Source organism: Tropicimonas sp. IMCC34043 (assembly GCF_003390845.1).
In the GTDB taxonomy this organism is placed as follows: Bacteria; Pseudomonadota; Alphaproteobacteria; order Rhodobacterales; family Rhodobacteraceae; genus Tropicimonas.
Map to the genome: position 1 here is coordinate 173015 of NZ_QMEK01000005.1, position 57671 is coordinate 230685.

46 protein-coding genes (2 of these 46 running past the window's edge) are annotated in these 57671 nt (G+C 64.3%); 14 read left to right on the forward strand and 32 right to left on the reverse strand.

All coding sequences use genetic code 11. The features are described from left to right. From DQG17_RS17035 to DQG17_RS17060, 6 genes are all read right to left on the reverse strand, one after another. A protein-coding gene (locus DQG17_RS17035) for a cytochrome b/b6 domain-containing protein (RefSeq protein WP_116134078.1) crosses the window boundary here: on the reverse strand, positions 1-338 show its 5' portion. Its footprint begins 295 nt before the window's first position; 338 of the gene's 633 nt are visible here — the first part of the coding sequence; it begins with the start codon at positions 336-338; its stop codon lies off the left edge, out of view. Beyond that, positions 331-2097 (reverse strand): multiheme c-type cytochrome, encoded by a 1767-nt coding sequence (locus tag DQG17_RS17040; RefSeq protein ID WP_198666167.1) that lies wholly within the window; start codon positions 2095-2097, stop codon positions 331-333. The genes DQG17_RS17035 and DQG17_RS17040 overlap by 8 nt, the downstream gene beginning before the upstream one ends. A 91-nt stretch (positions 2098-2188) precedes the next feature. After that, on the reverse strand, positions 2189-3307 hold the full coding sequence (locus DQG17_RS17045) for a cytochrome c3 family protein (RefSeq protein WP_198666168.1): 1119 nt from the start codon (positions 3305-3307) through the stop codon (positions 2189-2191). A 520-nt stretch (positions 3308-3827) separates the two neighbouring features. Then, positions 3828-6743 carry a hypothetical protein gene (locus tag DQG17_RS17050; RefSeq protein WP_116134081.1) on the reverse strand — a complete coding sequence of 972 codons (2916 nt, stop codon included), beginning with the start codon at positions 6741-6743 and terminating at the stop codon, positions 3828-3830. Beyond that, the gene (locus tag DQG17_RS17055; protein WP_157973645.1) at positions 6740-8719 is read right to left on the reverse strand and encodes a cytochrome P450; all 1980 of its coding nucleotides are present in this window, start codon (positions 8717-8719) and stop codon (positions 6740-6742) included. The genes DQG17_RS17050 and DQG17_RS17055 overlap by 4 nt, the downstream gene beginning before the upstream one ends. A gap of 517 nt (positions 8720-9236) precedes the next feature. Continuing rightward, a complete protein-coding gene (locus DQG17_RS17060; protein WP_116134083.1) occupies positions 9237-9722 on the reverse strand; it encodes a DUF6653 family protein in 486 nt (161 codons plus the stop codon). Between the two features lie 230 nt (positions 9723-9952). Here DQG17_RS17060 and DQG17_RS17065 point away from each other — a divergent pair, with 230 nt between their 5' ends. Further along, on the forward strand, positions 9953-10294 hold the full coding sequence (locus DQG17_RS17065; RefSeq protein ID WP_116134084.1) for a zinc ribbon domain-containing protein YjdM: 342 nt from the start codon (positions 9953-9955) through the stop codon (positions 10292-10294). Positions 10295-10386: 92 nt separating this feature from the next. Here DQG17_RS17065 and DQG17_RS17070 read toward each other — a convergent pair whose 3' ends face one another. Together DQG17_RS17070 and DQG17_RS17075 are read right to left on the reverse strand one after the other, a co-directional pair. Further along, on the reverse strand, positions 10387-10779 hold the full coding sequence (locus tag DQG17_RS17070) for a GFA family protein (protein WP_116134173.1): 393 nt from the start codon (positions 10777-10779) through the stop codon (positions 10387-10389). Between the two features lie 261 nt (positions 10780-11040). After that, on the reverse strand, positions 11041-11973 hold the full coding sequence (locus DQG17_RS17075) for an AraC family transcriptional regulator (protein ID WP_198666169.1): 933 nt from the start codon (positions 11971-11973) through the stop codon (positions 11041-11043). A 242-nt stretch (positions 11974-12215) separates the two neighbouring features. Between DQG17_RS17075 and DQG17_RS17080 the strand changes: the two genes are divergently transcribed. From DQG17_RS17080 to DQG17_RS17095, 4 genes are all read left to right on the forward strand, one after another. After that, positions 12216-13643 (forward strand): APC family permease, encoded by a 1428-nt coding sequence (locus tag DQG17_RS17080; RefSeq protein ID WP_116134086.1) that lies wholly within the window; start codon positions 12216-12218, stop codon positions 13641-13643. Between the two features lie 157 nt (positions 13644-13800). Beyond that, complete coding sequence (locus DQG17_RS17085; protein WP_116134087.1) at positions 13801-14940, forward strand: tyramine oxidase subunit B; 1140 nt, start codon at positions 13801-13803, stop codon at positions 14938-14940. 86 nt (positions 14941-15026) lie between these two features. Beyond that, complete coding sequence (locus tag DQG17_RS17090) at positions 15027-15449, forward strand: Rid family hydrolase (RefSeq protein WP_116134088.1); 423 nt, start codon at positions 15027-15029, stop codon at positions 15447-15449. 63 nt (positions 15450-15512) lie between these two features. After that, the gene (locus tag DQG17_RS17095) at positions 15513-16805 is read left to right on the forward strand and encodes an FAD-binding oxidoreductase (protein WP_116134089.1); all 1293 of its coding nucleotides are present in this window, start codon (positions 15513-15515) and stop codon (positions 16803-16805) included. Between the two features lie 216 nt (positions 16806-17021). Here the strand turns inward: DQG17_RS17095 and DQG17_RS17100 are convergent, their stop codons facing one another. The 6 genes from DQG17_RS17100 to DQG17_RS17125 form a co-directional block, all read right to left on the reverse strand. Beyond that, positions 17022-17474: an RbsD/FucU family protein gene (locus tag DQG17_RS17100; RefSeq protein ID WP_116134090.1), complete on the reverse strand. Its 453-nt coding sequence runs from the start codon at positions 17472-17474 to the stop codon at positions 17022-17024. A 49-nt stretch (positions 17475-17523) separates the two neighbouring features. Continuing rightward, positions 17524-18330 (reverse strand): DeoR/GlpR family DNA-binding transcription regulator, encoded by an 807-nt coding sequence (locus DQG17_RS17105; protein WP_232829483.1) that lies wholly within the window; start codon positions 18328-18330, stop codon positions 17524-17526. Between the two features lie 155 nt (positions 18331-18485). Continuing rightward, entirely contained in the window at positions 18486-19550 is a 1065-nt protein-coding gene (locus DQG17_RS17110; RefSeq protein ID WP_116134092.1) for an ABC transporter permease, read from the reverse strand. Further along, entirely contained in the window at positions 19547-21103 is a 1557-nt protein-coding gene (locus tag DQG17_RS17115) for a sugar ABC transporter ATP-binding protein (RefSeq protein WP_116134093.1), read from the reverse strand. The genes DQG17_RS17110 and DQG17_RS17115 overlap by 4 nt, the downstream gene beginning before the upstream one ends. Continuing rightward, positions 21100-21753 (reverse strand): DUF2291 family protein, encoded by a 654-nt coding sequence (locus tag DQG17_RS17120; RefSeq protein ID WP_116134094.1) that lies wholly within the window; start codon positions 21751-21753, stop codon positions 21100-21102. Before DQG17_RS17120 ends, DQG17_RS17115 begins: the two co-directional genes overlap by 4 nt. A gap of 103 nt (positions 21754-21856) precedes the next feature. Continuing rightward, positions 21857-22798, reverse strand: coding sequence for a D-ribose ABC transporter substrate-binding protein (locus DQG17_RS17125; RefSeq protein WP_116134095.1), 942 nt, complete (start codon positions 22796-22798; stop codon positions 21857-21859). Between the two features lie 414 nt (positions 22799-23212). Here DQG17_RS17125 and DQG17_RS17130 point away from each other — a divergent pair, with 414 nt between their 5' ends. Then, positions 23213-24676: an L-fucose/L-arabinose isomerase family protein gene (locus DQG17_RS17130; RefSeq protein ID WP_116134096.1), complete on the forward strand. Its 1464-nt coding sequence runs from the start codon at positions 23213-23215 to the stop codon at positions 24674-24676. 166 nt (positions 24677-24842) lie between these two features. On the opposite strand, the gene DQG17_RS17135 is transcribed toward DQG17_RS17130, so the two are convergent. The 4 genes from DQG17_RS17135 to DQG17_RS17150 all read right to left on the reverse strand — a co-directional run bounded on the left by DQG17_RS17135 (position 24843) and on the right by DQG17_RS17150 (position 29255). Then, positions 24843-25631, reverse strand: coding sequence for an SDR family oxidoreductase (locus DQG17_RS17135; protein ID WP_116134097.1), 789 nt, complete (start codon positions 25629-25631; stop codon positions 24843-24845). A gap of 47 nt (positions 25632-25678) precedes the next feature. Then, positions 25679-27172, reverse strand: coding sequence for a sugar ABC transporter ATP-binding protein (locus tag DQG17_RS17140; RefSeq protein ID WP_116134098.1), 1494 nt, complete (start codon positions 27170-27172; stop codon positions 25679-25681). Between the two features lie 54 nt (positions 27173-27226). Beyond that, positions 27227-28159, reverse strand: a complete 933-nt coding sequence (locus tag DQG17_RS17145) for a sugar ABC transporter substrate-binding protein (RefSeq protein WP_116134099.1) — start codon at positions 28157-28159, stop codon at positions 27227-27229. A gap of 121 nt (positions 28160-28280) precedes the next feature. Next, positions 28281-29255: an ABC transporter permease gene (locus DQG17_RS17150; RefSeq protein WP_116134100.1), complete on the reverse strand. Its 975-nt coding sequence runs from the start codon at positions 29253-29255 to the stop codon at positions 28281-28283. A 178-nt stretch (positions 29256-29433) separates the two neighbouring features. Here DQG17_RS17150 and DQG17_RS17155 point away from each other — a divergent pair, with 178 nt between their 5' ends. From DQG17_RS17155 to DQG17_RS17180, 6 genes are all read left to right on the forward strand, one after another. Further along, positions 29434-30255: a transketolase gene (locus DQG17_RS17155; RefSeq protein ID WP_116134101.1), complete on the forward strand. Its 822-nt coding sequence runs from the start codon at positions 29434-29436 to the stop codon at positions 30253-30255. Next, positions 30252-31211, forward strand: coding sequence for a transketolase family protein (locus tag DQG17_RS17160; protein ID WP_116134102.1), 960 nt, complete (start codon positions 30252-30254; stop codon positions 31209-31211). The genes DQG17_RS17155 and DQG17_RS17160 overlap by 4 nt, the downstream gene beginning before the upstream one ends. 10 nt (positions 31212-31221) lie before the next feature. After that, complete coding sequence (locus DQG17_RS17165; protein ID WP_116134103.1) at positions 31222-32694, forward strand: FGGY family carbohydrate kinase; 1473 nt, start codon at positions 31222-31224, stop codon at positions 32692-32694. A gap of 49 nt (positions 32695-32743) precedes the next feature. Continuing rightward, entirely contained in the window at positions 32744-33712 is a 969-nt protein-coding gene (locus DQG17_RS17170) for a sugar-binding transcriptional regulator (protein WP_116134104.1), read from the forward strand. An 18-nt stretch (positions 33713-33730) separates the two neighbouring features. Beyond that, positions 33731-34513, forward strand: coding sequence for an SDR family oxidoreductase (locus DQG17_RS17175; protein WP_116134105.1), 783 nt, complete (start codon positions 33731-33733; stop codon positions 34511-34513). Positions 34514-35276: 763 nt separating this feature from the next. Beyond that, positions 35277-36389 (forward strand): linear amide C-N hydrolase, encoded by a 1113-nt coding sequence (locus tag DQG17_RS17180; RefSeq protein ID WP_157973646.1) that lies wholly within the window; start codon positions 35277-35279, stop codon positions 36387-36389. Positions 36390-36609: 220 nt separating this feature from the next. On the opposite strand, the gene DQG17_RS17185 is transcribed toward DQG17_RS17180, so the two are convergent. The 5 genes from DQG17_RS17185 to DQG17_RS17205 form a co-directional block, all read right to left on the reverse strand. Further along, a complete protein-coding gene (locus DQG17_RS17185; RefSeq protein ID WP_116134107.1) occupies positions 36610-37944 on the reverse strand; it encodes an ABC transporter permease in 1335 nt (444 codons plus the stop codon). Beyond that, positions 37944-38621, reverse strand: coding sequence for an ABC transporter ATP-binding protein (locus DQG17_RS17190; RefSeq protein WP_116134108.1), 678 nt, complete (start codon positions 38619-38621; stop codon positions 37944-37946). The genes DQG17_RS17185 and DQG17_RS17190 overlap by 1 nt, the downstream gene beginning before the upstream one ends. Positions 38622-38698: 77 nt before the next feature. After that, complete coding sequence (locus tag DQG17_RS17195) at positions 38699-39118, reverse strand: hypothetical protein (protein WP_116134109.1); 420 nt, start codon at positions 39116-39118, stop codon at positions 38699-38701. Positions 39119-39208: 90 nt separating this feature from the next. Continuing rightward, a complete protein-coding gene (locus DQG17_RS17200) occupies positions 39209-40699 on the reverse strand; it encodes an alkaline phosphatase (RefSeq protein ID WP_116134110.1) in 1491 nt (496 codons plus the stop codon). Positions 40700-41042: 343 nt separating this feature from the next. Further along, on the reverse strand, positions 41043-43850 hold the full coding sequence (locus DQG17_RS17205) for an autotransporter outer membrane beta-barrel domain-containing protein (RefSeq protein WP_198666170.1): 2808 nt from the start codon (positions 43848-43850) through the stop codon (positions 41043-41045). 728 nt (positions 43851-44578) lie between these two features. On the opposite strand from DQG17_RS17205, the gene DQG17_RS17210 reads away from it, so the two are divergent. After that, positions 44579-45625 (forward strand): NAD(P)-dependent alcohol dehydrogenase, encoded by a 1047-nt coding sequence (locus DQG17_RS17210; protein WP_116134112.1) that lies wholly within the window; start codon positions 44579-44581, stop codon positions 45623-45625. 231 nt (positions 45626-45856) lie between these two features. Here DQG17_RS17210 and DQG17_RS17215 read toward each other — a convergent pair whose 3' ends face one another. From DQG17_RS17215 to DQG17_RS17250, 8 genes are all read right to left on the reverse strand, one after another. Continuing rightward, positions 45857-47128, reverse strand: a complete 1272-nt coding sequence (locus tag DQG17_RS17215) for a class II aldolase/adducin family protein (protein WP_157973647.1) — start codon at positions 47126-47128, stop codon at positions 45857-45859. Positions 47129-47135: 7 nt separating this feature from the next. Continuing rightward, positions 47136-48023, reverse strand: coding sequence for a 3-hydroxy-5-phosphonooxypentane-2,4-dione thiolase (gene lsrF / locus DQG17_RS17220; RefSeq protein ID WP_116134114.1), 888 nt, complete (start codon positions 48021-48023; stop codon positions 47136-47138). Further along, a complete protein-coding gene (locus DQG17_RS17225; RefSeq protein ID WP_116134115.1) occupies positions 48016-49572 on the reverse strand; it encodes an FGGY-family carbohydrate kinase in 1557 nt (518 codons plus the stop codon). The genes lsrF and DQG17_RS17225 overlap by 8 nt, the downstream gene beginning before the upstream one ends. After that, positions 49569-51323, reverse strand: coding sequence for a glycerol-3-phosphate dehydrogenase/oxidase (locus tag DQG17_RS17230; RefSeq protein ID WP_116134116.1), 1755 nt, complete (start codon positions 51321-51323; stop codon positions 49569-49571). Before DQG17_RS17230 ends, DQG17_RS17225 begins: the two co-directional genes overlap by 4 nt. A gap of 3 nt (positions 51324-51326) precedes the next feature. Then, entirely contained in the window at positions 51327-52298 is a 972-nt protein-coding gene (locus DQG17_RS17235) for a sugar-binding transcriptional regulator (RefSeq protein WP_116134117.1), read from the reverse strand. 4 nt (positions 52299-52302) lie between these two features. Next, the gene (locus DQG17_RS17240) at positions 52303-53319 is read right to left on the reverse strand and encodes an ABC transporter permease (protein WP_116134118.1); all 1017 of its coding nucleotides are present in this window, start codon (positions 53317-53319) and stop codon (positions 52303-52305) included. After that, entirely contained in the window at positions 53316-54845 is a 1530-nt protein-coding gene (locus DQG17_RS17245; RefSeq protein WP_116134119.1) for a sugar ABC transporter ATP-binding protein, read from the reverse strand. Before DQG17_RS17245 ends, DQG17_RS17240 begins: the two co-directional genes overlap by 4 nt. A gap of 101 nt (positions 54846-54946) precedes the next feature. Then, on the reverse strand, positions 54947-55981 hold the full coding sequence (locus DQG17_RS17250) for a substrate-binding domain-containing protein (RefSeq protein WP_116134174.1): 1035 nt from the start codon (positions 55979-55981) through the stop codon (positions 54947-54949). 599 nt (positions 55982-56580) lie between these two features. Here DQG17_RS17250 and DQG17_RS17255 point away from each other — a divergent pair. Continuing rightward, positions 56581-57507, forward strand: a complete 927-nt coding sequence (locus DQG17_RS17255) for an MYG1 family protein (protein ID WP_116134120.1) — start codon at positions 56581-56583, stop codon at positions 57505-57507. Between the two features lie 29 nt (positions 57508-57536). Here the strand turns inward: DQG17_RS17255 and DQG17_RS17260 are convergent, their stop codons facing one another. Further along, positions 57537-57671 carry the 3' end of a LysR family transcriptional regulator gene (locus DQG17_RS17260; RefSeq protein WP_232829484.1) on the reverse strand. The gene runs 795 nt beyond the window's last position, so 135 of the gene's 930 nt are visible here — the last part of the coding sequence; its start codon lies off the right edge, out of view — the gene reads right to left on this strand; it ends in the stop codon at positions 57537-57539.

Genomic DNA, 57671 nt, shown 5'->3' on the forward strand with positions numbered 1-57671 from the left:
GCGCTCGACCGAAACGGGTGCGGCGCACCGATGAAGATGCCGAAGGCATAGAACGAGACGGTCGCCCACAACCGGTCCGAGGTCGGCAGGTATTGCCGCCACTCCCCGGTCACGACATGCCAGAAGATCGCAAACGCCAGCAGAACGACGAGGGCGAAGGCGGCAAGGATGTGGAGGTTCAGCGCTCGCTCGAAGCCGAACAGGTGCCAGAACCCGTGGATCTCGAAGCCGGTCAGCAGCAGGAAGATGACGAGCGCCGCCTGCGACCAGTGCCAGACCCGCTCGAACAGCGTGAAGATATAGACCCGTCCGGCTTTCGGTAGATCAATGTCAGTCATGGCGGCGCCTCCGGTAGAACAGTCCAAATCCGACCCGGAGCATCGCATGGATCAGCGAGGCGGCAAGCGTGGCAGCAAGGATCGTCAGCCCGGCCCAGTCGAGCATGGAAAATCCGTCGCGCCGGGGGACAAAGCCGCCGGGCAGGTCGGCCAGCAAACCGTCTGATGCGTGGCAGGCCTCGCAGGCGAGGGCCTGCTCGGCGGGCGCAACCATGTGATTGACCGGTATCATCTGCCGAACCTGGGCGAAGGCGACGTCGCCGCTGAACGGGAGGTCGGCGGCCTCCATTCCGGCCCCGACCGCCTTCTCCCAGTCGAAGCGGTTCCACAGCGCATCGCCACTGCGGCCGGAAAATTTCACCGACGCGATGTGCCGGTTCTCGGCATCGACGGGAATGACCGAGTGCATCACCTTGACGGGCGCGATCCGGGACTGGGCGTCCGACGCATCGCCCGCGTAGGAGGCGATCCAGGGCGCGTTGGCGAAAGCGCGTTCGATGGCGTCGAGATCCATGCCGCCGTCGCCCGCGTCGGCCTCAGCCTCTGTTGCTGCCGGCTCTGGCAAGGCATCGCCCGGGCGGTGCGGGTCGAGCTGGCCGTTCGACCAGATCAGGGTCGGCCGGATGTCGTTGGCCGCCGCCAGATTGCCCTTTTCGGTCGAATAGGTGATCTGCCCGGTCTTGTCCTTGTCGACCATCGGCTTGCGGTCGCGTCCCAGTTTGCCGATGCTCGACCAGTCCCACAGGATCCGCGTCGATGTCTCGCCGCGTGCAAGCGCCGGGATGTGGCAGGTCTCGCAGGCGACCCGGTCAATGTGCCGGTCAAGCCGCGCGCCGCTTGCGACTGCCTTGTGCGGCGTGGCGCTGTGGCAGCCCTGACAGGACGCCGCCGCCCCGGCCAGCGCCGGGCGGTCGGGGGCCGCACTGGGCGCGCCCTCGTAGCGGCTTCCCGCAATGGCGTGGTCGCGGGTGGTGTGGCAGGTGCTGCAGGTAAATCCGGCGCCGTCGGGCGCGGCTGCCATGTGCACGTCGAGCGTCGCGGCGGGATCTATCAGGTCGGCATTCAGATCGCCGTGTTTGACCCCGCCACCGCCGTCGGCATTGAAATGGCACGAACCGCAGCTTGCCCGCGTCGACGGGCCGACCGACCGGGCCGCGATGGCCAGATCCTTGACCTCGGGTGTGTCGCCACGAGGCCGCTCGTCATGGCACATGGAACAGGCGGCACCGCCTTCGTGGAAATTGGCGATGGACCATTGTCCGGTCGGCTCATGGCAGCTGAGGCAATCGACCGGCGCCACCGGCTCGCTTGATGCGTCAAACATCGCCGGGTCGTCGAACCGCGTGCCCGAGATATGGCACGAGGTGCAGGCGTCGAGGTTGGACGGGGTGGACAGCAGGAACCCGTTGGCGAGATGGCGCATGCCAAGCAGCCCCGCGTCGCCTTCCGCCGGCGCTTCGGCGGATGCAGGCGGCCAGGTCCAGGTGAAATGGATTGTGCCGTGGAGCTGCTCGGGCCCGGTGTTGTGGCACGACAGGCAGGCCTGATTGACCTCCTCGGCATTCTTGAATGGCCCGGCCAATGCCTCGAACCGGCTGTGATCGGCGGTGGAGGTCGGGAGGGAAACAGATGTCGCCGAGAGGGGTGGCGCGTCCGGCGGCCCCTCCGATGCGCTCGTTTGCGCCGCGGTCGGCGAGGCGGTCGCCCCCGCCAGGCCGATGATCAGCGTCAGGCAGCGGAGCCAGGGCCCTGCCATCATGTTCGCCCCTTTCCAATAGTGCATTCCGTCGACAGAAACGGCCGCCGGGGCGGCCGCTTCGGTTGGTTCAGGCCTCAGGTCGCCCAGCCCGTCATTTCGGTCGCGCGCCGGACATCTCGACGCCGCTGCCGGCTGTCGACAGATCGGCGATGCTGTCCTGCATCAGTTGAAGAACGTAATAGGCATTGTGCGTGTAGGCGCCCGGGTCCTTCGCAACCACTTGGTAGTTATAGGCGGCCTTCAGCATCCGGGGCGTAAAGCCCTGGTAGCGGTTGGGGAACTTGGCCTCGCCTTCCTCGATCGCGCCGCTGCCGTCGCTGTCCTGGAAGAAGTAGGGATAGGCATCCTTGTCATAGGCAACCGCGGTGCCGACGACGTCCTTGCCATAGCCCTGAATGGCCAGAAGAAGCTGGTCATGAACGGTCTGGATCTCGGCATAGATACCTTCGCTGGTGTCGCCGTTGCCGTCAAAGTCCGCCTTCGAGGTGCGGATAAGCTGAAGCGATTTCTTGTCGTCTCCCACGACCTCGTCGTGGCATTCCGCGCAGGTGTTGACCTTCACCTTGAGGGTATGGGGGCTGTGGCAATCGTTGCAGGTCTGCGAATCCCGGTCATGGAAGTAATAGCCGGCATACTCCTGTCCGTCGTATTCGAAGCCACCATGGACCTCGCCGCCGAACCGGGTGGCGGCCGCTGCACGATAGTGGATGTTGACGAACTCGATCTCTGCCGAGGCCGTATCGTCGTTTGCCACACCAGCCTTCTCGATTGCCTCGTTGACCTGAACGGTCGAGGCGCGGCCGCCGTGGCAGGTCATGCAGCGCACGTCGGGGGTGAAGACCTCCTGCTCGACGCCAGAGGGAAAGGTCACGGAGGTCATGTGTTGGGACACTTCGTTGTGGCATGCCATGCAGGCGATCCCCGGTGCGACCGCCGGATCGGGCGAATGCTTCACATCAACGACGCCAGCCGCGCTGCCGTCCGCGCCGAGATAATCCATGAAGCCCGCCGTCGAGTGACATTTCGAGCAGGTCTCCGGGATCATCTTGTCGTCTTCGGTATCCCAGTGGCGGAATGCCTCGCGGGTAATATTGGCGTGGGGCGACTGGCGCCACAGATCGAGGTTCGGGATCTCGGGCATCAGGGTCGCCGGCGCGGGGATCGCAGAAGCGGCGCTGTCCTGGGCCTCGGCCATCGAATGACGCGTCATCCCGCTCCAACCGGCGAGCCCCGCCGCGAGGATCATCACCAGGGCAGCCCGTGCCAGAAATCCGGCTGGCAGCCTTCGGCCTTGCGCGCCTTCTACGCGGTCTGTGACCGCCCGCGTGAGGCCCGTACAGGCCGAGATGGCAAAAGTGACACTACCGCTGGCTGCTTCTGGCGCGCGTTCCATGCAACTGTCCTCCCTGGGTTTATCGTCGACTGTCGCGGACCTTCCCGATTGAAACCTTGATCCAGATCATGAGCCGGGCATAAGTATCCGTCAAACATATTGTATTTATTGAATAGTTTTCTTTTCCTCGATGCGCGGCAAGGCGCGAGGCAAGAGACTCCGACCTTCCGGTCTTCCTTCTGTTGGCCGGATATTTCCCGCGCCATTGCCAGCCGCGACCAGAAATCTGTCTCGACGGGGCATCGGAAGACGGCCCGCAGGCCTTGCGCGGCGGTCTAACCTATCCAGCAGCTGCGGCGCCTTTGGTCGTGCTGTTCCGAGCGCAATCGCCAAATCCCTAGCCGCCGGAACCGCCGTCCGTCAATCCGGCGAGGAAGGCAACGGCGCTCCGGCTTGGCAGGAAGAAATAGGCACCGCCGCGAATGCGCACCACATCATTGAAGCCTTGCGCGAACATTGGACCGTAGGATGTTGGAATGGTTAGCTGCCCACCCTTTCCGCCGCGACCGACAATGGCATCGACCTCGTCGGTCAGCCCGTGAAACTGCCGCGACATCGCCCAGGTTTGCTGGACGAACTCGAACTGCCGTTCGAGATCGCCATTGAGGCACAGAAACAGCAGCCCGCGCTTGCGCGAGGCGCCGCGGCCGCGCGCATAGGGTCGGCCGACGCGGAGGATCCGGTGGCGGTTCACGATCGAAAGCTGTTCGTCGGAGCCCGGCTCGAAGCTCTCGCGCGGGTTGCTTCGGCGGATATGGGCGCTGTAGGGACAGCGCTTGCCGTCCGGGTCCTCCAGCCCGTGCAGGAAGTCATTGTCAGGCGCGATCGGCGTCTCGCCATCCCAGCCGCTCGCGGGCTCGAAGGGATGCCGTGTCAGAGAGCTTCCATCCGGCCACCGGCCCACCGATTTCGCGGTGATCCAGGTCGCGAACTGCTCGCGGGACAGGCCGTGCGGCCGGGCCGGGTGATCGGCCAGTCGGTCGGCCAGATCCAGCGCCTGCTGGTGGAACCGGCCCACGTCCTGCTCCATCTCGCGGATCACGAGGTACGAGCCGTTCCGCCCGAGGTCGCGGTCGGCATTGGCGGTGCTGCGGCGGAAATCCGGCCAGGCGGCATCGGCAATGTCGGTATCCACGGCAGGCAGGCGGTTTGCCGGGTCCGCTGTCGCTGCGACCCTCGGCGAGGGCGGCAGGAAGCCGCGGTTGTCGGGATAACCGAGGATGAATTCGCCCGGTTCGACCACGTCGCGCGAATTCTGGTTCGTCGACCAGCGCGGGATCCCGCGCAGGATCGGCTGCGATATGCCGTCTACAAAGCCGAACGGCTCGCGCACCGGGCCGTCCTTTGGCAGGCGCTCGGTCTCGACCGTCGCAACCACCGTGCCGCCGGACTCCTTCAGCGCCTCGACGATCTCGCTGGCGTGGGTCTCGGCACTGTTCTTTTTCCTCTCGTCGGGAACCCGGGACAGCACATAGAGCGCCACATCGACGGGCTTTTCCGGCTGTCCCCAGTTCCAGGAGGCGGGTTTGTCGTCTCCGGTGTCCATCAGGACCGAGCGCGCGCGGCGCGGCTCTGCCATGCCCTGGCGGAACGCGGCGGGGAAGGTGGCAAGCTCTGCCTCGGTCAGCCCGAAGCGGCCGAGGCCGGTTGCGGTCAGCGCGAGGATGGTGGCCGTTTCGCCGGGCTTGTCGTCGCCATAGGAGACCAGAGGCTCGACCTTGCGCAGCCAGTCGCGCGCCGCGTTGGGCTCCTCGGGCAACCGGATCAGGTGGCAGACACCATCGCGCAGCGACCCCATACCACCGAACAGGATCTTCTGGATCTCGTCGGTCTGCAGCGATGCCGCCCGTCGCTGGCAGGACCCGAACAGGTCGAACCAGGCGGCCGCCTCGTCCTCGGTCGCCGCCGTCAGCAGCCCGTGGCGGATCGCGGCATTCAGCCGGACGGTATGTGCGGTCTTGTTCGGATAGGCGCGATACCAGAACCAGGAGGGCCGCTGCTGGCGCCGCGCCCACCGCTTGAACCGGTCGCCATCGGTCGCGCCGTCGAAAAACAGGTTCGAAGTGCGCGGAAAGCCCTCGGTATTGCTCCAGACCCCGGTCAGCCCGTTCGAGGCCTTGGTGATGAAATCCTCAAGGTAGCTCTCCCAACTGCCGCTGAAGTTTGAGAAAAACAGCAGCTTGTCGGTGCCCGGCAACAGCACCCAGCGTGCAGAGTGGATCGTCCCAAGCTCGCCGAGAAAGCCCGGACGGAACCGTGTCGCGGCAAGCTCGCCGACGAACCAGAAGGCAAGGCGCAGCGTGAACTGGCGCAACCAGCCGGCCTTCATCACCGAGATTCCGGCGAGGTGGTTCACGTCGCCGTCGTTCTCGATGCCCATGACATCGCTCAGAACCTTGTAGTCGGGTGCGCTGTCGTCCGGCGCGACATTCGTCTCCTGACGGCGCAGCCCGGCATAGATGACGCCTGCCACCGCGATCAGGACGAGTGCCCAGAGCACGAGGACCAGCGCCGCCATGCCGATCCCCGCCCAGGGGCCCGAGGTTGCGCCGATCCAGACCCCCGCCAGAAGTGTCGTGAGCGCCGCGACGATCAGGCCCGGCCCGGCGAAGTTCACGATACCCCGCCCGACCAGCCCAAGGAGCGTGGCAGGCCCGAACGGGGTTTTCCTGACGGGATAGAGAAAGGCCACGTCGTCGGTCACCATCATGTCGGCATTGGCCTCGTCCTTCGCGACGGTCTCGCGGATTGCGCGCAGCCGCCGCAGTTGCGAGCCGCCGCTTCGATCCGCCACGACGAGGTCGCGCAGCCTGTTGGCAAAATCCTCTTCGCGGAAGATGCGGTCCACCGTCATTCCCGGAATGCCACGGTGGTTCAGCCCCGGCACCGAGAACAGCCCGGTCCCGGTCTGGATGGAATGCGACCGGAGCAGCCCGGCGATATTGCCCGCCGAAACCCGGATGCCCGCCGCATCGAAGATCGCCATCAGGCTGTCCGACAGGTTGTCTGCCAGCGTCCGGATCGCTGTCCTCGCGTCGCCGTCATGGGAGGATTCGAGCACCAGGAATGCGCCCGAGCCGCCCCCCTCCGGCACCGTGGTGATGCTGAGGAAATGCACGCCCTTGCCGCGCAGGTTGTTGCGTACGCGGCCGCCGCGATAGGCTTCTCGTCCTTCGGTCGCGAGGGTTTCGTCAACCGCGGCGATCCGGGTGCCGTCGAAGGGCAGGGCGACGGTCAGAAAGGTAAAGCTCATTGGTCTGCTCCGAGCCGGACGATCATTTCATCGGGAAAGGGTCCGCGGGTGCGAAAGCGTTCGACCCCGCTCGCACCCGCCCGCAGCAGATGCGCCACCAGCGCCGGGATCTGCCAGTCGTTGACATCGCGGCCCGAGCAGCAATGCAGCCCATAGCCGAAATGCAGGTAGCGGTTCCTCTCCCGCCCGGGCAGCAGCCGGCCCGGCCGCGGGAACTGGCGCGCGTCCTGCATGGCGGCAAGCGTCACCGGGATCACGCTGGTGCCGGGCGCGATCTGCATCTGGCCGAGAGAGGTTGCGTGCCGGGTCTTGCGCAGGACGATCGGGTTGTGGGGAAGCTGGCGCAGCGCCTCGTAGCACCAGCCGAGCATCCGGTCGGGATCGTCGAGATCGCGCCGCACCTCCTGAAGCCTTTGCCGCCGCGACAGCAGAACCTTCGCGGCTTTTGCGACCGAGGTCGCCGTCGTGTCGACGGCGCCGACGATCAACCCGGCCAGCATCCAGCGCACCGCCTCGGGATCGAGCGGCAGGTCCTTTTGCGCCCGGATCAGGCCGCCGAGAACGTCGTCCCCGGGCGTGTCGCCGCGCCGCGCGATTTCGGCGTCGATCCAGTCGCCCAGTTCGCGCCCCGCGGCGATCCCGGTGTCGCGCACGACGCGGTCGTTCTTGGGATTGAGGAAGGTCTCGTGGAACACCGCCCGCAGCACGCGGGTCATGTCGGCCTCGGTCGGGCCTGTGATGCCGAAGATCGCCGTTGCGGTTCGTGCGGCCACCAGTCGGGCATAGCCGTTGACCACGTCGATCCTGCCGTACCGCTCTGCCGCATCCGCAAGCAGGCGCTGCGCCTCGGTGTCGAGTATGGTGCGGGCCGGGCTGATCCGCGCCGCGCGCATCGCGGTATAGACCGCCTCGCGCTGCGCGAAGATGTCGGGCGCCGTACGATCCATGCCGAGGATGAAGGGTCCGCTGACCGCCGTGATCTTTTCCTTGTTGACGGGTTCGATGGCGAAATCGCTGTCGCGCCGCAGCACCTCGGTGGCATTCTGCCACGAGAGCGCGAGGACGGCGCCGCGCAGGCGCAGGGTCGGGCGAAAGCGCACGAGGCTCCGCAGCGCCAGCGCGGGAAGCGTCGAACCGGTCAGCCATCCGGTCAGGGACCAATCGCGGCCGGGCCGTTTCATCGGCGGCTGCGGTTCGGGCCGCGCGAGCTCGTAGGTTTCCCCCGCGATCCTGCCAGCGGGATGCGCACGATAACGCTCGACAATCTCGCGATAGGCCGCCGGCAATTCGTCGAGCGAGGGCAGGGGGGCCGCGAACCTCCCCGGCAGCAGCAGCGGCCCCGAGAGCGAGGCAAAGACGATATCCGCCGTCCCCGGCCGGTCACCGCCAAGGAAGCGCTGCCCTTCGCAGGCGGCACCGACCGCGTCGAAGGCCGCGTCGATACTGGCAAGCGTCGCCTCCAGATCGAAATTCTCCAGCTTGATCCCGGCGACCATCGCCTTGTGCCAGAAGCGAAAGCCCTTCGAGACCAGGAATTTCTGCCAGTCCGGCGCGCGATCCAGGGCGTATTTCGTCACCGTCTCCCGGTTATCGAGCATGAAATGGTAATAGGTCTGAACCGCGGGCCAGAAGAGCTTGTCATAGAACAGATCGACCCATTCGAGGGTCTGCGCCCGCTCGGCCTCTGTTTCGCCAAGCAGCCGCTGCCCCGGCCGCGTCTTGGCGTCGAGCCCGAGAAGAAACCCCTTCAGCCCGACCCATGGCCCATCCGGCGTCAGGACCAGCGGCAGCTCGATCCCGACCCGGTGGCGTCTTGACACAAAGGCATGAAAGATCGGCGCATGGGCCTGTTCCTCGTAGGGAATGTGCCAGGTCTCGAAGAGCCAGCGCGCCATTTCGACCGGAGGGCCGAGCCGCGTCGATACCAGCACATGGCGCGGCAGCTCGGGCGTCGTTCCATTCGCAGGACTTTCCATGAACAGACCCCCCAGGAAATTATTCGTCGACGGACGTCGATAGCATCGCTTCAAAGACACCGACCGACCCATCGACAATTGCCTTGCATTGGCCCTGCCGGAAGATTGGTCTGGCAACAGCGCCGCGGGAATTGACCTCCAAAACGAAGGCTCCGGGGCAGATACGCAAAAAGGCCTGAATTGTTACGCTATTAAATGACCGGTATTTTCACTCTGCCGCGTTTGATGTTTGTTTTCAAGCAAGGCTTCTTGCGCCGTCAGACCGTGAAAGCCCGCCGCCTCGGGGCTGTCCGCGAGGTTTCAGACCCTTGGTCGAGAGCTGACGAAGGCGTCGGGATGGGTGAGATCGAGCGCGACGAAGTCGAGGCCGCGCCCTCGGATGTCGGAAGGGCCCCGGGCAGGGGTCGGCCCGGAACGACGAAGCGCCGAGCGGAGCCGCCTGGCAGCCCCCGGGGTCGGATCCGCGTGATCCCTGACATTCCCGGACATGGTTTTCTGACCGTGCGAAGTGGCGGGATCAGGCGCGCGCGGTCGTGCTTTCCTCATAAAGCCAGACCATCCGATCCAGGAACCAGAGCTTGGCGCCCATTGCGAGGATCCATCCCGCGAGCAGCAGACCGGGCAACAGGGCCCAGAGAGCGACCGCAATCAGCAGGCATCCAGTCGCTGACGCCAGGGACAACAGGCTGGCGATGCGCCGGTGTTCCTCCCGGATCGGTTGGTCACGGTGCGCAAGCAGGATGCGCTCGCCCAGCACGCCCTTTGTCATCCAGGCGGTCTTTGATGCCGGGGGTTTGAACAAACGTGGATTCAGCCAAGTCCAGATCAGCACCAGCGCGATTGCGGCCAGCGACCACCACTCAATCCAGACCCTGCTCCAGACGGCGGCGGAAAGCAGCGGCAGGATCGTGAGCCGCGACCAGCCGCTGAGCGGATTGGAATGGCGTTGCCATGTTGCATCGTCCATCGCCATCAGGCGTTCGCTCAATCTCCAGCCGTTCATGTTTCGATCTCCTGCAAACTGTCAGGCGAATTGGGGGCAAAGCGGTTGGAAACCACCTTGGCCGCCGGGTTGTCCTATGCCAATGGCTTTGCCGGCAAGACCGCAGTGCCAATGGGGTATCGACGGCGTTTGTGTCGGACGCTGTGGTGGCAAGTAATTTTCGTCGCCGCGCATCCTGACACGTCTGCTCTCCCTGTCCCTCTTGCGCGCTTCCCGCTATATGCGCCTTTATGACCGAGACCCTGCCTCCGTGCCCCGAATGTCACTCTGCCTACACCTATCAGGCGGATACCCTGCTCAGCTGCCCCGAATGCGGGCACGAATGGTCGCCCGATGGCCCGCTTGAGGCCGGCGCCGAGGTGCGCGACAGCGTGGGCAATCCGCTCGCGGACGGTGACACCGTTACCGTGATCAAGGACCTGAAACTGAAGGGGTCGTCCAGCGTGATCAAGGTCGGCACCAAGGTGCGCGGTATCCGTCTGGTCGACGGCGATCACGATATCGACTGCAAGATCCCGGGGGTCGGGCAGATCGGCCTCAAGTCGCAATTCGTCAAGAAAGTCGTCGACTGAGCCGCAACCGGAACCGCCGAAACCTTGCCGATCCCGGCATGTGCCATGACGGTGATTGATTTGACAGGGACGGCGGCCGGTTCGGTCGCTGTCTAGTCCTCGGAGCGATCCGAGGTCTCACGGCCCCGCGCGTAGTGAGACTTGAGCGGAAAATCGGGCAACCAGGCTTCGCGACGGACGGTCCAGAGTTCGTAGGTCGGTATCAGCTGGTCTGGAGCATCAAGGGACCCAAGGTGCACCTCGATCTCGTCATCGCTCTGCGAAAAGACCGACGAGCCACAGATCGGACAGAAAAAACGCCCGGCGTAGTCGCGTGTTTCACCTTCTATTTCGACCGCATCCTGCGGGAACACTGCAGACGCATGAAAGAGCGCTCCGTGATGTTTGCGACAGTCCATGCAGTGGCAGATACCGACCCTGTATGGGGCGCCCGACGCCACAACCCTTACCTTGCCACACAGGCAGCCCCCGGCTACGCGGTTCATCATCTGCCTCCTGCATAGTCTGGCCGCCTTGGGGACTATGCCCACGCGCTATCGCGGCGGCAAGCGTGGTTGGCAGCCTTCGACAGGCGGCAGGTCCTGGGACAAACGCGGCCTTGAGCCCGACCTCGCGGCACACATCACTCATGAAAGGGCGGGGCTGTCGCCCTCTATCGTTCGGTGCCGGGTTGTGATTGAGGCACCTTCAGCGCGGAAGCTGCGGCGTTGGCACGGAACGGCGCGCGGGCGTCCCTACTAACCGTCTCATACACCGCGTGACTGTGCGCGCAGGTCTGTCGGGGTCTTTCCGGTCCAGCCGCGGAAGGCCCGCCAGAACGCGGTGCCGTCGGCATAGCCAAGCGAGGCGGCGATTGCCTCGACGCTCAGATCGCTCGACGTGAGAAGCCAGGATGCCCTGTCGCGCCGATAGGTGCGGATCAGATCGCTGAGCGACAGCCCCTCTTCCGCCAGCGCCCGCTGCAGGCTGCGCGGCGACATGTCGAGCAGGGCAGAGATGGTCTGCAAGGTGACGGGGCGGGCACCGAGGTAGAGGACAATCAGCGCCTTGACCTTGTCTGACAGCCTTGACGCATGATGGGTCTTGGCGATCAGGTCCGAGATGTGGCGTTCGATCAGGGCGATCAGATCGGGATCCTCGGTGCGGTGAACCCGGGTCGCATCGTCCATGGCGATCACGATCAGGTTCGATGCCTGATCGAAACGAAGCGGTGCGCCGAACACCTGTTCCAGTTGCCTTCTGCAACTCGGTTCGGCGTGACGGAAATGAACCTCCATCGGACGCCAGCGCGGATCGAAACCAGCCCTGATCAGCGAGCAGATGCAGGACAGCGAGAACTCGGCATCCTGCCGCTTTGGCGCCTTGGCGATGTCGGTAATGAGATAGCGCAGCAGCAGGCAATCGCCGTCGGCCTCGATCACGGATTCCGTGCCGCTCTGCAAGGCGCTCGAGAACCGCGCCAGCGCCTCGAGACCGCTCTGCATCGTGCCGGCCTGGACGGCGCGCAGGCCGATCGGGCCAAGGTTTCCCGGCCGCATCTCGGCCCCCAGACGCGCGCCCAGCAACTCGTCGTCTGCCATCGCCGCGGCCTGTTCGAAAAAGTTCAGGTAAAGGTGCAGGGGAATCGGGGCATATGGGTCCTCGACGATGCCCGGCGACAGCCCGTTCTGGTGAAGCAAAGTCCTAACCTTGCCCGCATCTTTCGCAAACCGGTCCAAAATCGGCTTAAGAACTAATGCCCTTAAACACGGCATTTCGGGCAATGGAGCGCTGGTATTCGACATTCTTGCCTTTAGCCCGGCCAAAGCCACCCATTGGCGCAAACTATCGGATTTTTGTCGCAAGCTGCAATAGGCAGGGTGCACTGCCGCTTCTTTAGCTCACTCCCCATAACCGCACAACGAACACCGGGAACGTGGAAATGGCACAAGACAGCGGCGGAAATCGCCTGCAAAAGAACTCAATCGGACTTGCCCACATCGTGTTTTTCGTGGTCGCTGCCGCGGCGCCGATGACCGCTGTCGTCGGGGCGACGCCGCCGGCATTCGCATTCGGAAACGGGGCCGGTGTTGCCGGGGCCTTCGTTCTGGCCGGCTTGCTCTATCTGGTGTTCTCGGCGGGCTTCACCGCGATGACGCCCTATGTCAGCGGCGCCGGCGGCTTCTACAGCTACATTTCGCGCGGGCTGGGCAGCGCGACCGGGGTCGGCGGGGCGCTGATGGCGCTTGTGGCCTATTTCGCCATCCAGATCGGGATCTATGCATTGTTCGCGGTCTTCGCCTCGGGCGTCGCCTCCGGGTTCGGGATCGACCTGCCCTGGTGGGTCTGGTCGCTTGCCGTGCTGGCCGTGGTCGTGTTTTTCGGGCGCCGCAACATCGCCATATCGGGCCGCATCCTGGGCGCCTGCATGATCGCCGAATTGCTGATCCTGCTGGTGCTCGACATCGCCATCGTGATGTCGGGCGGGGCCGAGGGCCTGACCACCGCGGGCTTTCGTCCGAGCGACGTGTTCCAGCCCGGGCTTGGCGTGACCATGGTCTTCGTTCTGGGCGCCTATGTCGGGTTCGAGGCGACGGCGATCTTTGGCGAAGAGGCCCACACGCCCGAAAAGACGATCCCGCGGGCGACCTATGTGGCCGTCATCCTGATCACCGCCTTCTACGCATTCTCGACCTGGGCGATCACCCAGTATTATGGCGGATCGCATGTCGCCGCCGCGGCCGGGGCCGATCTGGAAGGGCTGTATTTTGCCGCTTCGGCCGGTCTTCTGGGCGCGTGGTCGACCCATCTGATGACGGCCCTGCTGCTGACCAGCCTGTTCGCCTGCCTGCTCTCCTTCCACAACACGCTGAACCGCTATTTCTACACTATGGGCTTCGAGGGCCTGCTCTGGAAAGCGCTCAGCAATGTCCACCATGTCCACGGCTCGCCCCACATTGCCGGTCTGTTTCAGGCCGTTCTGGTCGCCATCGTCATCGGTGCCTTCGCCATCAGCGGCGCCGATCCCTATCTGATCGTCTTCTCGTGGATGTCGACGCTGGCGGTGCTTGGCATCCTGTCGGTGCAGATCCTGGTCTCGGGCGCGGTGATCGTCTTCTTCCGCCGGATCGAACATGATCGACATCACCTCACCATCCTAGTCGCACCGTTGCTTGGCCTGGCCGGTCTGATGGCGGCCTTCGCGCTGGTTTCGTCCAACGTGTCGATGATGTCTGGCAGCGAAAACCCCATCGTGCTCAGCTTCCCGATCCTTGTCTGGCTGGTTGGCCTGATCGGCTATGGCCTCGCGCTCTGGATGAGAAGCAGCGATCCGGTGCGCTATGCCGGGCTTGGCCGCGCCTTCGACTGACCCGATCCGGCTCGGCGCGCCTTTCCCGGGCGCACCGCCAGACCCAACCCAAGTCTCAACCGACAGGCACCCTTGTCAGCTCGCGCCACTGCGGCCGAGCCGGGGCAATGCCCGTCCGACCTGAACCCCGACCGAAGAACAAGAAACGGAAACCGACATGAGCGCGCTCCCCAAGATCGACTTCATCTATCTCAACGAAACCGACATGATCCGGGCCGGTGTCACCGACATGGCCGCCTGCGTGGACACTATGGAAGACATGTTCGTGCTGCTGCACAAGGGCGACTACCGGATGGCCGGCGCCAACAACGATAGCCACGGCGCGATGGTCGTGTTCCCGGAGACCTCGCCGCATCCGAACATGCCGAAACCGACCGCCGATCGCCGCTTCATGGCGATGCCGGCCTATCTCGGCGGCGATTATTGCACCGCAGGGGTCAAGTGGTACGGCTCCAACATCGCCAACCGCGACAAGGATCTGCCGCGCTCGATCCTGATGTTCACGCTCAGCGATGCCGATACCGCCGCGCCGCTGGCCTATATGTCGGCCAACCTGCTTTCGGCCTATCGCACCGGTGCCGTGCCCGGCGTCGGCGCCCGGCATCTGGCCCGCAAGGACGCCAAGGTGATCGGCGTCTACGGGCCCGGCGTGATGGCCAGGACCTCGGTCGCGGCCTTCATGGCGACCTGCCCGATGATCGACACGATCAAGGTCCAGGGCCGCGGCAGGAAAAGCCTCGACAGCTTCATTGCCTGGGTGAAGGAGGCCTATCCGCAGGTGACGAGGATCGAGGTCGTGACCGAGATCGAACAGGTCGTGCGCGGCGCCGATATCGTCACCTACTGCGCCTCTGGCGCGACCGGCGATGTCTCGACCTATCCGGTGGTAAAGCGTGAATGGCTGAAGCCCGGTGCGTTCCTGGCGATGCCCGCCTCCTGCGAGATCGACGAAGGCATGGAACAGCCCGACGTGCGCAAGGTGATGGACAACATCGGACTTTATGAGGCGTGGTTCGACGAGCTGCCCAAGCCCGCCCATGCGCATGTGCCACTGATCGGCGTGCGGTTCATGGACATGATCCACGACGGCAAGATGGCCCACGACGAGCTTGGCGATCTGGGCGCGATCTGCGCCGGGGCCGAGCCGGGACGGGCCAGCGACGACGAGATCATCGTGCTGTCGGTCGGCGGAATGCCGGTCGAGGACGTGGCCTGGGGCACGAAGGTGTACCGCAACGCCGTCGAAAAGGGGATCGGCACGAAGCTGAACCTCTGGGACGAGCCGGCGCTTCGCTGAGCCGTTGCATAGCCTTCCAAAGGCGTGCCGCGTTCCCTTTGGCGTGGCACGCGCCCCAGTCCTCAGAAAAAAGAACGGACCGCACCATGACCAAGGTCGTCAAAGTCAAGACCGGCGCAAAGCTGGAAACGCTGAGCAGCTATTCCCGCATCGTGATGGTCGACAACTGGATCTTCGTGTCCAACACCGCGGGGCGGAACCCCGAGACGCAGGAAATCCCCGAAGACCTGGGCGAGCAGACCCGTCAGGTCTTTGCCAATATCGAACGCGCCCTGGGCGCTGTCGGCTCGGGGCTTCAGGATGTGGTCTCGACCCGTGTCTTCATCCAGTCGCCCACAGACACGCCCGTGGTCATGGGCATCTTTGGCGACAGGTTCCGCGGCATCGACCCGACCACCACGGTGACCTGCCCGCCGCTCGGCTCGACCGTCTACAAGGTCGAGATCGAGGTGACCGCCTTCGAGGGTGCGGGGCAGGCCGACGTCGACCGGCGCATAATCCCGCTCTGAGCCCCTAAAACTGACGCGGCTGCCGGCCGACGCCCCCTTTCACGACCGCACAGGACCCATCCGATGGCCCCCATAACCAGACCTGTTCAAACCGCGACCGAGCTGCCGAAATCCACCACCGTCGTTGTGATCGGCGGCGGGATTGTCGGCATGACCGCCGCGCTCAACCTTGCCGAACGCGGCATTCCCGTCACCGTTCTGGAAAAGGGCCGCGTGGCGGGCGAGCAATCCTCGCGCAACCTCGGCTGGATCCGCAAGACCTCGCGCGCTGCCATCGATGTGCCGATGGCGGTCGCCGCGGATCGGCTGTGGGCCGGGATGCACCAGAGGATCGGCGCCGATGTCGGCTATCGCCAGAAGGGCATCATGTTCGTCGCGGGCACCGAGGCGACGCTGGAAACCTACCGCAAATGGCTGGCCTCGGTGCAGGATTTCCAGCTCGATTCACGGATCGTGTCTGCCGCCGAGATCAAGGATCTGGTCCCGGAAGGCGCGGGCAAATGGGAAGGCGGCATCTACACCGCCTCGGACGGGCGAGCCGAGCCCACCATCGCCACCAGCGAGATCGCTCGCGCCGCAATCGAAAAGGGCGCGGTCGTTCTTGAAAACTGCGCCGTGCGCACCGTGACCCGGTCTGCCGGCAAGCTCAGCGGGGTCGTGACCGAAAAGGGCGAGATCGCCTGCGATCAGGTGATCCTGGCGGGCGGCCTGTGGTCGCGGCGCTTTCTGGGCAACATGGGTCTGTCGCTGCCGACGCTGCCGCTCAACTGCAACGTGGTGCAGACCGCCCCGATGGAGGGGCCGACCGAAATCGCCGTCGGCGGCCCGGATTTCTCGTTCTGCCGGCGCATCGACGGCCGGTACACCATCTGCCAGCGCGGCGCGATGGACTCCACGCTTGTCCTCGATCACGCGCTGCTGGGCCTGCGCTATCTGCCGACACTGCGCGAAGCGCGCGGCGTCATGCGGATCCGGCTTGGCAAGGAGTTTGTCGACGATCTGAAGCTGGCGCGCCGCTGGAAACCCACCTCGGTCTCACCGTTCGAAAAGCTGCGCACCATGGATCCGCGCGCCATCGACGGGATCAACGCCGAAGCGATGGAAAACGCCAGCACCGCCTGGCCTGTTTTTGCACAGGCAGAGGTCGAACGAACCTGGGCCGGCACGATGGATATCACACCCGATTCCAATCCGGTCATCGACAGGGTCGCAGCCTGCCCCGGGCTGACGCTGGCAACCGGCTTTTCCGGGCATGGCTTTGGCACCGGCCCGGCGGCCGGGCAGCTTGCCGCGGACCTGGCGACGGGCGCGGCCCCGCTCGTCGATCCGGCCCCCTATCGGTTCGACCGCTTCTGAGCCAGCGGCCGTCCCTGCGCTTGGCCTCGGTCGGGGTCGGCCCTTCAGGCCCTGACGGACCTTGCAGACCGGCACCCTGCGACGCTGCGCGACCGCTCTCAACTCCGGCCCGCGCGCGCCGGTGCCGGCGCCGCGATCAGAGAGCTTTTAAAGTTAGGATCCTACAGGTGGTGGCGAAAGTGGATCACGCCACGCGCCCTGACCGCACCCCGGCCGCTATGCGCCGGTGGCGGCCGTCGGCAGGCGCACGACCCCTTTCTTGAGGATCAGGTTGCCATAAAGCCGCCGCTCGCCGGTCTGGACGACCGCATAGGCCGCCTTCGAGCGTTCGTAGAAGGCAAAGCGCTCCACCGAGGCGATGGGAACCGGATTGTCGGCGCCGCGGTCGATGATCGCCTGGAATTCGGCGACGGCTTCGGGCACCGCGGTGGGATCGCCCACGACCTGCATCACGACAGCCGGGTCGGGAACGAAATCGTCGAGCGGCAGCACCGTGAGAACCGCCGCGGCGACCCGGGTCGCATCGACCCCGTCGAGGCGGATCACCCGCTGGCCGCAACTGGCGCCAGGAAAGTTCGCATCGACAATGGCGATGTCGTCGCCATGTCCCATCGAGGCGAGCGCGAACAGCAGGTCCGGAGAAAGGACGGGATCGAGTCCGATGAGCATTGTGGGTCCTCCGAAAAGTGGGTCGGGGCACAGGGGCCGGGACCCTGGGTCAAGTTGCGATCAGAAGCTCGATCCCCCGGCGATCGAATTCCTTGGCGTCGCGGTCCGAGATACCGTCGTCGGTGACGAAGGAATGGATCAGCTCCAGGGCACCGAGGCGGGTGAAAGAAGATTTGTTGATCTTGGTCGAATCCGCGACGAGATAGACGTGCGAGGCGGCATTGATCATCGCCTTCTTCAATTCCAGATCGGCGAAGCTGGGATAGGTGAGGCCGGATTCGGGGCCCACGCCTGCGGTGGCAAGGAACAGCTTGCCGGCATAGATGTTCTGGAAATAATCCACCGCCTTGTCGCCGCTGATCGAGAGCGTCGGCGACTTGAACTGACCGCCCGGCAGGTGAATGGCAAAACCGGGGATCGCGCCGAGGATGATGGCGATGTTCAGCGCATTGGTGATGACCGTCAGGTTGGTGCGGTCGACCAGCCGGGTCGCAACCTCGGTCGTTGTGGTGCCGGCGTCGAGGATCAGGGTCTCGCCGTCGCGGACCAGCGAGGCGGCATAGGCGCCGATCTTACGCTTTTTGTCCATGTTCTCCATGTGCTGGAGAACCATCGACCCGGCCTGAAGCGGGATCCGGTTCAGATGGGCGCCACCATGTTCACGGGTGACGTGGCCTTCCTTTTCCAGACGCTCCAGATCCTGCCGGATCGTCGCCTCGGAGACCTGGAAGGCCGCCGAGAGATCGCGCACCCGGGCGCTGCCTTCTTCCTGCAGCCATTCGAGGATCTTGCGCCGCCGCGGTTCCGCCAGAAGGCCGGCCATATCGTCCGGAAGCGCGGCGGGTCTATCTGACACGGGACATTCCCCCTTTCCCTGCTCTTCTTGTCGCGGGCGGCGGACGGGGCATGCCACAGATCGCCGCCCTTCGTCCTGACATCGCAGCTATTCGAATGCAAGTGCGATCAAATCGCTGCCATTCGCAGTCCGGGGCAGCAAAACTTCCCCGTGGCCTAGTCGTTCAGCGCTGCCTGCTGCTGCAGGACCACCCGGGCCTGCAGCTTTTGCTGGGCCTGATCGACGACCACCGCGGCGATGATGACAAGGCCCTTGATGACCGTCTGCCAGAAGGCCGAGACCCCCATCATCACAAGGCCATCCGACAGGATCCCGATCACGAAGGCGCCGATGATCGTGCCTGCGATCTTGCCGCGACCGCCCGACATCGAAGTGCCGCCAAGAACTGCCGCGGCGATGGCGTTCAACTCGAACATGTTGCCGGTCGCGGGGTGGGAGGCGACCAGTTGCGACGAGATGATGAGCCCGACCAGAGCCGCGCAGAAGCCCGAGAACATGTAGACGGCAATCTTCACCCGGTCGACCTTAACCCCCGAAAGCGCGGCGCCCCGTTCGTTGCCGCCGACGGCATAGATGTGCCGCCCAAGCGGTGTCCGGTTGGCCACATAGGCCGCGCTGCAGCCGACGACGACCAGCATCCAGATCATGATCGGAACGCCCAGCAAGGTTCCCGCGCCGATCAGATAGAAGGTGTTGTTGCCGTAGTCCGGGTTGCCGTTGAGGTTGGGGAAAGTCTGTCCGTCCGACGACAGCAGGGCAGTGCCGCGCGCGACATACAGCATGCCGAGCGTGGCGATGAAGGGGGCGACGTTCAACTTGGTTATGAGCAGTCCGTTTATGAGCCCGATGAAGGTGCCCACGAACATGACGATCAGCATGATCTCGATGGTGCTGAACTGCATCGTCCAGCCAAGCCCGATGTCCATGCCGTTCAGGATCAGCCAGCCCGCGACCATGCCGCAGAGCCCGACGATGGAGCCCACCGACAGGTCGATTCCGCCGGTGATGATGACGAAAGTCATGCCGATGGCCAGCAGCGCGTTCAGGGCCACGTGCTTTGACATGATGATCATGTTCGCGCCGCTGAGAAAATTGGGCACCGCAAAGGCGAAGAAGGCGAAGACGAGGATCAGGGCAATGAAGGTCCGCGCCTTCAGCAACAGAAGAAGCAGCGCCCCGCTGCCGCTTTCCTTGGGTTTGGTCACGCTCGCACTGTTCATGGCGCGGTTTCCTCCAGGATATCTTTCCGTGCTTTGGATTTGCCCGGCGACGACGCCGCAACGAGCTGTTCGCTGGTGACGGTTCCGGCGTCGAACTCCCCGGTGATCCGGCCATCGGCCATCACCAGGATGCGGTCGGACAGCGCCATGACCTCTTCAAGGTCCGAGGTTATGAAGACGATGCCCAGACCCTCGGCGGTGAGCTTGCGCATGGTGCGGAACATCTCGGCCTTGGCGCCGATGTCGATGCCGCGCGATGGTTCGTCCATCAGCAACACCTTGGGCCGGGTCATCAGCGCCTTCGAGACGACGACCTTCTGCTGGTTGCCGCCCGAAAGGCTCGACACCGGGTTTTCCAGCGAGGCGATCTTGATCGACAGCTCGCGCACATATTCGGCCGCAGCCCGCGCCTCGGCGGCGAGGTTCATGTGGAAGAACCGGGTGAAGTCCTTCAGCGACGACAGGGTGATATTCTCGCGGATCGACAGGATCTCGATCAGCCCGTCCTGCTTGCGGTTTTCGGGGATCAGCGCGAGGCCGCGGCCGATCCTGCCGGCCACCGTCCGTTCCTTGACAGGCTTTCCCTCGACAAAGAACCGGCCGCCGCAATGGGGGTGCTGGCCCATGACGCATTCGAAAAATTCCGACCGCCCGGCGCCCATCAGCCCATAGACCCCGAGGATCTCGCCCCGGCGCACGCCCATCGACACGTGATCGACGGTATAGCCGCCGCCGGGGCGGGGCAGGGTGACGTCCTCGGCCCGGAAGACCTCGGGGCCGAATTCCAGCACGTCGGTCTTGGGAAAATCCTTCGAGGCGCCGCCGATCATGTTGCGCACGATCCAGGCGACGTCGATGCCCTCCATGCTGCGCGCGCCGGTGACGGCGCCGTCGCGCAGCACGGTGATATAGTCGCCGATCCGCACCAGTTCCTCGAGCCGGTGCGAGATATAGACGATGCCCACCCCGTCGGCCTTCAGATCGCGGATCACCCGGAACAGGATATCGACCTCTGCCGCCGACAGTGCCGAGGTTGGCTCGTCAAGAATCAGTATACGCGTGTTCTGAGCGAGGCTCTTGGCGATCTCGATGATCTGTTGCTGGCCGATCCTGAGGTCGCCCACCGGCGTGCCCGGGTCGATGTCGTCATGCTCCAGCCGCTTGAGCAGCTTGCGGGTCTCGTCGCGCTGATAGGCGCGGTCGATGTCGATGCCGCCGCGGGTGCGTTCGCGGCCGATGAAGATGTTTTCGGCAACCGACAGGTTGGGGAACAGGTTCAGTTCCTGAAAGACGATGCCGATGCCGGCGGCCTCGGCCTGGTTCTTGTTGGTGAACCGCACCGGGTGGCCGAACAGCTCCATCTCGCCCAGCGTCAGCGTTTCGACCCCGGCCACGATCTTCATCATCGTCGACTTGCCGGCGCCGTTCTCGCCGACCAGCACGTTGACCGCCCCCATGTGGAGGTCGAAATCGACGTTCTTGAGCGCCAGCGTCCCGGGGTAGACCTTGACCCCCTTGCGGATCGTCAGTCCGATCTCGTGCGGCTCCATCATTGGTTCCCCCCGACCGACAGGTCGACCGGGACCAGAAGGATCGGGTCGCCTTGCTTCGGAACCGCGAATGCGCCGGTGAAGGTGACGGTATCGCCGATCAGGTCGCCCTCGGGCAGGGCGATGGCCGCCGACGCGGTGTCGTTCAGCGCCCGGGCGAGTTTGGCGAATTCGATCTGATCGCGGAAGTCCGAGAAGGAGAAGAAGGTTGTGGCGTCGCGCAGCGCCGTGCCCTTGATCACCGGGCCAAGCTGGATCGCAAGATCCGCCGCGCCGTCGCCGGTCACATCGACGTCGATGGTCGCCGCGCGCGAGGCGCGGTTCGATGCGATGACCTTGCCGCTGCCTTCGACGATGAAGTTCCAGGGGCTGCCTTCGCTGGCCTTGGGGATGCCATAGCTTGTGCCAGCCGCATCGAGGCCCGCGCCGATGGCCGCGACCACGGTGGCCGCGTCCCTTGCGCCCTCGTGCATGTAGGGTTTCAGTCTTGGCTCATAGACCTCGGCGACAAGAACGGCCATGCGCTCTTCGTCGGTCATGTTGGCGGCGGTCTGTGCGGCGCTGTTCGGGTCGGGATTCTTGACGATCTTGCAGCCGGCGAGCATGGGCAGACAGGCCAGAATGCCGGCTGCCATCAACAGGGTTCGGGTCATGGCGAACCTTCGCGTCTGGTAAAAGGGGGCCGCCCGGTGGGGCGCTTCGCGACAGGTGCCCCGGCGCACGGGGAGAGGTGCGCCGGGGCTTCCTTGCAAAGGGCTATTCGCTCAGTGCAAAGGTCTCGAGCCGACCGGCGTTGTCGGCATTGATCAGCACGCAGTCCATCAGCTGCTTTTCGTCGACCCCGGTCGAGCCGGTCTTGATGAACTGGTCGGCCTGCTCGACGGCAAGCTGGGCCTGACGATAGGCCGGCTGCAGCACGGTGGCCTTGATGCCGCCTTCACGGATCGAGTCGCGCACGTCGTTCGAACCGTCGAAGCCCACCACGATCACGTCCTCGCGGCCGGCGGCCTTCAGCGCCGCCCAGGCACCCATGGCCATGGTGTCGTTGCCCGAGATCACGCCCTTGATTTCGGGATTGGCCTGCAGAATGGTCTCCATCACCGTATAGGCCTCGGTCTGGGACCAGTTGGCCGATTGCTGCGCGACCAGTTCCATGTCGGGATATTGATCGATCACATCGTGATAGCCGGAGGAGCGGATGCCGGCATTGGTGTCGGATTCGCGACCCAGCAGTTCGGCATACTTGCCGGTCTCGCCCATCAGCTTGACGAATTCCTCGGCGCCAAGCTGTGCGCCCTGATAATTGTTCGACACGATCTGGCTGATTGCGACGCCGTTGGCGGTAATCTCGCGGTCGATCAGGAAGGAGGGAATGCCCGCATCCTTGGCGCGCTGCACGGCCGAGACGGTCGCATCGGCGCCGGCATTGTCGAGGATGATGGCCTTCGCGCCGCTGGCGATCGCTGAATCGAACAGTTCGGACTGCTTGTTGGCGTCGTCGTCGTGCACCATGATCAGCGTGTCATAGCCCAGTTCCTTGGCGCGGGTGTCGGCGCCCACGGATTCCGCCTTGAAGAACGGGTTGTCGTGGCTCGGGGTGATGATCGCGATCAGATCCGCGGCCGAGGCGATCCCCGGCATGACCCCGGTCAGTCCGATAGCGAAAGCGGACAAAAGCAATCTGCGTTTGAAGTTCATGGGTTCCTCCGATTGTCGATACTGTTCCCGCAACTGGGTACAGCTCCTCCCACCCGAGAGTAGACGCTTGGCTTCGTTTATTGTCAAATTCTTTTGTTTTCTGTCCCGGCGCCGGTTTGGAGCGAAGTCAGACCGTATTGCGGTGCAGCGCTGTCGGGACACATTGTGCCTGAAATCTGCCGAACCGCCCGGAAAAGCGCTGATATGCGGGGCATAAAGTGTCTCTGGCGGCGTTCCGCCGCCGAAAGAGGCGTATTTGCGCCGCGGCATAACCTGGTTGGCCTGCACGAGATGGCGATGCCCTCGGTCTGGTCGATTGCAATGCGAATTAAACGACATTATACGAAAGAAAACGGGAGGACCGGTCGGCAATCAATGCCGGGCCGGGCGGGCGTTCAGCCGGGAGGAGTTGGGATGACACGCAACGCGACGCGCAAGGTGACCCTCGGGGTCGTGATCGGCAGTCGGGCTTTCTTCAATGGCGCACCCTGCAAGGCTGCGCGCGAGGAAACGCTGGCGCATCTCGAGCGGCTCGGCATCGACGCCTGCATCCTGCCGTTCGAGGCGACGGTGAATGGCGCAGTGCAAAGCATCGAGGACGCCAAGCTTTATGCCGCGCATTTCGCGCAGAACCGCGACCTGATCGACGGTCTGGTGATCTGCCTGCCGAATTTCGGCGACGAAATCGCCGTGGCTGAACTGATCGCGCGCGCAAAGCTCAACGTGCCGATCCTGCTGCAGGCCAGCAACGACGAGGTCGACAAGGTCGATGTCAAAAGCCGTCGCGACGCCTTTTGTGGCAAGCTTTCGGTTGCCAACAATTTCTATCAATACGGCGTGCCCTTCACCGAGACGACGTCGCATACCTGCGACACCTTCAGCGACGAGTTCGGCACCGATCTGGAGCGCTTTGCCCGGGTCTGCCGCACCGTGCGCGGGCTGACCAATGCCCGGATCGGCGCCATCGGTGCCCGTACCGGCGCGTTCCAGACCATGCGGTTTTCCGAGAAGCTGCTGCAGGCCGCGGGCATCACCGTGGTCACGGTGGACCTGTCCGAGATGATCGGCGCCGCATCGGCAATCGGCGACGACGACCCGGACCTTGCGGCCAAGCTTGCGGCGATCAAGGCCTATGGCACCATCCCCGGCCACATCACCGCGGCGCAGATCGGCAAGCAGGCCAAGTGGAGCCTCGCGGTCAATCGCTGGATCGAGGAGAACGAATGCGACGCCTCGGCCATACAGTGCTGGCGGTCGCTGCAGGACAATTTCGGCTGCGCCACCTGCCTGACCATGTCGATGATGGGCGAGGAACTGATGCCCTCGGCCTGTGAGGTCGATGTGATGGGGGCAATCTCGATGTATGCGCTGGCGCTGGCGTCGGGCGCGCCCTCGGCGATCCTCGACTGGAACAACAATTATGCCGATGCGGTCGACAAATGCGTCTGCACCCATTGCGGCAATTATCCCAAGCAGTTCATGGGTACGACGCCGGAAGTGGGCGAACTTGACGTGCTGGGCGAAACCATCGGCCGGTCGAAGTGCTTTGGCGCGGTCAAGGGCAAGGTCCAGCCGGGGCCGATGACCTATTTCCGCGTATCGAGCGACGACCGCGCCGGCACCCTCAAGACCTATGTCGGGCAGGGCAGCTTTACCGACGATCCGTTCCCGATGGATGGCGGCATCGCGGTGACCGAGGTTGCCCGGCTGCGCGAATTGATGAGCTTTGTCACCCGGAACGGGTTCGAACACCATGTCGCGATGGTGCGCGGCCACCATGCCGACGTGGTGGCCGAGGCAATCACCCGCTATCTACGCTGGCCCATCTATCACCATGGCGCCCCTGCGGCGCCGTCGCTTGTCTGGCCCGGCCGCTGACGCCGAGGTGAAAGGGCAGGGCGCGTCGTTTGAAGCGGGCGCGCCACGTCCGGCGTCACGTCAGCGCCATTGACCGCCGAGGGAAGCGGTCAATGGCGCCGTGACAATCGAAGGTTCTGCGGCGGGAGCGGGTCGCCGGGACGGCCTGAACCGCAGCCCCCGATTGTCACCAGCAGCAGAAGCCGCCGTCGACCAGCAGATCGACGCCTGTGCAATAGGAAGAGGCGTCGCTCGCAAGGAAGATTGCGGGACCGACCATCTCGTTGACGTCGGCCATGCGCTGCATCGGGGTCTGGCTTTCGAAGTCCTTGGTCTGGTGGACCATCTCGGGCCGGGTGTTCATGGGCGTTGCAGTATAGCCCGGGCTGATCGCATTGACCCGGACGCCGCGGTCGACCCATTCCATGGCGAGGCTTTTCGACATGTGGATCACGCCGGCCTTGGAGGCGTTGTAATGCACCTGCATCAAACCCCGGTTCACGATCACGCCAGACATCGAGGCGATGTTGATGATCGATCCCTTGCCGTGTTTCAGCATCGCGCCGGCCTCGGCCTGGCACGACAGGAAGACGCCCTTCATGTTGATGTCCATCAAGGTCTGATACTGGTCTTCCTCCATCTCCTCGGCGGGGTTCGCGTTGGCGATGCCGGCCGAATTGACAGCGATTCCGAGCGCTCCGAGATCGGTCTCGGTGCGGGCGACGGCGTCGAACAGCGCGGCCTTGTCGGTGACGTCGGCGGTCAGGGTCAGCACCTTGCGCCCCGCCGCCCGGATGTGCTCGGCGGTCTCGGCCAGCCCGCCGTCCTGGCGCCGGTCGAGACAGGCCACGTCGGCCCCGCATTGCGCCAGACCGATGGCGATCCGCTGGCCAATCCCGCTTCCGGCACCGGTGACCAGCGCGACCCGACCGGAAAGGTCGAACAGCGCCGGGGCGTTGAGCGTGATATCTGCCATCTCTTGTCTCCTTCGTGGGGTGCCGGGCTTCGCCCGGCAGAAGCGTTTCAGCTGGTCGCGAGTTCCATGATCGAGACGTCATTTGCCTGCGACCGGTCGAGGATGCCAGCTTCCCGGCCCTCGGCCATGACCATGATCCTGTTCGAGACGCCCAGCACCTCTTCGAGGTCCGAGCTGACGACGATCACGGCGACACCCTTTTCGGCCAGCTCGACAATGATCTCGTAGATCGCGGACCGCGCGCCGACGTCGATGCCGCGGGTCGGCTCGTCCAGCACCACGACCTTCGGATCGTGGGCAAGCCATTTTGCCAGCACCACCTTCTGCTGGTTGCCGCCCGACATTTCGTCGGCATTCTGCTGGCCCTGGCCTTTGACGCCGAAACGGCCGATGGCGCGGTCGGCAAAGGCGTTGATGTTGCGCTGCCTGACCCAGCCCTTTGGGGCGACCGACTGGAAATTCGCGTAGCCGATGTTCTCGGCGATGCTGTGGCTCAGCACCAGTCCCTGCAGCTTCCGGTCTTCGGGCACGAGCACCATCCCGTGACGGATCGACTCGGCCGGCGAGCGCGGTGTGATCTCGCGTCCCTCCAGATGCACCGATCCCGAGCGGATCGGATCGGCCCCGGTGATCGCCCGGACCAGATCGGTCCGTCCGGCACCGACCAGCCCGGCAATGCCGAAGACCTCGCCCCTGCGGACCGTAAAACTGACATCCTCGAAGGCGCCGGTGGCCGAACAGAGGTTCTTCACCTCCAGCACGGTCTCGGGCCTCGGTTGCGGGAAAGTCGGGAACATCCGGCCCATCTCGCGGCCGACCATGCTCTCGACAATGGTGCGGACAGGGACGTCGCCGCTGTCGAATTCCTGGACCTTGTCGCCGTCGCGCATGACGACAATGCGATCCGCAACGCGGCGAATTTCTTCCAGCCGGTGCGAAATATAGATGATGCCGACGCCATCGGCGCGCAGTCGGTCGATCTGCTCGAACAGCCGTTCGGTCTCGGCGCCGCCAAGGGCCGCGGTCGGCTCGTCGAGGATCAGCAGGCGCGCGTTCAGCGTCAGCGCCTTGGCGATCTCGACCAGTTGCTGATTGGCGGTCGACAGCCCTTCGACAAGCCGCGAGGCTGGCAGATCGAGCCCGAGCCGCTGCAATTGTTCCTGTGCCATCTCTTCCATCAGCCGGCGATCGATGCTGCCGGGCTTTTTCGGCCAGCGACCGACAAAGACGTTCTCGGCAATCGACAGATATGGCAGCAGGCGAAGTTCCTGATGGATCAGCCCCAGACCGCAGTCGATGGCCTGACGGGGGTTGGCGGGCGCGAAGGGCGCGCCCTGCCATGTCATGGTTCCCGAACTGGGCGCGATGGTGCCACAGATGATGTTGGAAACCGTCGATTTCCCGGCACCGTTTTCTCCAAGCAGCGCAACGACCTCCCCCGCATGAATATCGAGGTCGATGCCATGCAGGATCTCGAGCGATCCATAGCTCTTCTTGATATTGCGGAGGGACAGGATGGGAGGTTCGGTCTTGGTTGCCATTGCGCTACCCTTTTTCACCGGTCTTCGATCGGGTTTCGAGAACGTCGCCTGGGTTTACGGGTGGTTCGCGATGAAGGGTTCGACGTTTTCCTTCGTGGTCAGCGTCGCGGGCAGCAGCTGCTCGGCCGGGACCTCTTCGCCGTTCACCAGCTTGATGGCGCTGTCGACGGCCAGTTGGCCGAAATACTGCGTCCGCTGGGTGCTGGTGGCGTCAAAGACACCGTCGCGCAGAGCTTCGAGCGCGGCAGTATCGCCGTCGAAGCCGAAGACCCAGATCCGCTGCGGCAGGTTGGCGACCTTCACCGCCTGAGCCGCGCCAAGTGCCAGCGCATCGGCCTGACCCCAGACCAGGGTCACGTCAGGATGGGCCTGAAGCATGTTCTGGGTCATCTGGAAGCCTTCGTCCTGCGACCAGATCTGGCTGAACTGCTCGGCGACGACCTTGATGCCGGGGAATTCTTCCATCGCCTGGGTGCAGCCCTTGGAGCGATCGACCTCGGGCGTGGTGCCCTTCTGGCCGTGAACGATGACCATGTCGCCCGAACCGCCGGCCTGTTCGAACATGTATTTGCAGATCTCATAGGCCGAGACGACGCTGTCAGAGGCGATGAAGGTATCGCCGGGCTCACCTTCGGCGTTGCGGTCGACGTTGACGACCGGGATCCCCTGAGCGTGGGCAAGCCGGACCGGCACGGTCGCAGCGGCGGCGCCGGCGGGAATATAGATCAGCGCGTCGATGCCCTGGGTCAGAAGGTCCTGCACCTGGCTGACCTGGGTCGCGCTGTCGCCCTTGGCGTCGACGGTGATCACCTCGATCCCCTTCTCGCTGGCATAGGCCTCGACCGATTGTTTGATCTGGTTGAAGAAGTTGGCCTGAAGGTTCGCGACGGCAAGGCCGATCTTCTCGGGTTGCGCCGAGGCGGCAAGCGGGGTCAGCGCGGTCGTCGCGACGGCTATGGCGGCCAGCAGGGATTTCTTGAAAGTCATGTCGGGTCTCCTCCGTTGGGGTATCCGGTTGCCGCCTCCTGTGCAGCTTCCGAAGATTTCCGGCGACCGGCCGGGCGGGTGGTCGGCGGCAGTCCTGCCGCCGATCCGTTTGGGCTTGGGATCAGCGCTTCTTCAGCGCCTCGGCGGCGACCGCCATCGCGATCACGACGCCGATCACGACCTGCTGGGTGAAGGGCGAAACGCCGAGCAGGTTCAGGCCGTTGCGCAGCACGCCGATAATCAGCACGCCGATGACGGTTCCCGCGATGCCGCCGGTGCCGCCCGAAAGGCTGGTGCCGCCGATGACGACCGCGGCGATCGTGTCGAGTTCATAGGTGAACCCCGAACTTGGCTGCACCGAGTCGAGCCTTGCGGCCAGAACGATCCCGGCCAGGCCCGAAAGCAGCGCCGACATCGTGTAGACCCCGATGGTCATCAGCTTGACGTTGATCCCGGCCAAACGCGCGACCTCGGGGTTGCCGCCAATGGCATACAGGCTGCGACCTCCGGTGGTGTTGCGCAGAAAAATCCAGCCGGCAATGAAGACCGCGAACATCAGTCCGACCGTCACGGTCAGGAAGCCGCCGTGGCGGACGATGGCCATCAGATTGAACCAGCTCGGAAAACCTACGATCTGCTGCCCGTCGGTGATCATGTTTGCAAGGCCGCGGGCGACCGACATCATGGCAAGGGTCGAAATGAAGGCCGGAACGCCGAAGTTGGTGATCAGCAGGCCGGTTATCACGCCGGCGAAAGCCGCGACGACCAGCGCCAGGACCATTGCGAGCGGCAGCGCGATGCCGACCACATTCGACATGTATCCCATCACCATCATCGCCAGCGCCAGAACCGATCCCACGGCAAGGTCGATCCCGCCGATCAGGATCACGAAGGTCATGCCAACGGCCATGATGCCGAGGACGGTGATCTGATCGAGCACGTTGAGAAGGTTTCGGCTGGTGAAGAAGGAATCGGTCGCAAAGCTGAGGAAGGCGCTCAGCAGCAGCAGACCGACAAGCGGCCCGGTTGCTCCGCGCAGGGAAAACAGGCTTGCGACAGAAGCCTTCATCGGACCGTTCTTGGCGATCGCAGTCATCGGTTCCTCCCGGAGCGTATATTTATGCAGTCTTGATGGAACATCCGTAGCCGAGGGAGGCGATGGCTGTCAAATCATTTCTTAACGATCCATCGTGTTCGGGCTCGAACAATGGTCTTGACAGCTACGGAGAAAAGCATGTTTAACTATGATGGAATAAAAATTCATGGAGAGAACGATGACCCCTCAAGATCTCCGAGCCATGGCGAACCGGATTCGCCGCCGCGACCTACAGGCCGTCTACGAGGCGGGTGCCGGGCATATCGGAGGCGAGATGTCGGTGATCGACATCCTCACCGCACTCTATTTCGATGTCCTGAACGTCGATCCCGGCAATCCGCTCGACCCGGACCGCGACCGTTTCGTGCTGAGCAAGGGACACACGGCCTGCGCGCTCTATGTCACGCTGGCCGAGAAGGGGTTCATCCCGAAGGAAGAGATCTCGACCTTCCTGAAGCCGCATTCGCGGCTGAATGGGCACCCAAATCGCACCAAGGTTCCCGGCGTTGAAACCAACACCGGTCCGCTCGGCCACGGGCTTCCGGTTGCGGTCGGAATGGCCGCGGCGGCCAAGCTGAGCAATGCCGCATGGCAGACCTATGTGGTCACCGGCGATGGCGAAATGCAGGAAGGCAGCAACTGGGAAGCGATCATGGCCGCCAAGCAGTTCAAGCTCGACAACCTGACGCTGATCATCGACCACAACCGGCTGCAACAGGGCGCCAAGCTGGCCGAAACCAACGATATCGCCCCGATCGCCCCCAAGCTCGAGGCTTTCGGTTGGGCGGTGCAGGAGATCGACGGCCACGACATGGATCAAATCCTGAAGGCCCTGTCGCCCGAGACCGTCGTGCCGGGCAAGCCCAGGGGGATCATCGCGCATACCCACAAGGGCAACGGCATTTCCTTCATGTCCGACAATGTCGCGTGGCATCACAAGGTGCCGAATGCAGAGCAGTACAAACAGGCCATGGCCGAACTCGAGGAGGCTGCCCAATGAACGCCGTGACCGAAGCCGTCAAGCTCCACGACTGCCGGGATGCCTTCACAGCGACGCTTGAAGCGATGGCGGCCGACGACCCGAGGATCGTCGCGGTCTGCAACGACTCGGTCGGGTCGAGCAAGCTGAACCAGTTCCGCGACAGGTTTCCCGACCGCCTCGTGAACGTCGGCATCGCCGAACAGAACATGATCGGCGTCAGCGCGGGCCTCGCCAATGGCGGCAAGATCCCGTTCGTCTGTGGCGCTGCCTGCTTCCTGACCGGCCGGGGGCTGGAACAGATCAAGGCCGACATCGCCTATTCCGACGCCAACGTGAAGCTGGTCGGGATCAGCGCCGGCATGGCCTATGGCGAGCTTGGCCCGACCCACCATTCGACCGAAGACTTCGCCTGGATCCGGGCGATCCCGAACATCGCTGTCGTTGCCCCCTGCGACAACATCGAAACCGCGGCCGCCATCGCCTTTGCGGCGGAGTACACGGGGCCGATCTTCCTGCGGCTCAGCCGTGTCGGCGTGCCGCAACTGCTGCCCGACGACCACAGGTTCGAACTCGGCAAGGCCGACACGCTGCGCAACGGCAGCGATGTCACGATCATTGCGAACGGTGTCTTGACCCACCGCGCCCTGGACGCGGCAGAGCTTCTGGCCGCCAGAGGGATTGAGGCGCGGGTTCTCAACATGGCTACCGTCCGTCCGATCGACGAGGCCGCGATTGTCAGCGCCGCCGAGGAAACCGGCGCGATCCTCACCTGTGAAGAACACACTACCTTTGGCGGTCTTGGAAGCGCGGTTGCAGAGGTGGTCGTCGATATGGCGCCCGTTCCGATGAAACGGCTCGGCGTTCCGGGCATCTTCCCCCCGACCGGTTCGGAGAACTTTCTGCTCGACGAATTCGGCATGTCACCCGACGGCATCGCGGAAGCGGCCGCCCGGTTGATGCAACGGAAGGCCTAGGAGGGGCGACATGCAACGCGCAGTTCTGGCCATCGACGAAGGCACGACCAACAGCAAGGCCATTCTGGTGGTCGAGAGCGGAGAGATCGTGGCGCGCGGGTCGTGCCCGGTCGAAACCCGGCATCCGCAGGCGGGCTGGGTCGAACAGGATGCAAGGCAGATCTGGCGCAGCACGGTCACGGCCATCGCAGAATGCCGTGCGGCCGGGCCCGACGTCGAGATTGCCGCCATCGGGATTTCAAGCCAGCGGGAATCGATTCTGGTTTGGGATCGCCGGACAGGCGCCCCGCTCGGTCCGGTTGTGACCTGGCAATGCCGCCGCACGTCCGCGGCTTGCGAGGCGCTGAAGGCCGCCGGACACGAACGAGAGGTGATCGCGCGCACCGGCCTGCCGCTGGACCCGCTGTTTCCCGCGACCAAGGTCGGCTGGCTGCTGCAGACCCATTGTGCCGGCCGGAACCCGGACGAGATCTGCATCGGCACCGTCGATTCCTGGCTGATCTGGAACCTCTCTGGCGGCACGGTCCATGCCTGCGATGCATCGAATGCGGCGCGCACCCAACTCTACAACATCTCGGAAAGCCGTTGGGACGAGTGGCTGTGCGACCTGTTCAAGGTCCCGATGGCAATGCTGCCCGCGGTGAAGGATTCCTCCCATATCTTCACCCGGACCGCAGGGGTGGACGGGTTGCCCGACGGCATTCCTGTTGCCTCTGCCATCGGTGATTCCCACGGGGCGCTGTTCGGTCACGGCGCGTTCCACCTCGGCGACGGCAAGGTGACCTTTGGCACGGGCTCGTCCGTCATGACGACGATGCCCGAATTCGTCGTCCCGCCCAAGGGCATCACCACGACCATCGCCTGGTCGCTGAACGGCACCCCGACCTATGCCTTCGAGGGCAATATCCTGGTCAGTGCCTCGATCCTGCCCTGGACGGCCGATCTGCTTGGCCAGCCCGACGTGACGGCCCTGCTCGATCTCGCGCAGACCGTCGACAGCACGCTTGGCGTGATGCTGGTACCCGCTCATGTCGGACTTGGGGCGCCGCACTGGAACGCCGAGGCGCGCGGCCTGATCTGCGGGCTGTCGTTCAACTCGGGCAAGGCCCATGTCGCCCGGGCCGCGGCGGAAAGCATGGCATTCCAGGTCGCCGATGTCTTCGCGATCATCGAGCCGAATGCGGGGCAGGGGATCGGCCGACTGTTCGTTGACGGCGGACCCAGCCGCAATCCGTTTCTGATGGGCATGGTTGCCGATTATATCGATCATCCCGTGATCGTCGGTGAAAGCACCGAGGCGTCGGCGCAGGGCGCGGCTTATCTTGCCGGGCTCGCGACGGGTGTCTGGCCGGATCTGGAAACGATCGAGGGGCTCGATCTTCACGGGTCCGAAATCGCGCCCTCGATTGCGCGCGATCTGCGTGCCGACGGGCTTGCAGCCTGGAGGGCGGCGATCTCGCGGGCGACCCTTGGCATGGAATAAATATTCAGGTTAGATCTCGCGTGTCGTTTCCCAAAATTGGAGCCTCGAAGTGGCACGAGTGAACGAACTCAGGCTGATCGCGCGGGTTGCGCAGATGTACCATGGCGAAGGGCGGCGGCAGGCCGAAATTGCAAAGCACCTGCACATGTCCCAGGCGACGGTGTCGCGCATGCTGAAGAAGGCGCAAGAGGAAGGGATCGTCCGAACCTCGATCGTTCCGCCGTCGGGCACCTTCATCGAGCTCGAATCGGCGCTGCGCGAACGCTTTGGGGTGCCCGAGGCGATCGTCGTCGAATGCTCGCAGGACAGCCCGGGCCCGATCATGTCGCGCATCGGCGAGGCGGCCGCGCATTTTCTGGAGGCGACGCTGCAAGCCGACGAGATCATCGGTGTCGCTAGCTGGAGCGAGACCATCCTGAAGATGGTCGACAACATCTATCCCATGCGCACCGGCCGCGCCAAATACGTCGTCCAGACCCTGGGCGGCATGGGCGATCCGACCGTCCAGACCCATGCGACGCACCTGATCACGCGGCTGGCACGCCTGACCGGGGCCGAGCCGCGCCTGCTGACCGCCCCCGGCGTCGCGCAATCGCGCGAGGCAAAACTGGTGTTGGTGAGCGATCCCTATGTGCGCGAGACCATGGACCTGTTCGGCCGCATCACACTCGCCATCGTCGGCATCGGATCGATCGAGCCGTCATCGATGCTGGCGCGAAGCGGCAATGTGTTCTCGACCAAGGAACTCGCCGAGCTGACCGATGCGGGTGCTGTCGGGGACATGAGCCTGCGGTTCTTCGACCGAAACGGCGCCATCATCAAGACGCCGCTCGATGATCGCGTGATCGGGATGCCGCTGGAAGATCTGGCCAAGGTGGATCGCGTCATCGGCCTTGCCGGTGGCAAGGCCAAGACCGAAGCCATCGATGCGGCGCTGAAAACAGGCTGTATCGACATCCTGATCACAGACAACTTTACGGCCCGCCGCCTCGTCGAAGGGACGACAGCCACAACCTGAGGGAACTGGAGAAAGACCATGAGACGTTTCGAGGGCAAGACGGTCGTCATCACCGGCGGCAACAAGGGCATCGGCTTTGCGATTGCAGAACGTTTTGCCTCTGAAGGCGCGAACCTTGTCATCGCTTCGTACGAGGAACAGGTGGCAGAGGCCGCAGCCGAGCTTGCAAAGACCGGCGCCAGCACACTGCCCGTCGTCTGCGATGTAACCGATCCCGAACAGATCGTAGCGCTTTATGATGCCGCCGAAGCGGAGTTCGGCGAGATCGACATCTCGATCCAGAACGCCGGCGTCATCTATATCTCGAAGCTGGAGGACGTGAGCCTCGCGGAATGGAACAAGACGCTGGCGGTCAACACCACCGGCTGTTTCCTGTGCTGTCAGGAGGCGATCAAGCGGATCCGCAAGCACGGGCGCGGCGGCAAGCTGGTCAACACCGCATCGGGCCAGGCGCGGCAGGGCTTCATCTATACCCCGCACTACGCCGCGTCGAAATTCGGCGTCATGGGGCTGACCCAGAGCCTTGCCAAGGAAGTCGCTACCGAGAACATCAACGTCAACGCGATCTGCCCCGGTATCATCGTCACCGAAATGTGGGACTATAACGACCGGGTCTGGGGCAAGATGCTGGGCGACTACAAGCCCGGCGAGCTGATGGCGGAATGGGTCGCGGCCCTTCCCATGAAACGTGCAGGCAGCGGCAAGGACGTCGCCGGTCTGGTCAGCTTCCTTGCCAGCGAGGATGCGTCCTACATCACCGGGCAGACGATCAACGTTGACGGCGGCCTGATCATGTCCTGACGGTTGCGGCTCACCGCGTCCGGTCTACCCGGTCACGGTGAGCCGCTTCCTTGCGGCCGCGGCGTTCTCTCCAGCCCGGGGCCGGGACAATCTCGGACCTCGTTCTCGGGATTGACGGCCAGCAGTCCCGTCAGCCGATCCGCACGGAACACCGCAACGACGGGCTTGCCCGCGCCGCCCGATCCGGCGACAGGGCTGCGATCAGGCGACAGCGCCGAAGCTCGGCTGGCCGAGGCGGTCCGCGACACTACGGTCGGCAGGCCTCGGCGACTGCGATGACAACGCCCCGTCCGAAAGCGCCGACTGCCGGTTGGTGACAGCTGTCATCGACGTCCCCGGTCCATGGAAGTCCGCCGTCCGGGTCGATTGGGACAGGCTGACGTGGATCTTTTGGGATACTGGCGTCCGACTGCGCGGCGCTGTCGGAAAGGTCGCTTCGCAAGCAGCAGAGGCGGCGTCTTTTGAAACATGGAGCGCTGCCGAATAGGCGGCCCAATCCGTGAGCCAGAAACTCTCTGACAAATCCGGGCCGGATCATGGACGGGTCCTGCGGGACGGTCAGATTCAGCCGCTGTAAATCTGACGCGCTGATATCGTGACAAATGGTCAGGTCACCGCAATACGCGTCCGTCGCGCTTGATCCGGGACCACAGGAGTGACAACCTGAGGTAGAGTTCATTCCACATGAGGAATGTGGGATCGGATGACAACGGGCCCGTTCGGGACAGCGACGGGCCCAATAGACAAGAAGAAAGATGGGTCAATGCGTATTCCAAAGCGCCCTACGACGACACTGCCTCTGGCCGGAATGGCCTCGTTCGCCCTTGCCTTGACGGCGATGCCATCCCTGGCCTGCACCGGCATCATTTTGACCAGCGGCGATGCCGGGGTCGTGCCGGCCCGAACGCTTGAATTCGGGTTCGACATGGACTCCGACGTGATTGCTGTTCCCGCGGGAACCAAGATCACGACGCTGGCTTTGAACCCCGATCTGAGCGGCTTCACCTATACTACGAAATATGGTTTTGTCGGGCTTAATGCGCTGAACAAACCGGTTACGCTCGATGGGATGAACGAAAAGGGGCTCTATTTCGGCTCATTCTATTTGCCTGGCGAAGCGGTGTTCGGGACGGCCACACCGGAGAATGCCGATCACGTCATTTCGAGCGAAGAAGTCGGCAACTGGATCCTCGGCAATTTTTCTTCAGTCGAGGAACTGCGCGCGGCTTTGCCCGGGCTGGAGGTTGTCGGAACCAATATCCCGCAAATAGGCGGGGTCGCCCCGCTGCATTATTCGGTTGTGGATGCCTCCGGGGCAGCAATCGTGATCGAATATACAGCCGCCGGATTGAGAATATTCGACAACACGGTCCACGTCATAACCAATTCACCGACCTATGACTGGCACATGACCAATCTGCGGAACTACATTGGCCTGAATCCCGACAATTCCGCTCCGATCAGCGTCGATGGGCAAACGCTTGCAGGATTTGGTCAGGGTACGGGCATGTTCGGTCTTCCCGGCGATTTCTCGCCGCCCTCGCGCTTCGTGCGGGCGACGGCGTTCGTCGCAACAACGGATCATGGCAAGACATCGGACGAGGCGGTTTTCCGGGCCTTCCATATCCTGAACACCTTCGACATCCCGAAAGGGTCTGTGCGCGAGGCGGGTAAGGACGGTACACAGGATTTCACGGTCTGGACCTCGGCGGCCGATACCAAGAAGGGGGTCTATTTCTTCAAGAGCTATCAGTCGCAGCAGATCGAAAGCGTCACAGTGGCCGAGGCTCTTGAAGGTCTTGACGCCGTCGCTACAACTCCGATGGACCGCACGCTGTCCGTCGTGAACATAACCGGTGACTTGAAGAACAAGTAACTGAAATCCTGAGGCTGCACGGCCGAAAGGGCGGCGGTCTGCGCCGCGATGTCTGCCGGCATCCGTGAATGCACGGGTGCCGGCGTTCTCGTTCGTCGCCAACGGCAGCCCACGCGTGGGGTCGGGCCGTGCCTGGCGCTGTTTGCGCGGCCGATCCCGCCTGGCTGCTGTCTGGGCGGGGCGGATCATCTTTCAACCCGAACCGCATCGCTCTTTCGTCCTATGCGCGCAGCCCTTCGGCAATCGGTGTGCGCATGACCAGAATTGCCGGCAGCAGCGACAACAGCGCTGTGCCCGACAGGAAGCCGCAGGCGAGGTGAATTTCGCTCCACCCGAGGGTGGCTGTCACCAGCACATCGGTGCGCGCGCTGACGATACGCGACAGGATCGCGGTTGTGGCGTACCCCGCCAGAATGCCGCCCAGCGTGCCGAGCGTCAGCATCGACGCGCCATAGCACCAGACCACGGCCATGACGAAGCGGCGCGGGGCGCCGAGCGCGCGCAGCATTGCGGTCTGGCGCTGGAACAGACGGGTCAGGATGAACAGCCCCATCAGGACCGAGGCCGCGACCAGACCCTGCGTGACAAGGCTCATCAATGACATCGCCTGCCGGATGTCGCCCATGACCCGATAAAGGTTGGCAAGCACGGTGCCGGGAAAGAACGCCATGGTTTCGCTGTCCCGGGTGAAGTCCGATTTCAGCGCATAATTCGCCCAGAGCGCCGACGACCGCACGATGACCGCCGGGGTGCCCGGAAAGTAGTCGGGATCGAATGGCGGCCCGATCCGGTCGCCGCGTTCCGGCGCGTGTCCATTGGCAAGGCCATGAACCTCCCAAACGCCCTCAACCGGTATCAGGATCGCGTGGTCCCAGGGGGTGCCGGACGGGGGCAGGCGCCCCACGACGGTCAGGTCGAAGCCGTCATGGTGGTGGCCGTGTTCGTCCTCTTCCTCTTCATCGTGGTCGTCTTCCTGACCGTGTACGGGCGTGAAGACATCGCCGATCCGAACCGGTGCGGCAGCACCGGCAATCGCCTCGGTCGAGGTCTGCCACATCCGTCCCTCGATCTCGCCGTCGCCGAGATGCCGGACAAAGGCGTCGATGGTGCCGATCAGCGGCGCGGTCAGGTAGCTGTCGCCAAACGCTATCGGGGCCGCAATATCGACGTTCTCGTGGTCTGCGATGTCCTGATAGACCCGCCCGGACAGCAGCGGCACGTCCGAGGGCCGAAGGAAGATCGTGGCCAGGGTCATGGTCAGTTCGCTGCCCGGGGCCGACACGACCAGATCGAACTTGTCGGCAGCATGGGCCATGCCCTGACGCAGGCCACGTTCCTGCACGATCACCCCGATCCCCATGCCGACGGAAACCGAGATCAGCAGAACGAAGATCAGGTTGGCCCAGCGAAAGCGCCAGAGGATTGCCCTGACCAGCGCCCACGGCGCGAAGCCGCGCAGCAGGATCGCGGCAATCACGGCCAGAGGCAGAAGCAAGCCGGCGGTGATCAGGCTGTCCTGCGCCCCGGCCGAAAGTGTGTCCCAGAGATTGCGCATCAGGTGGCCGCCTCGTCCAGAATCCGCCCGTCCTGAACGGCAAGAACGCGGTCCATCCGGGCATGAAGGTTCGCATCGTGGCTGACCGCGATCAGGGTCTTGCCCTTGTTCCGCGCCAGCGCCGCGAGATCGTCGATCAGTCGGTCGGCTGCGGCGCGGTCGAGGCTGGCCGTCGGCTCATCCGCCAGGATCACCCCGGCGTCCCCGGCCATGGCGCGGGCGACCGAAACCCGCTGACGCTCGCCGCCCGAGAAGCTCGACACCGAACGGTCAAGCTCCTGCAATCCCAGATCGGTCAGCCGGGACTTGGCGCCGTGGCGCAGTGCCGCGCGCTCGCCGCGCGGCCGGAACATCTGTGTCAGCGCGGCGTTGCCGAGCGCGTCGAGTTCCTCGAACAGCAGGAAATCCTGAAACACGATACCGATATGAGCGGCACGGAAGCGGGCGCGACGCTCGGCGCCTATGGCCAGCAGGTCGGTGTCACCCCATGCAACCCGGCCGGAACAGGTTTCGAGCAGCCCGGCCAGCGCGAACAGCAGCGTCGATTTCCCGGCGCCGGTCGGACCCTTGATCCCGATCAGGGACCCGGGGGCGATTGTGAGGCGGGGAACGGACAGCAGGACGCGGCCACCCGGACGGCGCACCTCCAGGTCCATGACCTCCAGCGGCAATGTCATCGGTACAGAGTCCTTGCAGTCGTCAAATCGGCTCAGTGTCCGGGATGCCACCTGTGTGGCCATGCCCGCGGTCTGAGTCAGGAAAAAGTGGCGTCGGTCAGGCGCAGGAGGCTGACAAAGCCGGTCTCGGGATCCTTGTAGGCGCCCAGTTCCAGCACGCCGCGCGTGTCGATCCGGACGTTGAAGGGTTCCACGTCCACCACCCGCTTGGTGTAGACGGCCACGATGTCTTGCGGCCAGTCGGTTTCAGATTCGCAAAACGGGCAGGTCGCCATCGGCATCTTGGTCAGGACGAAGAAATTCAGGTCCGCTTTCAGAGGCGGCGCCATGAAACCGTCGACGGTAATGCGCTGGCCTTCCAGCGAGCGGGCAAGATCCGAGAACGCGCCGCCTTTGACGTAGAGGTCGCGCAGTTTGATCACCCCGTCGGAACCCCGGGCAGTCGAGGCCAACGCCGATGACGCAGCCGTGGCAAGGAAGAAGCGGCGGGACAGCAAGGTGGCCTCCTGAAATCTCGGATCGGGCGTAGGAACGGACTGAAGGACCCCGGCCGGGGCCCTTCAGGTTTGTTGTGCTGGCGGCGGGGCCTAGTTGGCGTTTGTCGCGTAGTTCATCACGTGGAAGATCACGTTCTGCTCGATGGTTCCGTCAAACAGGTGCGCCCAGGGACCCTTTGCATAAAGCGCCACGTCGACACCCGAATGCGACTCGGAGTCCTTCGGGATGAGGACCTGCTGGTTGTAGTCGAGGTCCTGGGCCTGCTCCTGTGTGATCTCCGGGCGTCCGTCCGGCGCGGTGAAGCGGCCGTCGTCCTGCTTGACCATGACCGAGCTTGCGCCGTTCAGATAACCGACGACGGTAAAGGGCTTGCCGTCGTCCGCCAGCACCAGCTCGTCGCTGTGCTCGATCCCCTGCTTGGCAACGTCAAAGCACAGGCCGTCGATCGGCGTGCCACGGCCGCAATAGCCATTCATGGCAACGGCATGTTCGTGGTCGGCGGTGACAATGATCAGCGTGTCCGCGTCATCGGTCATTTCGTCGGCAAGGGCCACGGCGTCCGCAAATGCCTTGCCGTCGATCATGGCGCGCTTGGCGTTGGTGGCATGGTTGGCGTGGTCGACGCGGCCGGCCTCGATCTCGAGGTAGAAGCCGTTTTCGTTGGTGCTGAGCGCTTCGATCGCCTTGGCGGTCATGTCGGCCAGCGAAGGCTCGGTTTCCGGGCGGTCGGCCTCGTAGGAGGCGTGGCTGTCGGACCAGAAACCCAGGATCGGCGCGTTGTCGGCGGCGGCGTCGAGGCCGGCCTTGTCGTGGACGAACTGAATGCCCAGGCCCTTGGCGCGATCGATCAGGTTCACGTCATCGGGGCGGTGGCCGGTGCCGCCATTCGGCGTGCCCATGCCCTTGGGGACAAAGTAGCGCGCGCCGCCACCCAGAGCGACGTCAAGCGTTCCGGCTTCCATGGCGTCGATCATCTGGGTCGCGATATCGGCCTGTGCGGTGCAGCCCTCGGGGACGGAATCTTCCCAGTTGCGGTTCGCGGTCTTGGCATAGACGGCGGCCGGCGTGGCATGGGTCAGACGCGCGGTCGTGACGGCACCCACGGATTTTCCGGCCTCCGTCATCAACTCCGAGAACAGGGTCAGCTCGTTGCCCGAGACCTTGGCGCAATCGCCATGGATCGCGTTTTCGCCAAGGTTGATCAGGTTGAAGCGCTGCTTGACGCCCGTGTTCATCGCACCGGCCGTCGGGGCGGAGTCCGGGGTTTGGGCATTGATGTTGTAGGTCTTCACCAGCGCGAGGTAGGGGAATGCCTCCTGCGGCTGCACATAGTCGTCGCCCATGCCGCCTTCCATCTGACCCGCATAGAGACGGTTCATGTAGTTCGAGGCGACGCCGTTGCCGTCGGCGACGAACAGGATCACATTCCGCGCCTTGTTGGTGTTCTGCGTCTTGGCCAGTTCGGCCTGAATGCGCTCTTGACCGGCCTTGTACCAATCGCTGTCGGCCTGGGCGATTTCCTGTGCGCCGGCACTTCCGGCGGCAAGAGCGATCGCGGAAACCGCAATGAAATGTCTCATGGATAGTTCCTGTTCGTTTTTTGGCGTTCCCCCGTGCGGTAGTCTTGGTGCGTGACAGAATTGGAAAAATCTTGCGACAGTTCTGCGAAGAGACTGACTGGAGCGCGTTGACGTTGCGACAACACGAGGATTTGCATTTTGTTATCCACAGGTAACCGGCCCGGCAGGTCCGTGTGACCGGACCGGCGTCGTCACCGAGCGGGCGAGGTTGCCCGGTCTGGTCGACCGGACCGGGCGTCTTAAACCTCAACCTCTGCCTTGATCGCCGTCGAGGCGACTGGGGCGCGAGCTCCCGGCCATCGTTCCGGCGCGGATGCTCACCTGTCCGGAACCGCCGCGCGTTTCAGAATCTCCAGGTCACGTCGGCTTGCAGGACCGAGGAACTGACGTCCTCGGCGAATTGTCCGACATAGGAAATTCCGACGCTCCCCTGACGGCTGATCAGAACGTCGATGCCAAGCTCGACGAGCGCAGTGTTTTCGGCCAACGGCACGCCGGAGACCGTGAAGTCGGAGCCGGAGGCGGCGTTGAACGCGAAGTCCTGCTGTGGCGTGAGGTCCCCGAAGGCGTTCTGCCAGGCAAGCGAGCCACGCGCGATCAGCGCCTTGCCGCCAGAAAGCTCGACGTTGGTTGCGGCTCTGACACCGATGGTGCCGTAACCGACGTCCGAGGAACTCGATGACCCTTTCAGGCCGGCATCGGCACCGCTTTCGGTGAAGCTGTCGGTGTCGACATTCACCCAGGCCAGTCCCGCGAAGGGCTCCAGCGCGATGTCCCGGAGGGCGACGCCATATCCGATTTCCGCGAAGGCCTGCGCGGTTCGGGCATCGTAATCGGCCTTCGCCTTGTCACTGGTGCCGGCAAGCGAGATCGTGCGCTCCGAGTCTATCTGGCTGAAAATGTAGTTGGCCCCGAAGCGCAGGCTGAACGGACCCGCCGCCGTCCCCGCATAGATCCCCAGCAACTGGCTGTCGGCGTCAAAGGAACTGGAAAGCTCGTCGACGTCGGAGTTTGATTGGTAAAAGCCAAAGGCGGCGCCGAGAGTCCAGTTGTCGATCTGGGTATCCGCGCCAAGGATGATGCCGCCGACGGTTTCGCTTACGTCATAGGTTCCGTTGCTGCCATCCAGATCGTTCCAGCCGCCGAAGCCCTGCGCCCAGAATGACGAACCGGATCCGGTTGCCATGGGCGTGCCCGGATAGGCGGTGCCTGCGGTCTGCGTGGACCGGGACACCTCGGCGCCCATCGAGGAGATTCTGGACAAGGCGGTCAGGGCGGTGTTCTGCCCGGGGTCGGTTGCCTGCCGCAGACGCCCGAGGATTGCCAGACGGCCATAGAGGCTGTCGCCGATCAATACGGACTGCTCGCTTGCAAAGCCTTCACCCGAGAGGGCGTCCAGCGCACCGGGCAACTGGTTCGCATCAAGCCGGTAGAGCGGATCGAGCGCCGACGGCAGGTCCGCCAGGATGTTTCCCACCTTGGTGTTGATGAGGCTGTCGATGGCAGCGCCCACGGCCTTGCCGTTGTCGGTGTTGCCTGCCAGCCGGGCCAGCCCCGCGGAGACGTTCAGCGTGACCTCGGTCGGGGAATAGCCGAGCGTCGGCACGAACAGGTCCGGCAGGCCCGGGGTTTCAAGCGTTGCAAAGGTGCCGGTGATGTCCTGGTTTGCGGTGACGAGTGTGTAGGTCTTCTTGTAGACGTCAGACTGGAAGCGCGCCGCCAGCGTGCCGTCGAGCCGGGCCAGGTCGGTCTGCAGCATGTCATTGCTCTGCGCGTCGATCCGCAGGCTCAGTGTCCCGGTATCGGTCTGGGCGTAGGTGCCGCTGATCTGCTGGACGGTGCCCGCACCGGGGGCTGACACACCAAGCCAGCCGCTGTTCTCGAACCGGGTTTCGGGCCCGGCCGAAATGTTGACGCGTCCGTCGATCGTGCCCTCGTTGACAACCATCGTGCCGCGCGCATCGGGGCCCGAGACGATGGCATCCGCGCCGGGATCGGCGATCAGGGTGCCAGCGTTCAGCAATGTGCCGTAGGTGCCGTTCATCCGCACGCCGGCACTGCCAAGGCCGGTTGCCGTGATCGTGCCGTCGTTGGTGATGACGCCGTATGTCTCGCCCTTGATGCCGACACTCGACCTCCCCTCCACGAGGATCGTCGAATGGTTCACCACGTCATCCCCGCCGGGTTGCGTGACGATGCCGGTCGCATTGTCGGACGAGACCACCAGCGGCGTCAGATTGCGGATCGGATTATAGATGCCCGGTATTGTGGCGACATAGCCGTACTGGACACCGTCGAGGATGTAGATGCCGATCACCTTGTCGCCATAGGCGGAATTGGCCGAGACAACTTCGCCGGGGACGTCGATTTCGTACCATGTGACGGTTCCATCGGCAGCGACATGCATCACCGCCGGGTGAACCGCGAGATCGGCGGTGATCCAGTTGGTCACAAGATTGTAGGCGCCCGCCGTGCCTGCGCCGGTAATGCCTTCGAAATGCGTCGCAATTGCCAGCGGGTGATCGTAGGTCGTATAGGTGCCGGTCGCCAGATCATAGATATAGCCGTGTTCGAGGTCGGCCCTCTCCCCGCGCTTGAAATATCCACCCGAGATCTTGTCGCCATAGATGCCATAGGCCGTCGTACTGATGGCATCGGGAATGTTGTTGTTGATGTACTGGCCGCTGTCGATCTCGTAGATGAACGCATTGCCGGTCGCGTACTCGGTGTCATAATTGCCGACCACCCGGTTGCCGAACGTGCTGTGGGCGATGGTAAACAGGGTCTTGGCACCTCTGTCGGGATAGATCAGGTCCTTGATCTGCTCGCCGGGCGCGGCCGCGCCGTCATAGATATAGCTCAGGTCGTTCGGTGCCGAGTCCTCGGTCTGGTAGCTGCCGACAGTGCGCAGGATACCGGCCGGGGTCCCAAAGCTCGGACCGTAGGGCGATGAACTGATGGCGCCGGGAAAGTTCACACCGTCCTCGGTGGCCACCGGCATCGGAGCCCACACTTGCGTGCCAAGGTTGTAGTAGAGCCCACCGGTCGCGGTCGTGCCGGGGATCACATAGTTGCCGACGACGTTGTCGCCACGAATTCCCGTGAGAAATGTGGTCGTTTCCCCGAATGTCAGAGTCTCGTAGCTGGACACAACGGGATCTTTCGCATGGGCGGAAGATGCGATAATTCCCGTACCTAAACCGATTACGACGACATACCCAATCCGTGAATACGGCATTCCTGACGGTCTTGACCCAATCGTCATGGTGGACTCCCTTCGCGCCAATGAAAATCCCCTACCTTCATCCCGCGATGGGATTGGAATAGGCGAGTGGTCAACGATTGTTGGATGACCGGGTTTTTACAACAGATTTTTTTCCTGAAATACTGACTGGTGCTAAGGCGCATCTGTCAGGATGGCTTTTCGTCGGATAATTTACGCTCGGAAACTGCCGACCGTGTTCGGCAATTGGAGCCAATGAAGCCCGCAGGAAACGAGGGAGAAATCAAAACCCGCAGGCCTCATTGGAAGTCGGCCGAAGCCGTAGGTCATCCGTTCAGGGATGTTCACGCCCCTCCGTACCATTCGACCGGAGCGGCCGTACTGACGCAGGTTGGTGTCGGTGAAAAAAATGCGCTGCGCCTCGGCCTTCGCCTCACCGGCCTCGGGCGGCGCGCCGACCCGCGTTCCCGCGGCTTGCGCGGTTCAAACCTGACCGTCACGCGCCAAACAATCGATTGGTCAACAATTGGTGCAAGGTCTTCGATCTGATGATGACTGGCTCGCGGAGACCCGAGAGGCTAGTACCTTCCAACATCTGTCGGAGCGCCGCCGTATTGCCCGCGCCTCGACCCCATTTGCACACAGCGAGACATGACATGCAGACCACCGGCTATGCCGCACAGGACGCCGACACCCCTCTGGCGCCTTTCAGCTTTGAACGTCGCGCTGCGCGCGAGAACGACGTGGTGATGGAGATCCTGTATTGCGGGGTCTGCCATTCCGACCTGCACTGGGCACACAACGATTGGGGCTGGACCACCTTCCCGGCGGTTCCGGGCCACGAGATCGTCGGCCGGGTGATCGAGGTCGGACCCGACGTGACGAATTACAGGGTTGGCGATCATGTTGCCGTCGGTTGCATGGTCGACAGCTGCCAGCATTGTGACCAGTGCGAAAAGGGCGAAGAGCAGCTTTGCCGCGAAGGCAACACCGGCACCTATGGCGGGCTCGATCGCATCTCCGGGGAACTGACCTACGGCGGCTATTCCAAACATCTGGTCGTGCGCGAGGAATTTGTGCTGCGGCTGCCGGAGGGCCTCGATATCTCCAAGGCGGCGCCGTTGCTCTGCGCGGGGATCACCACCTGGTCGCCGCTGCGGACATGGAATGTCGGGGCAGGCAGCCGCGTCGGCGTCGTGGGTCTTGGAGGGCTTGGCCACATGGCGGTAAAGCTCGCCGCGGGCCTTGGCGCGCATGTCACGGTGCTGAGCCGGACCGCCGACAAGGAAGCCGATGCAAAGAACCTCGGTGCCGATGCCCTGTTGGTGTCGTCAGACGAGGAAGCGATGGCGCAGGCGGCAAACGGATTTGACCTGATCATCGACACGGTGCCGGTCAAGCACGACCTCGCGCCCTATCTGCCGCTTCTGGATGTGGACGGCACGCTCGTGATCGTCGGTCAGGTCGGACCGGTGCCCGAACTGTCGACGGTTCCCTTGCTGACGGGGCGCCGCCGCATCGCCGGATCGCCGATCGGCGGTATCCGCGAAACCCAGGAGATGCTCGATTTCTGTGCCGAGAAAAACATCCTTCCCGAGGTCGAGATGATCCGCATGGACGAGATCAACAACGCCTTCGAGCGGATGGTGAAGTCCGACGTCCGCTATCGCTTTGTCATCGACATGGCCTCGTTGCAGGTCTGACGGACCAGGGGCGGCAAGGTGCCGCCCCGCCGACGTCCCGGGCAGAGCACCCGGGGGATCGGACAAGACGGCACCTTGGCCCCGGTTCGCGTCGCGGCCTTGCGGTCTGGCGGTCAACGCGGCCACGCCGGCCTGTGCGGCCGGCGCGATGGTTCCCTTTGAGCGTCGGCCGGCGTTCTGCCGCTGGTGCGGCGGCGGCGCCCACGCGCTTGCCACCGGTTTTGCCCGCGTTCAGCGGGCGGCGGCCGGGCGCAGCTTGGCCTGTTCCAGTTCCCAGTATTCGATCAGGAACTGTTCGGCCCGGGGGATCGGCTGGTACTGGCCAAGCCGTTCGGCCGACCGCACGACGCGCAGGTTCTGTTCGGCCAGATCGGCGTTGATCCCCGCCTCGCGCGCCGATTTCCCGATGCCGATCACCCCGAGCCCGCGAATGATTGCCACCCTTGGCGCCGTGTCCAGCATGATCACCGGCGCGCGTGCTGCCGGTGCGTGAAGATCGAAATAGCTGCAGTAGGCCCGCCCAAAGGCATCGATTGCATCGGCAATTTCGGTCTTCGTGGCATCGGGCGACAACACCAGCGGGAAGGGCTTGATCCGGATCACATGGTCGGGCGTGATCGTGCCGCGCGCCACAGCCGACAGCAGCGCCGGGTCCGACGCAAGTTCGGCCGTCGGCATCCCCGCACGCAGGTCAAGCTGCACGCCATCGCCGAATGCCGGCAAGCCGGTCAGCGCTGCGGCAAGCCGTTCGGCGATGGCGGCAAGCCCGTCGTTCGCTGCAGGCACAGGCATCGGCGGCAGGGCTGCACCGGCAGAGGCCAAATGGGCCTCGCAAACGGAAACGACCTCTATGAACCGTCCATAGCTCTGGTCCGCCGTGTCGCCCCAGGTGAACAGCCCGTGGTGGGCCAGCCACATCGCCTGCGCCGCAGGAGACGCTGCGGCCGCCGCGGCACCGGCGATGGCCAGATCGAAACCGGGAAAGACATAGGGCAGAAAAATCACGCTCTCCCCGAAGAGTGCGGCGACCAGCCGGCGCTGCTCTGCCTCGGGTTGGTTCGACAACGCCAACATGGCCGAGGCATGGCCGTGATCCACAAACCGCGCTGGCAGAAAGGCGTGCAGCAGCGTCTCGACCGACGGATCTGGCGATTGCGGGTCGAGCAGATGGCCGCGCAGGAAGCGCATCATCTCGCCGTCGCCAAAGCGCACACCCTGCGCGTGGATGTCGAGGATGGGCGCAAGACGCAGCCCCGGCAGGTCCGCCGCCTGCACCCTGGCAAGATCGCGGCCGCTGCCCTTCACATGCAGCACCGGCTCCGGCCCGCGGCCGAGATCGCGCATCACCTTGACCGAGGTGTTGCCGCCCCCGTGCATGGCCAGTTCCGGCTCGCCGCCGATCAGCCGCGAGGAATAGGCCCGCCGTGCCAGAAGGGCGTCGGCCTCGGTTGTGGCGTCGGCCGCCAGTTCGGCGGCCTCCGCTTCGTTCCAACGATTCAGCATTACGCGCTCACGCTGCTTTGGCTTGGCTGAGATCATTGTACATTTCGAACGCCTGTTCTGGCGGGGTGAGCTCGTGCACGACCGCACTGACCGCCTGGATCATCGCGACCGGATTGTCGGCGCGGAAGATGTTGCGCCCCATATCGACCCCCGCGGCGCCCTGGTCCACGGCGCGATAGGCCACTTCCAGCGCTTCGCGTTCGGGGATTTTCTTGCCACCGGCGATGACAATGGGCACCGGGCAGCCTGCACAGACCCGCTCGAACCCGTCTTCGACGAAATAGCTCTTGACGTATTGCGCGCCGATCTCGGCGGCAATCCGGGTGGCAAGGCCAAAATAGCGCGCGTCCCGCGCCATGTCCTTGCCGACGCCGGTGACCGCAAGGGTCGGCATTCCGACGCGGTTGCCGGCGTCGATCAGACGGATCAGGTTGTTGATCGACTTATGCTCGTATTCCGAGCCGATATAGATCTGCGCCGCCATTGCGCAGACGTTCATGCGCAGCGCGTCTTCCATGTCAACCGCGACCGTCTCGTTCGAGAGCTCGGACATGATCGAATTGCCGCCCGACGCGCGCATCACGATCGGCTTCCGGATTGCCGCCGGCACGGTGCTGCGCAGCATGCCGCGGGTACACATCAGCACGTCGGCATAGTCAAAGAGCGGTGCGATGTTCACATCGACCCGCTCCAGCCCGGTTGTCGGCCCCTGGAAATAGCCGTGGTCGAAGGCCAGCATGACCGTGCGTCCGGTGTCGGGGCGGAAAATTCGGGCCAGCCGGTTCTGCATCCCCCAGTCATAGGCGCCAGCGCCCTTGAGAAAGAAGGCCTTGTTGCGGGCGGGGATATCGAGGGCATAGTCCTTGCCGTCGTGAATGTCGTCGAGATCAGCCATGGATCATCCTTTCATGTTCCTGAGTGTCATCCGCCTTGAGGGGCAGCGGTTCGGCCCTGGCCGGGGCGGTCCAGACCCGGGTGAGGGCATCGCGATAGGCGCACCAGCGGCCATAGCGGTCATCGAGGCGCGCCTGGGCCACGGGGTCGGGGCAGACCTCCGAGGTGGCGGCAGCCATGGTATCGGCCGCCTCGGAATAGCTGGAAAACAGACCCGCCCCGATGCCTGCGGCCATCGCCGCACCACGTGCGCCGGTTTCCTCGCAATCCGCGATGCGCAGGTGCATCCCCAGAACATCGGCGAAGATCTGCGCCCATAGCGGCGATTTCGCGGCGCCACCCGACAGGGTCGCGGTGGCAAAGCGGTGATCCGGATCGATCACCGCCATATGCGCGCGGTGGTGGAACGCCACGCCCTCGTAGAGCGCGCGTACCATGTCGCCCCGGCTGTGCCAGCTGCCGAGGCCGTTGAACCCGCCGCGGGCGCCGGGAACCGGGCCGGCGTAGAGATAGGGGTGAAAGACCGGCAGGTCCGCGGTCGCCGGGTCCGAGCCAGCGGCAAGCTCGTTGCAGAGCTTGAACGGGTCCGTGCCGGTTGCCGCCGCTTCACCCGCCAGGAATTGCTGGACGAACCATTCGAGGTTTGCCGCCGATGTGGGCGAGGCTTCGCAGCTGACCCAGACGTCGTTTCCAAGAACCGTGGCCAGAAGGGCCCGCGGGACCTTTGGCAGCTCTGCGGCAAAGGTCTGGTTGATTGACCAGCTTCCGGCCACGATCGACGCCTCGCCGACCCGCGCCGTGCCAGCCCCGAGCGACGAGGCAAGGACGTCGAAAAGCCCCGCCACCACCGGCGTGCCTTGGGCCAGTCCGGTGGTCGCGGCCGCTGTGGCCGTCACCCGGCCGACGACGTCGTGGCTGGCCGCGGGTTCCGGCAAAAGCCGCCGCTGCTCGGCAATGCCATAAAGATCCAGCAGCGCAGTGTCATAGCGCAGCCCCGGAAGGGCAAGCAGCCCGCAGCCCGCGAGATCGGAGAAATCCGACCCGATCCGCCCGGTCAGCCCCTGAACCACGACATCCTTGCACAGCAGCACGTGGCCCGCCCGTTCGATCACTTCGGGACGTTCCTGCGCCAGCCAGGCCAGCAGAACCGGCGTCATCGCGGGCCAGGGCCGGGAATGGGCGATGGCGGCTATCCGGCTGCCTGCCTGCGCGCCGATACGGCCGGCAAGCGCCTCGGCGCGGCTGTCCATGGACTGGATCCCGATCAGCCCCCGGCCATCCCGGTCGAGAAGATACAGCCCGTTGCCGTGGCCCGAGGCACCGACGGCGCGGATCGCGCCGGGCGCTACGCCGGATTGTGCCAGGCAATCCCGAATGGCGCCAGCCGCCGCCGCCCAAAGCTCTTCCGGGCTGCGTTCGACGCAATGGGGGGCTGGCTGATGCGTCGTCGAATTGCGCGCCGCCACGGTGACCGGCTGGCCCGACAGGTCGAACAGCGCCGCCTTGACCATGGTGTTGCCGGCGTCGACGCCAAGCAGATATTCCGTCATTGTGCCGCGACCTCCCTGTTGCAATCCGGGTTCCCGAGCCGCGACCGCGCGATCCCGTGGTCGGCCAGAAGCCGGTCTTCGAATGCCGATACCCGGGCTGCTCGCTCGTCCTCGGACCACCCCTTGGCCCGCGCAAGCCTGTCGGCCAGCGCCGCAATGGCGGCACCGTCAAGCTGGCCCGCCAACGCGATCACGGTGCGGCGCAGCGCCAGATCCTCCAACGTCTCGACCTGCTCGTGTGCGATCAGATAGTCGATTTCGCGGTCGCTGTAGCCGGCAAGCCCCGGCAATGGCTGTTCGCCTGCAAAGGCCTCCGCCAGCGCCTGCGCCAGGGTGCCATAGCGGGACAGAAGCGTGGCGACGCGGGGCAGGGGCAGGCCGCTGCGCGCGGCGAGGTCTGCGACCCAGGCATCGGGATCCTCGGGATAGGAAAGGCCGCCGCCGATCGCCAGCGTCTCGGTTCCACAGCGCCGCTTCAACCCGAGGCGGTCCAGCGTATCGTTGGCCGCAAGCTCGCCAAAGGCGCGGAACGTGGTCCATTTGCCGCCGATCATGCACAGGATCGGCGCATGGGCCCCAGGTGTCGCCGGGATCAGCCACTGCGTGAAATGCCCGCGCGGGATCTGCCCGGTCGTTCCGGCGGCGCTGACGGGCAGGGGGCGCACGCCCGAGAAGATGAAACGGATCTGGTCGTCGCGCACCTCGATATCGGGAAAGACGTATTTCAGACCGTCGAGGATATAGGCCCGCTCGTCTGCCTCGCAGCGCACCGCATCGGGATCGGGAACCTTCAGATCGGTCGAGCCGACAAGCACCATTCCGTGCAGGACGAACATGATGCAGATCCGGCCGTCGATATTCTCGTAATAGACCATGTCGTCGCCGAGGATCTCGCGCAATCCCGGGTGGTCGATCATCAGGTGCGAGCCCTTGGTCCCCTCGACCATCGCGGGGCAGGGCGGGGCAGCAAGGCAGTTGTTGGTCAGATCGACCCAGGCGCCTGCAGCGTTGATGATGATCTCGGGAACGCAGGTAACCGTTCCGCCACCGATCCGGTCTTGCAGGACGACGCCGGCGGGCCCGATATGCGTGACCGCCAGATAATTGAGCGCCGTCGCCTTGCCGCCGGCGCGCGCCACGTCCTCGAAGATCTCGGTCACGACCCGTTCGGGGTGACTGACCTGTCCGTCGAAATAGGTGGCCGCGCAGCGCACCCGGTCCGGGAAGCCCGGAAAGCGCGCGATCACCTTGCGGCGGGACAGGAACGCGTGCTTCGGCATGCCGCCGCGTCCGCGGGTATAGATGTCGTAGAAGCTGAGCCCGAGCTTCAGCGGCAGCGCGCCGCGGCGCGAGGGCGCGCGGGTCAGGCCCAGGAACTTCAGCGGCGCATTCAGCGTGCCCGACATCCAGCTGTCGATCGGCACCACGGTGCGCAGCGGCCGTACCAGATGCGGGGCGTTCAGCAACAGGCGGTTGCGTTCGTCGAGCGCCTCGCGAACCAGATCGAACTCGCCGTTTTCGAGATAGCGCAGCCCGCCGTGCACCATGCGCGACAGGGCCGAGGATGCGCCGGCGCAGAAATCGGCCTTGTCGGCCAGCACCACCTCCACCCCGTTCAGCGCCAGTTCGCGATAGACCGATGCGCCGTTGATGCCGCCGCCGATCACCAGCACCTGCGGCCGGGCGTTGTCGATGCGCGCGAGCCGTTCCTCGCGGGGTGCGGGAGGGACAATCCCGAGATTGATGGTCATGGTTCAAACCTTCCTGATCAGCTCGGCCAGCACGTCGCGTGCGGTGATCTCGTCGGTGACCAGCGTGTTGATGTAGCCGCCGCGAACCACGGCACAGATCGCTTCCGCCTTGTCGCGCCCCGCCGCCACGCCGATCGACACCGGGATCCGGCCCAGATCCTCGGGCGAGATCGCCACCAGCAGGCGGTTCCTGGCATAGTCGGTAAGCCGCCCTCTGGCGTCGAGCACGTGGGCCAGAAGTTCGGCGACAGCGCCCGAGGCCATGAGATCTGCCTCTTCCTCCGGCATGTCGCGATGCAGGTCGAAATAGCTTGTCGCCCGGGCGCGCAGCCCGCCGATCCCCACCACGGCAATATCGGCATTGCGGGCCTGATCGATTACCCGCGACACCGACCGCATCCCGGTGATCATCGCGTGCTGTTCCTCGGTCTCGGCAAACATCGGCGACAGCATCTGCACCGCATGTGCCCCGAAAGCCTCGGCCATGGTGGCCGCGGCATGGTTCACGTCGGTATAGTGCTTGCCCTGCACAAGGCCGGTGGCGGGGATCACCGTCACGTCGCGGATCGTCTGAGCATTGCGCAGCCCGGCAACACAGGCGGTGACCCCCTTGCCACCGGAAATGCAGATCGACTGCCCCGGCTTGACCTTGGAAATCAGCAGGTCCGCCGCCGCAATCCCGACCCGCGACAGCACCGCCTCGGCATTGTCCGAGGTCGTCGCCTCGATCACCACCTCGCGCAGCCCGGAGACCTCTGCAAGCTCGCGTTCCAGCGCCAGATGGTCCTGGAAGGGCGAACGGATCGAGATCTCGACCATGCCCAGTTCGTGGCCCTGCCGGATCATCCGGTTTACCGTCGAATGGCTCTGGCCGGTCCGCTCGGCGATCTGCGCCTGGGTCAGCCCGTCCACGTAGTGCAGAGAGATCGCGTTATAGATGCGGCGGATCTGGGCGAGGTCCTGTTTCATGTCCATGGCCTCAGCCCTCCCGCCCGGCGCGCTTGCTCATCAGGTGGTCGAACGACACGGCGGCAAGCAGGATGAAGCCCTTGATCATGTCCTGCAGATAGACGGAGACATCGAGCAGGATCAGCGAACTGGTCACCAGCGACAGCAGCGCCACGCCAAGCACGGCACCAAAGATCGATCCTTGCCCGCCCTTCAGCGAGGCGCCCCCGATCACCGCCGCCGCAATCACGTTGAGTTCCATGCCGACGCCGAACTGCGGCGTGGCAGAGCCGAAGCGGGCCATGAAGATGACGCCCGAGAGCCCCGCAAGGGTCGAGCACAGGACGGTCACCCAGAAGATCACCCGTTTCGTCCGGATCCCGGAATATTCCGCCGCCCGTTCGTTCGAGCCGGTGTAGAAAATGGCGCGGAAGCGCGTGGCACGGCGCAGCAGGAAGTCGAAGACCACCGCCAGCACCAGGAAGATGATCACCACCAGCGGCACGCCGCCGATGCTGCCCTGGCCGACGAACTTGAACTCCGGCGGCAGCGTGAACAGCGACAGCGGTGTGCCCTGGGTCACCAGCAGGCAGGCGCCGCGCACGATGACCATGGCGGCCAGCGAGGCGATGAAGTGACTGAGGCCGACCTTGACCACGAAGACCCCCATTGCGGCCCCGATCGCGGCGGCCGAGGCGACGCCCCCCGCCGAAGCGAGCCATGGGTTGATCCCGAGAAGAAACAGCTTGCCCGCGACGACCATGGCAAAACAGACGACCGCCCCGACCGACAGGTCGAGCCCGCCAACGATCAGCAGCATCGTCATGCCGATGACGACGATCCCCTCGACCGAGAAGCTCAGGAAGATCGTGCGGAAGTTGCTCCAGGTCAGGAAATAGGGCGAGGCAAGGCTCATCACGACACAGACGAGCAGGATGATGCAGAGCAGCCCCATCTCGCGCATGCCCAAGAGACGCTTCATCGCCCCGTCCGATCCGCGAACGATGTCGCGCTTTTCCGTCGCTTGCCCGAGGCTGGTTTCGGTCATTGCTCCGTTCCTTCAAGCTTTTGCGCGGCGACTGGCGGCTTCAGCCCCGAGGCCAGCGCGATGATTGCCTCTTCGGTCATCCGGTCCGGCCCGATCTCGCCCGACAGCCGACCCTCGTGCAGCACCAGGATCCGGTCGGCGAGCCCGATCAGCTCTGGCAGCTCGGAGGAAATGACGATCACCCCCACGCCGCTGCGCGCCAGATCCCGCAGGATGATATGGATTTCAGATTTTGCGCCTACATCGACACCGCGGGTCGGCTCGTCGAGGAACACCACCCTGGGGTTCACCGAGAACATTCGCGCCAGGGCGACCTTCTGCTGGTTCCCCCCCGACAGGACCGAGGGCGGATTGGCCATGCTGGCGGCCTTCAGCCGAAGTTTCTTGCCAAGTCGTTGCGCCTGCGCCTCCTCGGCGCTCCGGTCGATCAGCCCGAGTCTGGTCGAGACCTGTCCAAGTCGCAGTGCCGAGACGTTCGAGCGGATCGAGAGATCGAGGAACAATCCCTCGGCCTTCCGGTCCTCCGAGACATAGACCACGCCGTGGTCCAACGCGGTGGCGAAGTCCGGGATCGAGACGTCCTGCCCGTCGAGCCGGATGCGCCCGGCACGCCGCGGGCCCAGCCCGCAGACAGCCTTTGCCAGTTCGCTGCGGCCGGCGCCGATCAGCCCGCCGATCCCGAGTATCTCGCCCTCGCGCAGGGTGAAGGAGATGTCGTCGAGCAGATGGGTGTCGCACAGGCCCTCGACCTCGATCAGCGGGCGCCCCGCGGCGCGGTTGAGCTTTGGCGGGTAAAGTTTTGAAATCGTGCGCCCGACCATGCGGTTGACCACCTGTTCCGGCGTGGTTCCGTCGACCTGAAGGCAATCGATGTAACGGCCATCGCGAAACACGGTCACCCGGTCGCAATGGTCGAAGATCTCCGCCATGCGGTGGGTGATATGGATGATGCCGAGGCCCTTCGCCTTCAGCCGGTGGACGATGGCGAAGAGTTTCCTCGTCTCCGCCTCGGTCAACGCAGAGGTCGGCTCGTCCAGGATCAGGATCCGTGCATCGAGTGCCAGAGCCTTGGCGATTTCGACCAGTTGCTGGTTGGAGATAGACAGCGAGCCGACCTTGGCGCCCGGATCGACGTCGGTCAGCTCGGCCAGTGCTGCGCGCGCCTTGCGCTCCATTCCGGCAAAGTTCATCAGCGGTGCGCGGCTTGCGGCGGTGGCGGCCATGAAGATGTTCTCGGCCACGCTGACATCCGGGCAGAGCGCAATCTCCTGATGTACGAAACCGATGCCGAGCGCCTGCGCCTCCAGCGGCGAGCGGATGCGCACGGGCTTCCCGTCGATGCGGATCTGGCCTGCATCGGGCTGGATGATGCCGTCAACGATCCGCATCGTGGTCGATTTGCCGGCGCCGTTTTCACCGGCCAGCGCATGGATCTCGCCGGCACGCAGGTCGAACGAGACGTCTTGCAGGGCAGCGACCGGGCCGAAACGCTTGGCAATGCCCTCGAGTTCGAGAAGCGATGGCATGCGAGCCTCCGAAATTTACGGGTAGGGTGGCGGACCCGATGGCCGGGTCCGCCGGGAGGAGTTGGCCGGTTAGGGAGAGTGTTCCCGGCCAACAGGGAGGCTCAGCCTTGGATACCCTTGGTGCCGCGGCGCTTGAGGTAGCCGTCCCAGTAGAAGTCCTGGGCATTCTGCTGGGTGACCACGGAATAACCGTTGTCCAGCATCGGGATTCCCATCGGGTTGAAACCGGCGCGGGCGTGATCGTTCATCGGGTCGATCAGATTCGGGTGTGCGGCCAGCCACAGCAACAGAAAGCCGTAGTAGCCCTGCGTCCCCTGGTTTGGATTGATCGCGCCGAACATTTCGCCCGCCTTGATCATGTCGAGCACCGTGGCGTTCACGTCGACCGTCATCACCTTGATGCCCGAGCCGAGTTCCTTTGCCGCCTGGGCCGCGCCGATCGCCGAAGAGGCTTCGGGCATGAACACCGCACCCAGATCCGGATGCGCCTGGGCAAGCGACAGCACCGCCTGATAGGCCTTGTTCGGGTCCTGGTTGGTAACCGCGCGGCCGACCAGCGTCATGTCGGGATATTGGGCCTGCATCCGCGCCACAAACGACGAAACGCGCCTGTCATGATTGTCCTGACCCGGGTTTTCAAGCACCGCGTAGGAACCCTTGCCACCCATTGCCTCGGCAATCTGGTCGGCGGCCACGGTCCCCTCGCGGGTGTTGTCCGAGGTCACATAGGAGGCGCGGTTGGAATTCGGGCTGTCAGCGGCGAAGGTCACAATCGCCGTACCTTGCTCGATCGCCCGGTTGATCGGTTCGACAAAGGGATCGGGGTTCATCGGGTGCAGCAGGATGCCGGCCGGACGCTTGGCCAGGGCCTGTTCGAAACTCGTGATCTGCTTGTTCACGTCATATTCGGGCGTGCCGGTGTAGTCGGTCTCGCAGCCGAACTGGTGCGCGGCCTGCTTGAACATCTCGTAGACCGGGAACCAGTATTCCACGCCCGAAACCATCACGTTCATGACGTAGGTTTCACCCGGTTCGCATTTGAACGGTGTCTCCGGCCAGGGCGCATCCAGATCCTGCGCCTGCACCGCGGACACACCTAGGGACACGGCTGCCGCCGCAATCAGAAATGTCTTCATGAGCTTTTCCTCCTTGCCGGACGGCGCGACCTCCTCTTGCCGCGGGCGCCGGTTCATTTGACGTTGGGCAAACATGCGGGCGGCACCCCGAGTCTGTCAATAAATCCTAGGCGGTGAAATTTATTTCATCCTGTGGCTCGGTCCGGTCGCCGGCATGTGCGCCCGACGCCTCGACAGCTTTGGCCACAGCGAGAGGCGCCCGGCAGGACGGCAGAAGCGGCACTGGGACGTGGTTGGCGCGACCCTCGACGGCAGGATCCGGGACCGGCGCGGAGATCCACGTTCAAGGCGGCGGGGGTGCCGCCGTGACAGCCAACGCTGTGGGATTGGACCGCGGCCCAGAAATTCATTCATAGCTTAAACAACGTTTTATAGATCACTGATAGAAATACAGGCTACGTGCGCCAATCCTGGCGTCGACGGTCGCTGCAAAATAAGTCGTGTAATGATAATTATGTAAAATATTACTTAACCGCGCGTGCGGATGAGGTGCGGCTGTTCCTGCGCCGGCGTCGCAAGGCTTTCAAGCGGCATCGGCTTGATCCCGGGGCCTGAGCAGACTAACTGGGTCGTTCCCTTCCATACTGGCGATGCCTCCCATGCCCCTGCGCTACCTTGTTACCCACTCCGGCGGCTTTCATGCCGATGAGGTGCTGGCCTCCGTCATCCTCACCCGTCTGCATCCCGATGCCGAAATCGTGCGAAGCCGCGAGCGCGCGTGGATCACGCCCGGGCCGGATCGGATCGTCTATGATGTCGGCGGCGCGTTCGACCCCGAGGCGGGGATTTTCGACCATCACCAACGCGGCGCGCCGCAGCGCGAGGACGGGCAGCCGTTCAGCGCCTTCGGTCTTGTCTGGCGGCAGTTCGGGCGCGATTACCTGCGGGCTCTCGACGTGCCCGAGACGGATCTGGACGCCATCCATGCCAGTTTCGACGCGGCTTTCGTGGTACCGGTCGACATGGTCGATACCGGCACGCTGTCGTCGGGTGCGGCGGGTCCGCTGGCCGCAATGACCCTGCCCGGGTTGATCGAGACGCTGAAACCGGTCTTTGACGAGACCGGGCTCGAGGCAGAGACGCGCGCCTTTCACGATGCCCTCGGTATCGCGCGCAGCTTTGTCGAGGCGCGGGTGGCGCGCAGTGCGGCAAAGCTCCGGGCCGAAGCCATCGTCATGGCGACAATCGAACGTACGGGCGACGGCCGGGTTCTGGAATTGCCGACCGGCATGCCGTTCCGCCCGGCGGTGGTGAAGGCGCAGGCCGATCATTTGCTGTTCGTGGTAACGCCCCGCGGCGAAGAATGGTCTTTGGGCGGAATCCGGCTGGCCGACGACGGCTTCGCGCAGCGCGCCGACCTGCCCGAGGCCTGGGCCGGCCTGACCGGCGCGGAACTGGAGCAAGCCTCGGGCGTCGACGGCGCGCTGTTCTGCCATACCGGGCGCTTCATTGCCACCGCCCGGACCCGCGACGCGATACTCGCCATGGCGGACAAGGCTGTCGATGAGGCGCTAGGCAACAACTGATCCGGGGATCGGACGGGACAGGCCTGTGGTCAGCCCGAGCCTGCGTTCTCCATGAAAGCCTGAAGCTGCGGCACCATGAAATCCAGGAAGGCCCGGACCCGATGTGGCATGCGGGCCCCGCCGAGGAACAGCGCGTGGACATCCTCGGTGTCGCCTTCCACAGC

Bases quoted from the DNA above. Each gene is read 5' to 3' on its own strand.
- DQG17_RS17040 (WP_198666167.1), bottom strand. From the start codon at position 2,097: ATGATGGCAGGGCCCTGGCTCCGCTGCCTGACGCTGATCATCGGCCTG.
- DQG17_RS17045 (WP_198666168.1), bottom strand. From the start codon at position 3,307: ATGACGCGTCATTCGATGGCCGAGGCCCAGGACAGCGCCGCTTCTGCG.
- DQG17_RS17050 (WP_116134081.1), bottom strand. From the start codon at position 6,743: ATGAGCTTTACCTTTCTGACCGTCGCCCTGCCCTTCGACGGCACCCGG.
- DQG17_RS17055 (WP_157973645.1), bottom strand. From the start codon at position 8,719: ATGGAAAGTCCTGCGAATGGAACGACGCCCGAGCTGCCGCGCCATGTG.
- DQG17_RS17060 (WP_116134083.1), bottom strand. From the start codon at position 9,722: ATGAACGGCTGGAGATTGAGCGAACGCCTGATGGCGATGGACGATGCA.
- DQG17_RS17065 (WP_116134084.1), top strand. From the start codon at position 9,953: ATGACCGAGACCCTGCCTCCGTGCCCCGAATGTCACTCTGCCTACACC.
- DQG17_RS17070 (WP_116134173.1), bottom strand. From the start codon at position 10,779: ATGAACCGCGTAGCCGGGGGCTGCCTGTGTGGCAAGGTAAGGGTTGTG.
- DQG17_RS17080 (WP_116134086.1), top strand. From the start codon at position 12,216: ATGGCACAAGACAGCGGCGGAAATCGCCTGCAAAAGAACTCAATCGGA.
- DQG17_RS17085 (WP_116134087.1), top strand. From the start codon at position 13,801: ATGAGCGCGCTCCCCAAGATCGACTTCATCTATCTCAACGAAACCGAC.
- DQG17_RS17090 (WP_116134088.1), top strand. From the start codon at position 15,027: ATGACCAAGGTCGTCAAAGTCAAGACCGGCGCAAAGCTGGAAACGCTG.
- DQG17_RS17095 (WP_116134089.1), top strand. From the start codon at position 15,513: ATGGCCCCCATAACCAGACCTGTTCAAACCGCGACCGAGCTGCCGAAA.
- DQG17_RS17100 (WP_116134090.1), bottom strand. From the start codon at position 17,474: ATGCTCATCGGACTCGATCCCGTCCTTTCTCCGGACCTGCTGTTCGCG.
- DQG17_RS17110 (WP_116134092.1), bottom strand. From the start codon at position 19,550: ATGAACAGTGCGAGCGTGACCAAACCCAAGGAAAGCGGCAGCGGGGCG.
- DQG17_RS17115 (WP_116134093.1), bottom strand. From the start codon at position 21,103: ATGATGGAGCCGCACGAGATCGGACTGACGATCCGCAAGGGGGTCAAG.
- DQG17_RS17120 (WP_116134094.1), bottom strand. From the start codon at position 21,753: ATGACCCGAACCCTGTTGATGGCAGCCGGCATTCTGGCCTGTCTGCCC.
- DQG17_RS17125 (WP_116134095.1), bottom strand. From the start codon at position 22,798: ATGAACTTCAAACGCAGATTGCTTTTGTCCGCTTTCGCTATCGGACTG.
- DQG17_RS17130 (WP_116134096.1), top strand. From the start codon at position 23,213: ATGACACGCAACGCGACGCGCAAGGTGACCCTCGGGGTCGTGATCGGC.
- DQG17_RS17135 (WP_116134097.1), bottom strand. From the start codon at position 25,631: ATGGCAGATATCACGCTCAACGCCCCGGCGCTGTTCGACCTTTCCGGT.
- DQG17_RS17140 (WP_116134098.1), bottom strand. From the start codon at position 27,172: ATGGCAACCAAGACCGAACCTCCCATCCTGTCCCTCCGCAATATCAAG.
- DQG17_RS17145 (WP_116134099.1), bottom strand. From the start codon at position 28,159: ATGACTTTCAAGAAATCCCTGCTGGCCGCCATAGCCGTCGCGACGACC.
- DQG17_RS17150 (WP_116134100.1), bottom strand. From the start codon at position 29,255: ATGACTGCGATCGCCAAGAACGGTCCGATGAAGGCTTCTGTCGCAAGC.
- DQG17_RS17155 (WP_116134101.1), top strand. From the start codon at position 29,434: ATGACCCCTCAAGATCTCCGAGCCATGGCGAACCGGATTCGCCGCCGC.
- DQG17_RS17160 (WP_116134102.1), top strand. From the start codon at position 30,252: ATGAACGCCGTGACCGAAGCCGTCAAGCTCCACGACTGCCGGGATGCC.
- DQG17_RS17165 (WP_116134103.1), top strand. From the start codon at position 31,222: ATGCAACGCGCAGTTCTGGCCATCGACGAAGGCACGACCAACAGCAAG.
- DQG17_RS17175 (WP_116134105.1), top strand. From the start codon at position 33,731: ATGAGACGTTTCGAGGGCAAGACGGTCGTCATCACCGGCGGCAACAAG.
- DQG17_RS17180 (WP_157973646.1), top strand. From the start codon at position 35,277: ATGCGTATTCCAAAGCGCCCTACGACGACACTGCCTCTGGCCGGAATG.
- DQG17_RS17185 (WP_116134107.1), bottom strand. From the start codon at position 37,944: ATGCGCAATCTCTGGGACACACTTTCGGCCGGGGCGCAGGACAGCCTG.
- DQG17_RS17190 (WP_116134108.1), bottom strand. From the start codon at position 38,621: ATGACATTGCCGCTGGAGGTCATGGACCTGGAGGTGCGCCGTCCGGGT.
- DQG17_RS17200 (WP_116134110.1), bottom strand. From the start codon at position 40,699: ATGAGACATTTCATTGCGGTTTCCGCGATCGCTCTTGCCGCCGGAAGT.
- DQG17_RS17210 (WP_116134112.1), top strand. From the start codon at position 44,579: ATGCAGACCACCGGCTATGCCGCACAGGACGCCGACACCCCTCTGGCG.
- DQG17_RS17215 (WP_157973647.1), bottom strand. From the start codon at position 47,128: ATGCTGAATCGTTGGAACGAAGCGGAGGCCGCCGAACTGGCGGCCGAC.
- lsrF (WP_116134114.1), bottom strand. From the start codon at position 48,023: ATGGCTGATCTCGACGACATTCACGACGGCAAGGACTATGCCCTCGAT.
- DQG17_RS17225 (WP_116134115.1), bottom strand. From the start codon at position 49,572: ATGACGGAATATCTGCTTGGCGTCGACGCCGGCAACACCATGGTCAAG.
- DQG17_RS17230 (WP_116134116.1), bottom strand. From the start codon at position 51,323: ATGACCATCAATCTCGGGATTGTCCCTCCCGCACCCCGCGAGGAACGG.
- DQG17_RS17235 (WP_116134117.1), bottom strand. From the start codon at position 52,298: ATGGACATGAAACAGGACCTCGCCCAGATCCGCCGCATCTATAACGCG.
- DQG17_RS17240 (WP_116134118.1), bottom strand. From the start codon at position 53,319: ATGACCGAAACCAGCCTCGGGCAAGCGACGGAAAAGCGCGACATCGTT.
- DQG17_RS17245 (WP_116134119.1), bottom strand. From the start codon at position 54,845: ATGCCATCGCTTCTCGAACTCGAGGGCATTGCCAAGCGTTTCGGCCCG.
- DQG17_RS17250 (WP_116134174.1), bottom strand. From the start codon at position 55,981: ATGAAGACATTTCTGATTGCGGCGGCAGCCGTGTCCCTAGGTGTGTCC.
- DQG17_RS17255 (WP_116134120.1), top strand. From the start codon at position 56,581: ATGCCCCTGCGCTACCTTGTTACCCACTCCGGCGGCTTTCATGCCGAT.